The sequence below is a fragment of the Vicinamibacterales bacterium genome, from assembly GCA_041659285.1.
GTDB lineage: Bacteria > Acidobacteriota > Vicinamibacteria > Vicinamibacterales > UBA2999 > 12-FULL-67-14b.
The window spans coordinates 114,665-165,000 of record JBAZYO010000014.1 but is presented as its reverse complement, the minus strand read 5'-3'; the positions used below and the strand labels follow the sequence as shown (position 1 = coordinate 165,000).

Annotated in this window: 45 protein-coding genes (2 of these 45 running past the window's edge); 24 read left to right on the top strand and 21 right to left on the bottom strand. The window is 66.1% G+C overall.

The window, feature by feature from the left end; all coding sequences use genetic code 11:
- Positions 1–262: the 5' end (the start) of a tyrosine--tRNA ligase gene (gene tyrS, locus WC815_19950; GenBank protein ID MFA5911057.1), read on the bottom strand. The gene continues 1,010 nt to the left of window position 1, outside the view; only the first 262 of its 1,272 coding nucleotides appear in the window; it begins with the start codon at positions 260–262; its stop codon lies beyond the left edge, outside the window.
- Positions 263–332: 70 nt separating this feature from the next.
- Here tyrS and WC815_19945 point away from each other — a divergent pair, with 70 nt between their 5' ends.
- Positions 333–1,163, top strand: a complete 831-nt coding sequence (locus WC815_19945) for a metallophosphoesterase (protein MFA5911056.1) — start codon at positions 333–335, stop codon at positions 1,161–1,163.
- Positions 1,164–1,177: 14 nt separating this feature from the next.
- On the opposite strand, the gene WC815_19940 is transcribed toward WC815_19945, so the two are convergent.
- From WC815_19940 to WC815_19895, 10 genes are read right to left on the bottom strand one after another with little or no spacing between them, the layout of a single operon-like run.
- Complete coding sequence (locus WC815_19940; protein ID MFA5911055.1) at positions 1,178–2,512, bottom strand: amidohydrolase family protein; 1,335 nt, start codon at positions 2,510–2,512, stop codon at positions 1,178–1,180.
- Between the two features lie 13 nt (positions 2,513–2,525).
- Complete coding sequence (purN, locus tag WC815_19935; GenBank protein MFA5911054.1) at positions 2,526–3,152, bottom strand: phosphoribosylglycinamide formyltransferase; 627 nt, start codon at positions 3,150–3,152, stop codon at positions 2,526–2,528.
- Positions 3,127–4,152, bottom strand: coding sequence for a phosphoribosylformylglycinamidine cyclo-ligase (purM, locus tag WC815_19930; GenBank protein ID MFA5911053.1), 1,026 nt, complete (start codon positions 4,150–4,152; stop codon positions 3,127–3,129). Before purM ends, purN begins: the two co-directional genes overlap by 26 nt.
- 41 nt (positions 4,153–4,193) lie before the next feature.
- Positions 4,194–5,375: a hypothetical protein gene (locus WC815_19925; protein ID MFA5911052.1), complete on the bottom strand. Its 1,182-nt coding sequence runs from the start codon at positions 5,373–5,375 to the stop codon at positions 4,194–4,196.
- 39 nt (positions 5,376–5,414) lie between these two features.
- Positions 5,415–6,863, bottom strand: coding sequence for an amidophosphoribosyltransferase (purF, locus tag WC815_19920; GenBank protein MFA5911051.1), 1,449 nt, complete (start codon positions 6,861–6,863; stop codon positions 5,415–5,417).
- Positions 6,864–6,919: 56 nt separating this feature from the next.
- Positions 6,920–9,187 (bottom strand): phosphoribosylformylglycinamidine synthase subunit PurL, encoded by a 2,268-nt coding sequence (gene purL, locus WC815_19915; GenBank protein ID MFA5911050.1) that lies wholly within the window; start codon positions 9,185–9,187, stop codon positions 6,920–6,922.
- A gap of 8 nt (positions 9,188–9,195) precedes the next feature.
- Positions 9,196–9,897 (bottom strand): phosphoribosylformylglycinamidine synthase subunit PurQ, encoded by a 702-nt coding sequence (gene purQ, locus WC815_19910; protein MFA5911049.1) that lies wholly within the window; start codon positions 9,895–9,897, stop codon positions 9,196–9,198.
- Positions 9,894–10,136, bottom strand: coding sequence for a phosphoribosylformylglycinamidine synthase subunit PurS (purS, locus tag WC815_19905; protein MFA5911048.1), 243 nt, complete (start codon positions 10,134–10,136; stop codon positions 9,894–9,896). Before purS ends, purQ begins: the two co-directional genes overlap by 4 nt.
- Before the next feature lie 3 nt (positions 10,137–10,139).
- Positions 10,140–11,435, bottom strand: coding sequence for an adenylosuccinate lyase (gene purB, locus WC815_19900; protein ID MFA5911047.1), 1,296 nt, complete (start codon positions 11,433–11,435; stop codon positions 10,140–10,142).
- Between the two features lie 35 nt (positions 11,436–11,470).
- Positions 11,471–12,712, bottom strand: a complete 1,242-nt coding sequence (locus tag WC815_19895) for a pitrilysin family protein (GenBank protein MFA5911046.1) — start codon at positions 12,710–12,712, stop codon at positions 11,471–11,473.
- A gap of 140 nt (positions 12,713–12,852) precedes the next feature.
- On the opposite strand from WC815_19895, the gene WC815_19890 reads away from it, so the two are divergent.
- The 4 genes from WC815_19890 to WC815_19875 are packed head-to-tail and all read left to right on the top strand — an operon-like array spanning position 12,853 to position 16,665.
- Positions 12,853–13,527 (top strand): CDP-alcohol phosphatidyltransferase family protein, encoded by a 675-nt coding sequence (locus tag WC815_19890; GenBank protein ID MFA5911045.1) that lies wholly within the window; start codon positions 12,853–12,855, stop codon positions 13,525–13,527.
- Positions 13,524–14,357 carry a hypothetical protein gene (locus tag WC815_19885; protein MFA5911044.1) on the top strand — a complete coding sequence of 278 codons (834 nt, stop codon included), beginning with the start codon at positions 13,524–13,526 and terminating at the stop codon, positions 14,355–14,357. Before WC815_19890 ends, WC815_19885 begins: the two co-directional genes overlap by 4 nt.
- Before the next feature lie 60 nt (positions 14,358–14,417).
- Positions 14,418–15,479, top strand: coding sequence for a 23S rRNA (adenine(2503)-C(2))-methyltransferase RlmN (gene rlmN / locus WC815_19880; protein MFA5911043.1), 1,062 nt, complete (start codon positions 14,418–14,420; stop codon positions 15,477–15,479).
- Positions 15,472–16,665 carry an alpha/beta hydrolase-fold protein gene (locus WC815_19875; GenBank protein ID MFA5911042.1) on the top strand — a complete coding sequence of 398 codons (1,194 nt, stop codon included), beginning with the start codon at positions 15,472–15,474 and terminating at the stop codon, positions 16,663–16,665. Before rlmN ends, WC815_19875 begins: the two co-directional genes overlap by 8 nt.
- Positions 16,666–16,879: 214 nt before the next feature.
- On the opposite strand, the gene purD is transcribed toward WC815_19875, so the two are convergent.
- Complete coding sequence (gene purD / locus WC815_19870) at positions 16,880–18,226, bottom strand: phosphoribosylamine--glycine ligase (GenBank protein ID MFA5911041.1); 1,347 nt, start codon at positions 18,224–18,226, stop codon at positions 16,880–16,882.
- 255 nt (positions 18,227–18,481) lie between these two features.
- Between purD and rpsU the strand changes: the two genes are divergently transcribed.
- The 9 genes from rpsU (at position 18,482) to WC815_19825 (ending at position 27,726) form a co-directional block, all read left to right on the top strand.
- On the top strand, positions 18,482–18,679 hold the full coding sequence (rpsU, locus tag WC815_19865; GenBank protein MFA5911040.1) for a 30S ribosomal protein S21: 198 nt from the start codon (positions 18,482–18,484) through the stop codon (positions 18,677–18,679).
- Positions 18,680–18,795: 116 nt separating this feature from the next.
- Positions 18,796–19,134, top strand: a complete 339-nt coding sequence (locus WC815_19860) for an STAS domain-containing protein (protein ID MFA5911039.1) — start codon at positions 18,796–18,798, stop codon at positions 19,132–19,134.
- Positions 19,135–20,031: a decaprenyl-phosphate phosphoribosyltransferase gene (locus WC815_19855; protein MFA5911038.1), complete on the top strand. Its 897-nt coding sequence runs from the start codon at positions 19,135–19,137 to the stop codon at positions 20,029–20,031.
- Positions 20,032–20,038: 7 nt separating this feature from the next.
- Positions 20,039–21,325 (top strand): DUF362 domain-containing protein, encoded by a 1,287-nt coding sequence (locus WC815_19850; protein MFA5911037.1) that lies wholly within the window; start codon positions 20,039–20,041, stop codon positions 21,323–21,325.
- A gap of 12 nt (positions 21,326–21,337) precedes the next feature.
- A complete protein-coding gene (locus WC815_19845; protein MFA5911036.1) occupies positions 21,338–22,441 on the top strand; it encodes a hypothetical protein in 1,104 nt (367 codons plus the stop codon).
- Entirely contained in the window at positions 22,438–24,198 is a 1,761-nt protein-coding gene (locus WC815_19840; GenBank protein ID MFA5911035.1) for a glycosyltransferase, read from the top strand. Before WC815_19845 ends, WC815_19840 begins: the two co-directional genes overlap by 4 nt.
- Complete coding sequence (locus WC815_19835; protein ID MFA5911034.1) at positions 24,199–25,389, top strand: glycosyltransferase; 1,191 nt, start codon at positions 24,199–24,201, stop codon at positions 25,387–25,389. It begins immediately after the preceding gene.
- A 49-nt stretch (positions 25,390–25,438) separates the two neighbouring features.
- Entirely contained in the window at positions 25,439–26,491 is a 1,053-nt protein-coding gene (locus WC815_19830; GenBank protein ID MFA5911033.1) for a glycosyltransferase, read from the top strand.
- A complete protein-coding gene (locus WC815_19825; GenBank protein MFA5911032.1) occupies positions 26,488–27,726 on the top strand; it encodes a glycosyltransferase family 4 protein in 1,239 nt (412 codons plus the stop codon). Before WC815_19830 ends, WC815_19825 begins: the two co-directional genes overlap by 4 nt.
- Positions 27,727–27,804: 78 nt before the next feature.
- Here the strand turns inward: WC815_19825 and WC815_19820 are convergent, their stop codons facing one another.
- Positions 27,805–28,716 carry a HEAT repeat domain-containing protein gene (locus WC815_19820; GenBank protein MFA5911031.1) on the bottom strand — a complete coding sequence of 304 codons (912 nt, stop codon included), beginning with the start codon at positions 28,714–28,716 and terminating at the stop codon, positions 27,805–27,807.
- A gap of 339 nt (positions 28,717–29,055) precedes the next feature.
- Between WC815_19820 and WC815_19815 the strand changes: the two genes are divergently transcribed.
- On the top strand, positions 29,056–29,565 hold the full coding sequence (locus WC815_19815; protein MFA5911030.1) for a hypothetical protein: 510 nt from the start codon (positions 29,056–29,058) through the stop codon (positions 29,563–29,565).
- A gap of 29 nt (positions 29,566–29,594) precedes the next feature.
- Here the strand turns inward: WC815_19815 and WC815_19810 are convergent, their stop codons facing one another.
- The 4 genes from WC815_19810 to WC815_19795 form a co-directional block, all read right to left on the bottom strand.
- Positions 29,595–31,064: a sigma-54 dependent transcriptional regulator gene (locus WC815_19810; GenBank protein ID MFA5911029.1), complete on the bottom strand. Its 1,470-nt coding sequence runs from the start codon at positions 31,062–31,064 to the stop codon at positions 29,595–29,597.
- Between the two features lie 2 nt (positions 31,065–31,066).
- Positions 31,067–33,976 (bottom strand): ATP-binding protein, encoded by a 2,910-nt coding sequence (locus tag WC815_19805; GenBank protein MFA5911028.1) that lies wholly within the window; start codon positions 33,974–33,976, stop codon positions 31,067–31,069.
- A 237-nt stretch (positions 33,977–34,213) separates the two neighbouring features.
- Entirely contained in the window at positions 34,214–36,058 is a 1,845-nt protein-coding gene (locus WC815_19800; protein ID MFA5911027.1) for a TonB-dependent receptor, read from the bottom strand.
- 168 nt (positions 36,059–36,226) lie between these two features.
- Positions 36,227–37,237, bottom strand: a complete 1,011-nt coding sequence (locus tag WC815_19795; protein ID MFA5911026.1) for a hypothetical protein — start codon at positions 37,235–37,237, stop codon at positions 36,227–36,229.
- A gap of 161 nt (positions 37,238–37,398) precedes the next feature.
- Between WC815_19795 and glgC the strand changes: the two genes are divergently transcribed.
- From glgC to gpmA, 3 genes are all read left to right on the top strand, one after another.
- Positions 37,399–38,673 carry a glucose-1-phosphate adenylyltransferase gene (gene glgC / locus WC815_19790; GenBank protein ID MFA5911025.1) on the top strand — a complete coding sequence of 425 codons (1,275 nt, stop codon included), beginning with the start codon at positions 37,399–37,401 and terminating at the stop codon, positions 38,671–38,673.
- Positions 38,674–38,752: 79 nt separating this feature from the next.
- Positions 38,753–40,045 (top strand): phosphopyruvate hydratase, encoded by a 1,293-nt coding sequence (gene eno, locus WC815_19785; protein ID MFA5911024.1) that lies wholly within the window; start codon positions 38,753–38,755, stop codon positions 40,043–40,045.
- 21 nt (positions 40,046–40,066) lie between these two features.
- Positions 40,067–40,819 (top strand): 2,3-diphosphoglycerate-dependent phosphoglycerate mutase, encoded by a 753-nt coding sequence (gene gpmA / locus WC815_19780; GenBank protein MFA5911023.1) that lies wholly within the window; start codon positions 40,067–40,069, stop codon positions 40,817–40,819.
- A gap of 31 nt (positions 40,820–40,850) precedes the next feature.
- Here gpmA and WC815_19775 read toward each other — a convergent pair whose 3' ends face one another.
- Positions 40,851–41,171 (bottom strand): hypothetical protein, encoded by a 321-nt coding sequence (locus WC815_19775; GenBank protein ID MFA5911022.1) that lies wholly within the window; start codon positions 41,169–41,171, stop codon positions 40,851–40,853.
- A 264-nt stretch (positions 41,172–41,435) separates the two neighbouring features.
- Here WC815_19775 and WC815_19770 point away from each other — a divergent pair, with 264 nt between their 5' ends.
- From WC815_19770 to WC815_19745, 6 genes are read left to right on the top strand one after another with little or no spacing between them, the layout of a single operon-like run.
- Positions 41,436–42,986 (top strand): methylmalonyl-CoA mutase family protein, encoded by a 1,551-nt coding sequence (locus WC815_19770; protein MFA5911021.1) that lies wholly within the window; start codon positions 41,436–41,438, stop codon positions 42,984–42,986.
- An 18-nt stretch (positions 42,987–43,004) separates the two neighbouring features.
- A complete protein-coding gene (locus WC815_19765; protein MFA5911020.1) occupies positions 43,005–43,991 on the top strand; it encodes an ABC transporter ATP-binding protein in 987 nt (328 codons plus the stop codon).
- On the top strand, positions 43,988–44,869 hold the full coding sequence (locus tag WC815_19760) for an ATP-binding cassette domain-containing protein (protein MFA5911019.1): 882 nt from the start codon (positions 43,988–43,990) through the stop codon (positions 44,867–44,869). The genes WC815_19765 and WC815_19760 overlap by 4 nt, the downstream gene beginning before the upstream one ends.
- A gap of 10 nt (positions 44,870–44,879) precedes the next feature.
- Positions 44,880–45,713, top strand: a complete 834-nt coding sequence (locus WC815_19755; protein MFA5911018.1) for a hypothetical protein — start codon at positions 44,880–44,882, stop codon at positions 45,711–45,713.
- Complete coding sequence (locus tag WC815_19750; protein MFA5911017.1) at positions 45,710–46,567, top strand: hypothetical protein; 858 nt, start codon at positions 45,710–45,712, stop codon at positions 46,565–46,567. The genes WC815_19755 and WC815_19750 overlap by 4 nt, the downstream gene beginning before the upstream one ends.
- Entirely contained in the window at positions 46,564–47,403 is an 840-nt protein-coding gene (locus WC815_19745) for a hypothetical protein (GenBank protein MFA5911016.1), read from the top strand. The genes WC815_19750 and WC815_19745 overlap by 4 nt, the downstream gene beginning before the upstream one ends.
- Position 47,404: 1 nt before the next feature.
- Here the strand turns inward: WC815_19745 and WC815_19740 are convergent, their stop codons facing one another.
- The 3 genes from WC815_19740 to WC815_19730 form a co-directional block, all read right to left on the bottom strand.
- Positions 47,405–48,115 carry an ABC transporter ATP-binding protein gene (locus tag WC815_19740; protein MFA5911015.1) on the bottom strand — a complete coding sequence of 237 codons (711 nt, stop codon included), beginning with the start codon at positions 48,113–48,115 and terminating at the stop codon, positions 47,405–47,407.
- A 12-nt stretch (positions 48,116–48,127) separates the two neighbouring features.
- On the bottom strand, positions 48,128–48,964 hold the full coding sequence (locus WC815_19735; GenBank protein MFA5911014.1) for a J domain-containing protein: 837 nt from the start codon (positions 48,962–48,964) through the stop codon (positions 48,128–48,130).
- A gap of 62 nt (positions 48,965–49,026) precedes the next feature.
- On the bottom strand, positions 49,027–50,336 hold the 3' portion of the coding sequence (locus WC815_19730; protein ID MFA5911013.1) for an ATPase, T2SS/T4P/T4SS family. The gene runs 697 nt beyond the window's last position; only the last 1,310 of its 2,007 coding nucleotides appear in the window; the start codon falls outside the window, past its right edge — the gene reads right to left on this strand; its stop codon occupies positions 49,027–49,029.

The window sequence follows — 50,336 nt, the reverse complement described above, 5'->3', positions numbered from 1 at the left end:
ACAGCAACACCCGCTCCTGCGACTTGCCGCTCGGGTCCCCGATCATGCCGGTGCCGCCGCCGACCAGCGCAATCGGCGTGTGCCCGAACCGCTGCAGGCGGGCGAGGCCCATCACCGTGAGAAGCGAGCCGACGTGAAGGCTCGACGCGGTCGGGTCGAAGCCGATGTACGCGGTGACCTTCTCTTTCGAGAGCGCGTCCTGCGCGCCATCGGTCGCGTCGAAGTACATCCCCCGCCACTGAAACTCGTCGAACACGCTCATAAGGGACAACTATAACAACCCTTCGACCCGCCAGGAGCGCTCAGGGCAGGCAGGCGGCTATACTGGCGCCGTGGCCGCTCTCACGCGCCGCGACTTCCTTCGATCGGCCACCGTCGTCTCGGCGGGCGCGCTCACCGGAGTGGCCGCATACGGTGTCGCTTACGAGCGCCACCACCTCGAACGCATCGTCCGCGACATCACCGTCCGGGGACTGCCTCCCGCGCTCGATGGCCTGCGCATCGGCATGATCACCGACGTCCACCACAGTTCGGTCGTGCCCGCCGAGGATGTGGCGCGGGCGGTGGCCGTGCTGAAAGAGGCGGCGCCGGACATTGTCGTGCTGGGTGGCGATTACGTGAGCTTTTTCGACCGGCGCTACGCCGGGCCGGTGGCCGAACTGCTGGCGCCACTCGCGGAGGCCCCATTCGGTTCGTTCGCCGTGCTCGGCAATCACGACGATGAGCGTGAAGTGCCTGCCACGCTCACGGCGCGCGGCTTCACCATGTTGAAGGACCAGCGCACGGCGCTGACGGTGCGCGGCGAGCGGTTGGACATTGCCGGCATTCGCTTCTGGACGAGATCGCCTGGCGAGATCGCGGACGTGCTGAAGGGCACCGGCGGCACCACCATCCTGGTGGCACACGACCCGCGGCGGCTGGTGGAGGCGGCGGCGCTCGATGTGCAGTTGGTGCTGTCGGGGCACACGCATGGCGGGCAGGTGATTGTGCCGGCGGTCGGCGCCATTGCCGGTCGCAAGTTCCCGGTACTTGCGGGCTACGCCTTGCGAGAGAACACGTCGTTGTTCGTCAGCAAGGGGGTCGGCACCGTGTATGTTCCGGTGCGCATCAACTGTCCGCCTGATGTGGCGGTGCTGACGCTCAGGCCGGCCCCGCCGGCCTGAGCGTCGCCTGTTGATCAGCGGATACGCCAGCCGTTCACCGGACCGCCATTGAAGAACGCGGCCGGCGTCATGACGCCGTCGGCCTTGAACACCTGCCCATCTTTCATCACGAAGCGGACGCTCTTCAGCACGTTCAGGTCCTCGAGCGGGTTGCCCGGGACGGCGATCAAATCGGCGAAGAAGCCCGCCTTGATGGGCCCGCGCGTGGTCTCGGTTTCGCTCACCCGGTAGCCGTTGATGGTCAACGCGCGCAGGGTGTCGGCGTTCGGGATTCCGGCGTCGATCCACGTCTTCAGGAACTCCAGGCACAGCTCACCGCGGGTCTTGCCGGGGACCCAGTAGTCGGCGTCAGTCGAGAACGTCAGGGGCACCTTGTTCTCGTAGGCGTTCTTGAGGCCGGCGACGGTCCGCTCGTACGCCGGCGCCGAGACCGGGTGGCCCTCGAGGCCCGGGGGCGTTTCGGTGCCGGCGCGCCAGATGCCCTTCTGCGCCATCAGCTTGTGCATCTCGTCGGTGAGCGCCCCCGAGTGCGCGATCGACCAGATGCCCGCCTCGATGGCATTCCTCGCGCCGGGCAGCGTCTGCACGTGGCCTTCGACCTTCATTCCCGACTTCGCGGCCTCGCGAATCACCAGGCGAATTTCGTCGGCCGTGTAGCCGTACGGCTTGCAGTCGACGCAGATCTTGATGACCTTGGCTCCGAACAGGACGTTCTGGCGGATCGCCTTGACGATTTCATCGGGCGTGTCGGCATCGAGGTATTCCGGGTAGACGATGTTGTGGTCCTTCGCCATTTCCGGCGTCGGAAAGAACTGCCCGCCCATGCCGCCGATGATGATGCCGGAGTTGATGATCGTCGGGCCGGGGATCCAGCCCTGCTCGATCGCCTGCCGGAGCGCCGTATCGGCGTAGTTGCCGTTGTTGCCCATGTCGCGGACGATCGTGAATCCGGAGGCGAGCATCTGCATGCCGTTAGAGGCAGCCTGAATCGCGCGAAGCGCGGTCGATTCCTGCACGTAGGTGTAGTAGTAGACGTTGCTCTCGGGCACCGGCTTGTAGGTGAGCGCCAGGTGGTTGTGCGCTTCGACGAGGCCCGGCATCACGGTCATATTCGGCAGGTCAATGACGCGAGCGCCCGGCGGGATCGTGAGGTTCGGACCCACGGCGCGGATGCGGGCACCGTCAATGAGGATCACCTGGTTGGCCAGGATTCGCCCGGCTTCGGGATCGAGCAGCCGGCCCGCGCGAATCGCGGTGACCACGGCCGGTGCCGGCTGCGCCGGCGCCTGTGCGGAGGGGACAGCGGCTGCCAGCAAGCAGGCCAACAGCAGCGATGCGACGTGTCTCATGGATGGCTCCTCACTACGGCGATGGGTGGTTGGTAACCCGATCGAGCATCAGCGCGATTGCCGCGGGATACAGGGCGTGCTCGACGTCGAGGATCCTGGCGGCGAGGGTTTCGGCGGTGTCGCCAGGGACCACGGCGACCTGTGCCTGCAGGACTACCGGCCCCGCATCGAGGTCCTTGTTCACAATATGAACAGTGGCGCCGCTCACGGCCGCGCCGGCGTCCAGCGCCTGTTGCTGCGGGTGCAAACCGGGGTAGTTCGGCAGCAGCGACGGGTGGATGTTGAGGATGCGGTCAGGGAACGCATCCACGAACACGGGGCTGAGCAACCGCATGAAACCGGCAAGGCAGACGAGGGCAACCTGGCGGTCCTTGAGTTCTTTCACCATCGCCCGGTCGTAGTCCTCACGGGTGGCGAACGCCTTGTGACTCAGGACCAGCGTCTCGACGCCAGCCGCGCGAGCGTGCGCCAGCCCCGGCGCATCGGCCTGGTTGGAAATGACGACCGCGATCGCCGCGTCGAGCCGACCGTCGGCGATGGCGTCGATGATGGCCTTGAGGTTGGAGCCCCGCCCCGAAATGAGGACCCCGAGAAAAGCGGTCGGGGATCTTTTCCTAGACGTACTGCACACCTGGTTCACCAGGGACGATGTCGCCGATCACGACGCTGTTCGCCTCACCCGCATCCAACAGGTCCTGGCGGACGACGTCGACGTCCTTCTTGTCTACCACGAGGATCATGCCGATCCCCATGTTCAAGGCGCGACGGAGGTCGTACTCCGGGACGCGGCCGGATTCGCCCAGCCAGCGGAAGAGGGCCGGGACGCGCCACGCCGTGCGGTTGACGCGGGCGGCCGTTCCGGCCGGCAGGACGCGCGGCAGGTTGTCGGTGATGCCGCCGCCGGTGATGTGGGCCATGCCCTTGATCAGGCCGCGGCCGAGCAGCGGCTTGATCACCGGCAGGTACGAACGATGCGGACGCAACAGCGCCTGGCCCACGGTTTCGCCGAGGTCCGGCACATGGCTGTCAACCGTGAGCTTCAGCTCCTCGAACGCGATCATGCGCGCCAGCGAGTAGCCGTTGGTGTGCAGGCCGGCCGACGGCAGGCCGATGAGCACGTCGCCCGCGGCGATGGCGCGCCCGTCGATCAGCCGCGCCCGATCGACGACGCCGACGATGAAGCCGGCGACGTCGTATTCGCCGTCGTTGTAGAACCCGGGCATCTCCGCGGTCTCGCCGCCGAGCAGCGCGCAGCCGTTGTCCTGGCACGCGCGCGCCAGGCCCTGGACGATCTGCTCGGCCACGTCCGGCGACAGGCGGCCGGTCGCCAGGTAATCCAGGAAGAACAGCGGTACCGCGCCCTGCACGAGGATGTCGTTGACGCAGTGGTTGACGAGATCGACGCCGATGGTCCGGTGCTCGTTGGCCATGAAGGCGACCTTGAGCTTGGTGCCGACGCCGTCGGCGCTCGAGACCAGCACCGGTTCCTTCCAGGCCGCGGTGTCGAGCTTGAACAGGCCGCCGAACGACCCGATCTCCGACAGCACGCCGGGTGTGAACGTTGACTTCGCCAGCCGCTTGATGCGGCGCACGGTCTCGTTGCCGGCGTCGATGTCAACGCCTGAACTCTTGTAGTCCATAGGTTTGGGGCTTGGGGCTTGAGACTTGGGGTCAGGCAACACTAGAAATCCAACTTTGTGATCAGTTGCTCGCACAACTTTCGGGTCGGCGAACCATCCGGCGCGGACCAGTAGGCGCGGCGGACGGCGACGAAGAAACGCTCTTCCTCGAGATCCTCTTCGAGCATGTCAAAGGCCTCGGCCAGGATGCCGACGGCCCCGGCCTGGTCGGGATGCGCCTCGAGCGTCTTGAGCATCAACGGCGTGTTGCGCAGCGCCACGAGGCCCAGGGCCAGCGTGACCGGCGCGCGCACGGGATCCTGCGAGGGGATGCCGACGCGAAACAGGATGTCCAGGGCCTCGGCGTTGCCCTGCCGGGCGATGTTGCCGAGCCCGGCGGCCGCGCCCCGGAGCAGGTCCTGGTATCCAGGATAAGTGTCGGCGAACGTGAGCGTCTTCTCCAGGTAGCCGATGTGCGCGGAACAGTTGACGCCCATCAGGCAGATGGCGGCGGCCACGGCCGGCTGCGTTTCCTTGGCCGCGGACCGCTGCAACTCCGCCAGCGTGCCCAACGCGGTCTTGTCGCCAATCTTGCCGAGGGCCGTCGCCGCGTCATCCTGCAGCGGGCCGTCGACCTTCGCAATCTCGGTGAGCTTGGTCACCGCGGCCGCCACCGTGTAGTCGCCGAGCGCCTCAATCACGGTGCTGCGGAAGAAATCGACGCCGCGGCCGGCATCGCGAATGAGGACCTCGGTGACCTTGGGTTCCCTGTGAACGGCCGCCAGCGCGCGAATCAGGGCCGGGCGGACGAACTCGCCTTCCTCCTTGTCGAGCGCCGCCAGCATCTTCGCGGTGAGCGAAGGCTCCGGGTACTGCTCGAAATAGGCGAAGGCGACCTCGCGCAACCGATCGTTGGGCGACACCATGGCCTCTTTCATGGCGTCCACCGTGCGCGGATCGCTGTAGCCGGTCAGCAGCGTCAGCGCCTTGTAGCGGATGTAGCCGTCGGCATGCTCGGCCACCGTTTGCAGCAGCGCCGAGACCACCTGGGCCGCCGGCGAGCGGCGAATCACGCGCCCCGCGCCCATGCGCGTGGCGTAGTCGAGGTCCCCGAGCTTGCCGATGGCCTGGCGAATCTCCTCGGGCGAGGCCGGCGTCGGTCCGCGCTCCTGCGCGAGCAGGGCCGAGCCCCCCATGAAGGAAGCCCCCGCGAGCAGGACCAGCACAATAACCGTCAGCCGCATACCAGAAGCCTGACTGTGTAATCTGCGTTCATCCGCGGCCTAGCCAACCGTTTCGGGCTCTTCTTCCGGCATCGGCTCCGGGCGGCCATCGATCTTGAGCGACAACTGGAGGTAGCCATTGTGATCGCGCGGGAAGGCCACCGGGTACTGGCCGGTGTAACACGAGGTGCAGTACGACGGTCCCTGCCCCTTCACCGAGGCCAGCAGACCGTCGAGGCTGAGGTAGCCGATCGAATCGGCCGCCACGTACTTGCGGATTTCCTCGAGCGTGTGCGTGGCCCCAATCAACTCGCGACGGCGCGGGGTATCGACGCCGTAGAAGCACGGCGAGATCGTGGGCGGGCAGCTGATTCGGAGGTGCACCTCGGCGGCGCCGGAGGCGCGCACCATCTTCACGATCTTGCGGCTGGTGGTGCCGCGCACGAGCGAGTCGTCGATCAGCACCACGCGCTTGCCCGCCAGGATGCTCTTGACGGGGTTCAGCTTCACCTTCACGCCAAAGTGGCGGATCGACTGCGCCGGCTCGATGAACGTCCGCCCGACGTAGTGATTGCGGATCAACCCCATTCGCAGCGGGATCTTCGACTCTTCCGAGAAGCCGATGGCCGCACAGACACCCGAGTCTGGGATCGGCACCACCACGTCGGCATCGACGCCGGTTTCACGCGCGAGCGCGCGCCCGAGCTCGGTGCGGACCTCGTTGACGCTCTGGCCGAACACCTCGCTGTCGGGCCGCGCGAAGTAGACGTGCTCGAAGATGCAGTGTGACAGCGGCGACTTGGGGAAGGGCTTGATCGACCGCAACCCGTGCGGGCCGATGACCAACACTTCGCCGGGCTCGACTTCCCGCTCGTAGGTCGCGCCGATCAGGTCGAGCGCGCACGTCTCCGAGCTCACGACCCAGGCGCCATCAAGCCGGCCGAGCGCCAGCGGCCGGAACCCGTGCGGATCGCGCACGGCAATCATGCTGTCTTTGGTGATTAGCGCGAACGAAAAGGCGCCGGTGAGCTGGGTGACAGACTCGACCAGCGCGTCCTCAACCGACCCGGCCTGCGACCGCGCATACAGGTGCAGCACCACTTCGGTGTCGCTGTTGGTCTGGAAAATCGATCCCGCGCGAACGAGCCGGTCGCGCACTTCGTTGGCATTGACGATGTTGCCGTTGTGGCAGATGCCGACCTGGCCATGAACGCAGTCGATCAGGATGGGTTGGGCGTTCGATAGCTTGCTCTCGCCTGCGGTGGAGTATCGGGTGTGGCCGATGGCGATGGGCCCGCTGAGCGTGGCCAGGGTGGCTGCGTTGAAAATCTCGTTGACGTAGCCCATCTGCCGGACCAGGCGCACGCGCTCGCCGTCGGCCGAGGCAATGCCGGCGCTTTCCTGTCCGCGATGCTGCAGCGCGTAGAGGCCCAGGTAGGCCAGCTTCGACGCTTCCGGGTGTCCGTAGATGCCGAAGACACCGCACTCGTCGCGGAACTTGTCAAACATAGGGTTCTTCCGCCATCTGTGTTATCTGCGTCATCTGCGGCCCTGGTGCACTCGCGTCATCGGCGGCCCATCTTGGTTGCGATCGCCGTTGCCCACGCCTGCTCCGCATCGCCGATCGCCGAGTCGATCACCAGGTCGCCACCGGCGCTAATCTGGATCCGGTCGCCGCCGGTCTTGCCGATCACCGTCGCGGTGATGCCGGCGTTCTTGGCCGCGGCCAACACCGCCTCGAGCCGATTCTCCGGCGTCGACACGACGATGCGCGTCGCCGACTCGCCGAACAGCGTCGCGTTGACGGCGTAGGTCCGGCTAAAGCCGGACACCACAGCTGAGGTAGCGTCCGGCTTCAGCCGGACCTCAGCAACGTCCGCGGTGACGCCAATGCCACCGCTATCGAAGGTGCATTCCGCCAGCGTGACGGCGAGGCCGCCTTCCGAACAATCGTGCGCCGAGTCCACGAGTCCGCCACGGATCAGCTTCAGGATCAGGGTCTGGAGCGCCGCTTCACGCGACAGGTCGAGCGCGGGCGGCTGACCGGCGACCGTGCCATGCATGGTGGCCAGGTATTCGCTGCCGCCAAGTTCCCCTAGATTATCGCCCAGCAACACCACCGGCGCGTCGGCGCGTTTGAACACCCGCGTCGCCGTCTTGGTGGCATCGTCCAGCAGCCCGACCACGCCGAGCACGGGCGTCGGGTAGATGGCGCGGCCTTCGGTTTCGTTGTAGAGGCTGACGTTGCCGCCCGTGATCGGGATGCCCAGCGCGCGGCAGGCGTCGCCGATGCCGCGCACCGCCTCGCCCAGCTGCCACATGATCTCGGGCCGCTCGGGATTGCCGAAGTTGAGGTTGTTGGTGCCGCCAATCGGCTCGCCGCCGGCGCACGCCACGTTGCGCGCCGCTTCGGCCACGGCCAGCATGGCGCCGCGATAGGGATCCAGGTAGCAGTAGCGGCCGTTGCCATCCACCGAGACGGCCAGGCCTTTCGTCGAGCCCTTCACACGCACGACCGCCGAAGACAAGCCGGGCTGCGCAATGGTGTTGGTGCCGACGCTGTGGTCGTACTGTCCGTAGGCCCATCGCTTGCTGGCAATGGTCGGCACGGCCAGCAGTCGCTCGAACGCCGACTGCGCCGGCGGCGCGGCGCCGAGTTCGGCGAGCGACAGGCGCTGCGCGTCCTTCTGCCAGGACGGCTCCTGCATGGGCCGGCGATAGACCGGGGCCTCATCGGTGAGCGCGCGGTTCGGCACATCGGCCACCAGCACGCCGCGCTCGTGGATCTTCAGGCGGGTCCCCTCGATGACTTCGCCGACCTGCACCGCGTGCAGGTCCCACTTCTCGAACACCGCCTCGACTTCGTGCTCGCGACCCTTCTCGACGACCAGCAGCATGCGCTCCTGTGATTCGGAGAGCATGATCTCGTAGGGCGTCATGCCGGTCTCGCGCTGGGGCACGTGCATCACGTCGATGGTCATGCCGACACCGCCGCGGGATCCCATTTCCGAGGTCGCGCACGACAGGCCGGCGGCGCCCATGTCCTGGAGGCCGAGCACCGCGCCGGTCTTCATCACCTCGATGCAGGCTTCCATCAGGAGCTTTTCCATGAACGGATCGCCCACCTGCACCGCCGGACGCTTCTCCGCCGATTTCTCGTCGAACTCCGCCGACGCCATGGTGGCGCCGTGGATGCCGTCGCGGCCGGTCTTGGCGCCGACGTAAAACACCGGGTTGCCGGCGCCCTTGGCGGCGCCCTTGACGATGCCGTCGATGCGGGCGATGCCGAGGCACAACACGTTGACCAGCGGGTTGCCGGCGTAGATCTCGTCGAAGACGATCTCGCCGCCCACGGTGGGAATGCCGATACTGTTGCCGTAGCCGCCGACGCCGGCGACCACGCCCTCGAAGATGCGCCGCGCCAGCGCGGTGTCGAGCGACCCGAACCGCAAGGCGTTGAGCAGCGCGATGGGCCGCGCGCCCATGGTGAAGATGTCGCGGATGATCCCGCCGACGCCGGTCGCGGCACCCTGATAGGGCTCGATGAACGACGGGTGGTTGTGGGATTCGATCTTGAAGACCGCGCACAGCCCGTCGCCGATGTCGACGGCGCCGGCGTTCTCGCCCGGCCCCTGCACCACGCGCGGGCCGGTGGTCGGCAGCGTCTTCAGGTGCACGCGCGAGCTCTTGTAGCTGCAATGCTCCGACCACATCACCGAGAACAGGCCGAGCTCGAGCAGGTTGGGCTCGCGGCCCATCAACTCGAGGATGCGCTCGTACTCGTCCGGCTTGATGCCGTGCCGTTCCAAAACCGCCGCGTCAATGACAGCCACCGGTGCCGTTACCTCGAGAGAGATGCGAGTGCTTTTACCGCCGACGCCAGGATGACGCGGCCGTCCGCGCTCCCCAGCTGCGCTTCCGTGGCTCGTTCGGGATGAGGCATCAGCCCGACCACGTTGCGTTGCCGGTTGCAGATGCCGGCAATGTTGTTGAGCGACCCGTTGATGTTGCTCGCCGGCGACACCTCGCCGGCGGCGTTCGAATAGCGGAACACGACCTGGCGATTGGCCTCGAGCGCGGCGAGGGTCTCGGGGTCGGCGTAGTAGTTGCCTTCGCCGTGCGCCACCGGCATGTGCAGGACCTGCTTCGACGCGCACGCCACCGTGAAGGGCGTGTCGGTCTGCTCGACGCGGACCGGCACCATCTTCGACACGAACTTGATGCGATCGTTACGGACCATGGCGCCGGGCAGCAGCCCGGCCTCGAGCAGCACCTGGAAGCCATTGCAGATGCCGAGGACCGGGCCGCCGCGGTCGGCGAACGCCTTCACCGCCCCCATGATCGGCGAGAAGCGGGCGATGGCGCCGGTGCGCAGGTAATCGCCGTGGGCGAAGCCGCCGGGGAGAATCACCACGTCGGCGCCCTGCAGGTCGGTGTCCTTGTGCCACACCAGCGCGGCGTCTTCCCCGAGCACGTGCGAGGCGGCGTAGAACGCGTCGTAGTCCGAGTTCGACCCGGGAAACACGACGACCGAGAACTTCATTCGAAGACCTCGACGCGATAGCTCTCGATTACCGGGTTGGCGAGCAGCTTGTCGGCCATCTCGGTGACCCGGGCCTTGGCCGTGGCGGCGTCGGCGGCAGCGAGCTCGACCTCGAAGAACTTGCCTTGCCGCACGTCCTGCACGTCCTGGTAGCCGAGCGTGACGAGCGCGTCAGCCACCACGCGGCCCTGTGGATCGAACACCGAGGGTTTCAGGGTCACATAGACACGGGCACGCATTCGTTATCCTCCAAAGACACGTGAAAACACGGTGTCGACGTTGCGGAGCTGCTCCTTCAAGTCGAACGCCTTTTCAATCTCGGCCGCCGGCAGCACCTTGCCGATGTCGTCATCGGCCAGCAGCAGCGGCTTGAAGTCGGTGTGCTCGTGGAACGAGCGCATGGCGTTGCGCTGCACCCACTCGTAGGCCTGCTCGCGCGAGACGCCGTGGCGCGCCAGCTCCAGCAGGACCTGCCCCGAAAACACCACGCCGCGCGAGCGGTTCAGGTTCTCGAGCATGCGCCCGGGATACACCACCATGCCGGTCACGATGCGGGTAAAGCGGCGGAGCATGTGATCGAGGGCGATGAAGCTGTCGGGCAGGATCACGCGCTCGACCGACGAGTGCGAGATGTCGCGTTCGTGCCACAGCGCCACGTTCTCGAAGGCGGCCATGGCGTTGCCGCGCAGCAGGCGGGCCAGGCCGACGATCTGCTCGCAGCCGATCGGGTTGCGCTTGTGCGGCATCGCCGACGAGCCCTTCTGCCCCTTGCCGAACGGCTCTTCGACCTCGCCGATCTCGGTCTTCTGCAGGCCGCGAATCTCGAGCGCGAACTTCTCGAGCGTGGCGGCGGTGATGGCCATCGCGCTCATCAGCTCGGCGTGGCGATCGCGCTGGATCACCTGCGACGACACCGCGTCCGGCTCGAGGCCGAGCCGGCGACAGACCGCCTCCTCGATCGAGGGATCGAGATGCGCAAACGTGCCGACGGCGCCCGAAATCATGCCGACGCGCACGCCGTCGCGCGCCCGCCGCACGCGCTCGACCGAGCGGCCGAGGTCGGCGTACCACAGCGCCAGCTTCAAGCCGAAGGTCATCACCTCGGCATGCACGCCGTGCGTCCGCCCGATCATCGGCGTGTGCTTGTGCTCGGCGGCGCGGATCTTGATGGCCTCGGCAAGTCCCGCCATGTCTTTCAGGATGAGGTCGCAGGCTTCGACCATCTGCAGCGCCTGCGCGGTGTCCACGACGTCGGATGAGGTGAGGCCGAAGTGGAGCCAGCGGGCCGACGGCCCGACCTTCTCGGCCACCGAGGTGGTGAAGGCGATGACGTCGTGCTGGGTGACCTTCTCGATTTCGTCGATGCGTGCGATGTCGAAGGCGCCCTTCGCCCGCAGGTCCCGGGCCGCCTCGACGGGGATGATGCCGGCCTCGGCCATGGCCTCGGCCGCCGCGATTTCCACCTGGAGCCAGCTTTCGTACTTGCGCTGCTCGCTCCAGATGCGACCCATTTCGGGGTTGGTGTAACGCTGAATCATGTCAGCTTCGACCCTCAGCCATCAGCGTTGCGCCCTCATAGTGCCAAGCTGTCCTGTGTAACCTTCAGGCCGTTCACGTTCCCGAGCACGGTAACCGCGAGCGACCCATTGACGAAAAAGCGATCGGCCAGCCTCAGCACGTCCTCTGCCGTCACGCGCTCGATCGACGCCAGCATCTCATCGAGGCCGTCGGTGCGGTCCCGGTACATTTCCTGCCGGGCGAGGTGCGACATCCGGCTCGACGTGCTTTCGAGCCCGAGCATCAGCGAGCCCTTGAGATGATCCTTGGCGCGCCGCAACTCCACCGGGTCGAGGCCACCGGCCTTCATCTGGCGAATCTCGGCGACCACCACGTCGATCAGCTCGGCCACCGCGGAGTTGGAGCAGCCGGCATAAATGCTCAAGGCGCCGGAGTCCTGGTAGGCCGAGAGTCCTGAAAACACCGCGTAGGCCAGCCCGCGCTTCTCGCGGACGTTCTGGAACAGGCGCGAGCTCATGGAACCACCCAGCGTCGTGTTGAGCGCGTAGCCCGCGTAGCGTTCCGGATGGTGCTGCGGGAGGGCCGGCGTGCCGAACACGACGTGGCTCTGTTCGAGCTCCTTCTTCCGGATCTGGATCGTGGACGCGACGACCGGCGCCGTCTGCTCCGCGGCCGGGCCGTGATGCGGAATGTTCGCCAGCGCGCGCTCGAGCAGGCCCTGCACGTTGTCGTGCTCGAGGTTGCCGACCGCGACGACGACGAAGTTCCCGGCGACGTAGGTGTTGGCGAAGTAGCGCTTGAGCGTGGCGCGATCGAGGGCCTGGACGCTGGCCGGCGTGCCGAGAATGGGGCGGCCCAGCGGATGGTCGAACCAGAAGCCTTCCGCGAAGATTTCGTGGACCAGATCGTCGGGGGTGTCCTCGACCATCTTGATCTCTTCGAGAATGACCTTCTTCTCTTTCTCGATGTCCTCTTCGTCGAACAGCGGGTTGCTGATCAGGTCGGCGAGAATCTCGACGGCGAGCGGCAGGTGCTCGTCGAGCACCTTCAGGTAGTAGCCGGCGTATTCCTTCGAGGTGAAGGCGTCGATCTGGCCGCCGATCGAATCCACCTGCTGCGCAATTTCTTCCGCGGATCGCGTGGGCGTGCCCTTGAAGAGCATGTGCTCGACGAAGTGCGCGATGCCCATGTTCTCCGGCGGTTCATGACGCGACCCGCGGGTGAGCCAGATGCCGATGGCCACCGATCGCACGTGCGGCATCCGCTCGGTGGCAAGACGGACACCGTTGGCAAGCACGGCGCGACGGATATTGGGCTCGGACACGTGGGAACCTGCCGCAGATTAAGTGGTTACGGCAGAAAGAGTTACTTCGAGATCATATCACTTGAGCCGCTTTGGGCGCCATTTGCACATTTCGAAGTGAGGGAGATTTCGAAATGCCAACCGCCACCCACGTTCGTCTGCACAAGAGCTTGCTCGCGGCGTCTGAAAAACGTCTGCTGATCTGGATTGCCGAGCGCCTGCCCCGCTGGGTTCACTCCGATCACCTCTCGGCGCTCGGGCTGGCGGCCATGGCCGGCGCCGGCGCGTCCTTCTGGCTCACCCGGTCGGATCCCGTTGCTGGTGCGGGCCTTGTGGCCATCAGTCTGGCCCTCAACTGGTTCGGCGACAGCCTCGACGGCACGGTCGCGCGCGTCCGCAACCAGCTGCGGCCCCGCTACGGCTACTACGTGGACCACGTGATCGACCTGGCCGGCACCGCCATGCTGTTCGCCGGAATTGCCGCGTCGGGACACATGAGCCCGCTCATTGCCGCGCTGGTCGTCGCGGCGTTCTTCCTGGTGTCGGCCGAGGCCTACCTGGCCACCCATGCCCGGGGCATCTTCAAGATGGCGTTTCTCGGCGTCGGGCCGACCGAATTGCGCCTCGTGCTGGCGGCGGGCGCCGTCGCCCTGATCGCCGCTCCCATCGTCAGGCCCTTTGAACTTTTCGAGGTCCGTTTGTTCGATCTCGGAGGTATCTTTGGCATCGCCGGGATGGCCATGACCTTTGTCATCACCAGCGGCGTGAATGCGCGCGCGTTGTACCTCCAGGAGACGACGCGACGATGACGGGAAATGTGTGCCGCGCCATGGTCGTGGCCGGGCTGGCGGCGATCGCCACCACCGCTTCCGCGGACACGCTGGAAGCAATTCTGCAACTGAAAACGGCGCAAGGCTTCGCGCGCTACGTCGCCGCGGTCGAGGCGCGCATCGGCAAGGAGCTGCGCGAACCCGGCCCGTTCCTCGACATCGATCGGCAGCCGGCGGCGCAGCAGGCCAGGACGATGGCGGCGCTGCGCCGGGGCGAGGTTGTGGTGACGCGCGGCGTGGCGCGAGACGACTCGGCGAGCGAGATTGCCATCGAAGGCGGCCTGATCAACCACTGGCGCGGCACCGTGTTCGTTCCCAAGGTGTCGCTGGACCTGCTGCTGAAGGTGCTGCAGGAACCGCAGTCCGACAAGCACAAGCAGGAGGATGTCCTGTCGTCCCGCGTGGTGGCGCGGGATGGGGATTCGCAGAAGGTGTTCCTCCGGCTGCGCCGCACCAAGTTCGTGACGGTGGTCTACGACACCGAGTACGACGTGGACTACCACCGCCTCTCGCCGGATCGCGCCTACAGCAACAGCATCTCGACGCGCATCGTCGAGATCGAGAATGCCGGCACGCCGCAGGAGCGGGCCCTTCCTGAAGGGAACGACCACGGTTACATGTGGCGGCTCAACTCCTACTGGCGCTACCAGCAGGCGGGAGACGGCGTGATCGTGGAGATTGAGTCGCTGACGCTCAGCCGCGACCTGCCGCCCATCATCGGCGCGCTGATCCGCCCGATCGTCAACAGCACGGCCCGCGAGTCGATGACGCGGACGCTGGCCTCGGTTCGCGCCCGTTTCATGCAGTAAGCCAATGGCCGGGCCGCAGATTCAAAACGGCCGCAGATTCAACTTCGCTACACTGGGAGGATGGCGCCAGAGCGCGTGGACCTTGCCGGCATGGAGTTGAGCGACCTCGAGTCGTTCGTCGAGTCGCTCGGCCACAAGCGCTTTCACGCCAAGCAGATCTACCGCTGGATCTGGCGGCGCGGCGTCACCGACTTCGCGCAGATGACGGATCTGGGCCAGGAGCTGCGGGCGGCGCTGGTCGAAAAGGCCACGGTCTCGATCCCGGCCATTGTCAAGCGCGACATCTCTTCAGACGGCACGCAGAAGTTCGTCCTCAAGATGGCGGATGGACGGCTGATCGAGTCGGTGTTCATCCCGGACACGCCCGCGCAGACCTTCTGTGTGTCCACGCAGGTGGGCTGCGCGATGGGCTGCGCGTTCTGCCTCACCGGCAAGATGGGCCTGATTCGCAACCTGTCGGCGGCGGAGATCACCGCACAGGTGCGGCTGCTCGCCCAGTCGCTGGACCTGCTCGACAAGTCGTTCAACATCGTGCTGATGGGCATGGGGGAGCCGCTGCACAACTACGACTCGACGATGAAGGCGTTGCGGATGCTGAACGAGAAGGAAGGCCTGGCGCTCCACCCGAAGCGGGTCACGCTCTCGACCGTGGGCCTGGTGCCGATGATGGACAAGCTGGCCGGCGAAGAGCTGATGCCCAACCTGGCCGTGTCGCTCCACGCCGCCACCGAGGAAACGCGCGCGGCGATCGTGCCCTTGAACAAGAAATACTCGATGCAGGACGTGATCGACGCCTGCAAGCGGTTCCCGCTCAGCAAGCGCCGCCGCATCATGTTCGAGTACGTGATGCTGGCCGGCGTGAACGACTCGCCGCAGGACGCACGCAAGCTGGTGAAGGTGTTGTCGGGCGTCAAGGCCAAGGTCAACCTGCTGCCCCTCAACGCCGCGCCGGGCATCCCGTTCGAGCGGCCATCTGACGAGGCCATCAACACGTTCGCGAAGATCCTGGCCGACCGCGGGCTGAACGTGTCGGTGCGCAAGAGCCGGGGACGCGACATTCGGGCCGCCTGCGGGCAGCTGATTGTCGAAGGACAGGGGGGCAAAGGTGCCAAGAGTGCCTAAGGCGCTATTGGTGCTGCTGGCACTGACCCTGATCGGTTGCGCGGGCGAGCCGCAAACGTGGACGGCGCTCAAGCGACAGCTACCGGACCTCGACTCGGATCAGCGCGAGGCCGCCGTCGAACGCTTCGTGGCCGCGAAGGGCGGCACGCCGGTCATCGAAAACCAGACCCGCCTCGTGTTTTTCGCCAAGGACGTCAACGGGGTCACGCCTCGGGTTGTCGGCGACTTCAACGCCTGGGCCGCGACGCCGCAGGGTTACGACATGGCGATCGGCAAGATGACCCGGATCGACGGCACGAGCTGGTCGTACCTCGAGGGAACCTCGTACACCAACGCGCGCGCGGAGTATGTGTTCTTCTTCGACAAGGACACGGTCGCCGACCCGCTGAACCCGCGCACGGTGCAGGCCTATGCCGGGCCGCGCTCGGAGATCCGCATGCCGTTCTGGGAGGCGCAGCCGGAGGTGGACGACACCGCTCCGGTGCCGGCCGGAGAGCTGATCGCCGAGACGGTGACGTCGCGATCGCTCGGCGGCCCACGCCGCGTGTGGTTCTACCTCCCGCCCGGCTACCCCTCGACTGCGCTCGGGGCAGGCGCCGCCGCCACCGACACGCTGTATCCTGTCATCTACGTGCTCGACGGCGCTAACTACGTCGAGAAGATGGATGTCCCGCGCGTGCTCGACCGGCTGATCGCGCGAAGGGCCATTCCGCCGGTAATCGCGGTGTTCTCGGAGCCCGGCGATCGGCAGGAGGAGTACTCGCGCAACCCGAAGTGGCGCGCCTTCATGTCGTCGGAGCTGGTGCCCTTGGTTGACAAGCGATTCAGGACGTTTCCGGCGCCCGACCACCGCATCATTTTGGGCAGCTCGCTCGCCGGGTATGGCGCCGTGGACCTGGCGGTGGAGTACCCGTCGCTGTTCGGCCTGTGCGCGTCGATCGCGCCGCCGGAACAGGTCGCGTCGCTGATTGCCAACCAGGCAAAGGCGCGCGCGTCGGCGGTGTCGATCCGGTTCTTCGTGCTCGGCGGGGTCTACGACGCCATGATCGACGGCGCCCGCCGCCTCCGCACCACGCTCGACGGCGTCAACGCGCCGGTGGCCTATCTCGAGGTGCCGGAGGGCCACAACACCAACACCTTCCGCAACCACATCGATGATGCGGTCAACGCGCTACTCACGCCTTGATGATTTGTTGATCTCGTGAGTTGGTGATTGGATGATTTTGGTCACGGGATTGGATGATTTTGGTCACGGATTTGATGATTTAAGGGGTGGGTGATTCCGGATAGCCGACAAATCCCCCCAAGTCCCGAAGTCCAAGTCCCTAAATTCCTAAATTCCTAAATTCCTAAATTCCGCAACCCAAATCATCCAATCACCAAATCACGAGATCAACAAATCATCCGGCGCCGATCGCTTTGGCGCCGATGTCGCGCCGGAACTGCATCCCGTCGAAGTGGATCTTGCTCGCCGCCTCGTAGGCGCGGGCGATGGCGATCGCGAACGACGGCGCCGTGGCCACCACGGTGAGCACGCGGCCGCCGGCGGTGACGAGGTCGTTGCCGCGCTGTTTCACGCCGGCGTGAAACACCAACACATCCGGGCAGTCGCGCGCCACCTCGTCCAGGCCGGTGATGACGTCGCCGGAGCGAACGTCGCCGGGATAGCCATGGGCGGCTAACACGACCCCGACCGACACAGATGCCGCCGGATCAACCAGGGCCGCAGATGGCACAGATGACGGCGACTTCAATTCCCCACGGGCTGCGGCCAACAAGACTGGGGCGAGCGGCTCCTTTAACAGGGGAAGCACAACCTGCGCTTCAGGATCGCCGAAGCGGACGTTGAACTCGATCACCTTCGGGCCGGTGGGCGTCAGCATCAGGCCGCAGTAGAGGAACCCGCGGTACGGGGTGCCCTCGGCGGCCATCCCGTTGAGCACGGGCCTGACAATCTCGCGCACGACGCGCTCCTGCAGCGCGGCGCTCATCAGTGGGCTCGGGCAGAACGCGCCCATCCCACCGGTGTTCGGCCCTTCGTCGTTGTCGAAGATCCGCTTGTGGTCCTGCGCCGACAGGAGGGGGACGAAATCCTCGCCGTCGGCGACGACGAAGAACGAGACTTCCGGTCCTGTCAGCATCTCCTCGAGCACGACGCGCGCCCCGGCATCGCCAAAGCTGCGATCGACCATGGCGGCGTGCACGGCGGCTTCGGCCGTCGCGCGATCCGGCGCCACCACCACGCCCTTGCCGGCGGCCAGACCGTCGGCCTTCACCACCAACGCATCACCAAATTCTCCGGAGCGGATCGCGGCCGTTGCTTCTTCCGCGCTCGTGCAGACACGGTAGTGCGCGGTGGGCACGCGGTGGCGCGCCATGAAGTCCTTGGCGAAGGCCTTGCTGGTCTCGAGCTGGGCGGCGGCGCGGGTCGGGCCGAACACGCGCCGGCCTTCGGCGGCCAGCCGGTCGGCGAGCCCGCGTCCGAGCGGAGCTTCCGGGCCCACCACGGTGAGATCGATCCGCTCGCGCTCGACCAGCTGGACCACTGCGTCGATGTCGAGGATGTCGAGGGGAACGGTATTGAAGGGAATAGTCCGGCTGAAGCCGGACGCCACATCGGCGCCGGACTCCACATGCATTCCGGGGTTGCCAGGAGCGCAGAGTAAGTAGTCAACCTGCGGTTCCTGGCCCAGCTTCCAGGACAGGGCGTGCTCGCGCGCGCCGGAGCCAATAACGAGGATGCGCATTGGATTGTTAGGGCGAATGACTTTTACGTGAAGAACCGAGTTGAACAACCCGGCGACTGTATCTGTAAGTAATAGATAACACAGTGTTTATCTGTGCAATCCGTGTCATCGGCTGCCCTGGTTTGTGGTGTGGGCAGGGTCTGTGTTTGTGATAGCCTAGCATACTTGTCCCGTCCGCCAATTGGGCGCCGAGGGGACCCGGATCTCGTGATGTGACGATCCGGATGAATTCTGGTCGAGAGGGGGTGACTACAGATGGCCGAAGTGAAATTGCAGGAAGGTGAGTCGATCGAAAGCGCGTTGCGACGTTTCAAGCGCAAGGTGCAGCAGGAAGACATCATCAAGGACATCAAGAAGCACTCCTTCTACTTGAAGCCCGGTGACAAGCGCCGCGCGAAGCAGGCGCTCGCCCGGAAGCGTAATCGCAAGAAAGCACGACGCGAGAGCGAATAGCCTTACACATTGCCGGCGGCCGCGCGCCGCCGGCAATGTGGTAACATTCGGCACCTTTTTGGGGCGTCTAAACGCCCGTGTTGTAAGGGTTTTCTCGACGCAGGGGAACTAAGCGAATGGAAATCGTCGAACGCACCGTGAACGAGGTGACCGTGCTCGACCTCAAGGGCAAGATGACCCTGGGCGAGGGCGACGAGTTGCTGAAAGACAAGATCAACAGCCTGTTGGCCGCCGGCAAGAAGAAGCTGTTGCTCAATCTCGAAGGCGTGCCTTACATCGACAGCGCGGGCCTCGGCGAAGTGGTGCGCACCTACACCACGGTCAGCCGGCAGGGTGGCAGCCTCAAGCTGCTGAACCTGACCAAGCGGATCGAAGACCTGCTGTCGATCACCAAGTTGCTGACGGTATTCGACACCTTCGATTCGGAGGCGGAAGCCGTCAAGAGCTACAAGTAAGTGGGAACGCGGTCCGAGGTCGCGAATCTGATCGTTTCGCTCCGCCCGGATCAGTGGACCAAGAACCTTATTGTCTTTGCGGCGCTGATTTTTGCCGTTAAATTGCTCGACCCGGCCGCCTTGGCGCTTGCTTCGGCGGCCTTTTTGATTTTTTGCGTGCTCTCCGGGTGCGTCTACCTGATCAACGACGTCTCGGATCGCGAGGCCGATCGCCGGCATCCGCTCAAGCGGCTGCGGCCGATCGCCTCAGGCGCGCTCGGCGCCGGCACCGCCCTCGCGTGGGCGATTGGCCTGAGCGTGGCCGCGTTGGCCGCCGCGTACGCGCTGCGGCCGGTATTTGCGTTGACTGCCGCGGCGTACCTGGCGCTCTTCGTCTTGTACACGCACGTGCTCAAGCATGTCGTGATCCTCGACGTGATGACGATCGCGATAGGCTTCGTGTTGCGGGCCGTGGCAGGTGGTTTGGTAATCGGAGTGCCGATCAGCGACTGGCTGCTGGTCTGCACCATCCTGCTGGCATTGTTCCTGGGCCTGGCCAAGCGGCGGCACGAAATCACCGCGCTGGCCGATGGGGCGTCGGGACACCGGCGAATTCTGGAGGAGTACGATCCGTACTTGCTCGATCAGATGATCGCGATCGTGGCGGCGGCAACACTCGTCGTCTACGTCATCTACTGCGCGAGCCCCGAGACGGCCGAGCGGTTTGGCACCCCGTTGCTGGTGCTGACCACGCCGTTCCCGATCTACGGCATTTTCCGGTACCTGTACCTCGTGCATCGCAAGCACGGCGGCGGCAGCCCCTCGGACATGCTGTTGCGGGATCGCCCGCTGCTAAGTTGCGTGGCGTTGTGGGGCATTGCGGTAGTCCTGATCATCTATCGGCCGTACGCGTCGTAACTGGCACGTGACGCGTTCAAAAGTCGCCATACTCAAGACTTCGCCCGCGACGGTCCTCCGGGACACGCACGCGGTGATGAACCTCGCCGGCTACCAGGACGTCATCGCCAAGGACGCCGATACCGCGCTCAAGGTCAACATCTCGTGGCATTTCTTCTTCCCCGGCTGCTCGACCACGCCGTGGCAGCTGGACGGCGTCATCCGCGCGATGAAGCAGGACGGCTACGACCCGTCGCTGATCCATGCCTGCCACAACCGCACCGTGGTGATCGACGCCCACCTGGGCGAAGCCGAGAACAAGCAGCTGCCGGTGGTGCGGGCCCACGGCATCCGCAACGTCCACCTCTACGAAGGCAACGAACCCTGGATCAACGTCCGTGACGCCGTCGGCAGCGAGCTCGCCGACCGGTTCCTCTGCCTGAACCAGGTCTACCCCGACGGCTTCATGATCCCGAAGCGCTTCATCGGGGAGAACATCATCCACCTCCCGACCGTGAAGACCCACGTCTTCACGACGACGACGGGGGCGATGAAGAACGCGTTTGGCGGGCTCCTGAACGAGCGCCGCCACTGGACCCACCCGGTGATCCACGAGACCCTCGTCGACCTGCTGATGATCCAGAAGAAGATCCACCGCGGCGTGTTCGCCGTGATGGACGGCACCTTCGCCGGCGACGGCCCCGGGCCGCGCTGCATGGTGCCGCACGTCAAGAACGTGATGCTGGCCAGTTCGGACCAGGTCGCCATCGACGCGGTGGCGGCCAAGCTGATGGGCATGGACCCGATGTCGATCAAGTACATCCGGCTGGCGCACGACCGCGGCCTCGGCTGCGGCGACCCGCGCGACCTCGAGATCGTCGGCGACCTCGAGGCGGCGAAGGAAAACTGGCAGTTCACCGGTCCCTTCAAGAACATGACCTTCGCCTCGAAGATGCAGCACCACATCTACTGGGGGCCGCTGCGCAAACCGATCGAGTGGTCGTTGAAAACGGTGCTCGCGCCCTGGGCCTACATCGCCAGCGTGATTTACCACGACAGCTTCTGGTACCCGATGAACGCCGAGCGCCAGATGCGCGAGGCGCTGGCCAGCCCGTGGGGGCGCCTGTTCGAGAACTGGGAGAAGCTGACTCCCGATGCCAATGGCTTTCCGCAGGTGGGCGAGTCGCCCGCCGCGATCACGCGTGCCGGCATGCACGCATTCAAGCAGTCACTCGGCATCCTCGGCACCTGCATCGCAGAAGCACCCGAGTTTGCCAGCCGGAAGCGGCGGCAGCAGCCGAAGTCCGTGTCCTGAGGTCCTAAGTCGATGAGCGAGTTCACTATTCGTTCCGAGTCGGTCGACGTCGAGCAGATCATGAAGCAGATCCGCCAGCGCATTCTCGAGAAGCGCGGCGCCGACTACACCGAAGAGCAAATCCGCGAGCTGGCGTCGGTGCGCCTCGAGAAGTTCCTCGAGCCGCGCAACCTCCGCTCCGACCTGCTCGAGCAGTTCCGCAAGAGCCGGCCGGCGGTCAACACCGAGCCGGCGCCGATCACGCCGCCCTACACCGCCGACGAGGCGGACATCTTCGCCACGCACCGCGGCATCCTGCGCCTGATGCGCAAGATCTTCAACCCGCTGCTGAAGCTGATGTTCAACCCGAATCCCCTGCTGCACGTGATCCACAAGCAGGCGGAATTCAACGTCATGCTGCTCAAGCGCGAGTCGCGCCGCAAGATCGAGTTCGACCGCTCGCGCGCCGAGTGGAACGCGCTCTACTACGAGGTGCTCCACAACCTCGTGCTCGAAACCACCCGCATGGGCATCGAAGCGCAGAACCTGCGCATGCGCGTCGAGTCGCTGTCGAGCCGGCTCGATTTCAGCGAGCGCCGCGTCCGCGCCCTCGAAGGCGTCGTGCAATACCGGCCCGAGGTGATCAACGCGCCGATCCGCCGCGAGCGTGACCGCGATGACGACGAGCCGGCCGCCGCGCCGGCGACGGGTGGCTCACTCGAGGGCTTCGTGCCCACCGGAACCGGACCGCAGGGCCAGGGCCCGCAGCCGGGCCAGGGCGACGGCAGCCGCAAGCGCCGGCGCCGGCGTCGCGGACGCCGCGGCGGGGCGGAGGGAGTCGCGGCCGGGGCGGCGGGTGCGTCAGGTGCATCAAGTGCCGCGGGCGCGGCAGGTGACGATGCCGGTGGCGCCGACGACGACGCCGACGAAGGTCCGGAAGACTTCGACGCGCAAGATACTCAAGAAACGGTGGAGGCAGCACCTGATGCGTCCGCCTCCGCTCGCGAAAACTCTGGCGAGCTACGGCGAGACCTCGACGACCTGTCCGCCGAAGCTTCAGCGAAGGCGGAAGCGGCCTCCGGCCGTGAAGTCGGGCCCGATGCCCCCGCTTCCTCCGACGACAACGGCAAGCAGTGAAGGTCGCGGTCGTCGTCCAGCGGTACGGCGCCGATATCAACGGCGGCGCCGAGCAGCATGCACGCTACGTGGCGGAGCACCTGGCGAAACACGTCCAGGTCGAGGTGTTGACCACGTGCGCGCATCGCGATTACATCTCGTGGAAGAACGAGCTGCCGGCAGGCAAGGAGATGGTGAACGGGATTCCCGTGCACCGCTTCCCGGTGGCGGTCGAACGCGACCCCGTTGACTTCGCGAAGTGGTCCAACAAGGTCTTCACGCAGGCCCACTCACTCCGTGACGAACTGGCGTGGCTCGACGCCGAGGGCCCGACCAGCCCGGCGCTGATCAACCACATCAAGGCCCACGAAGCGGACTACGACTTCTTCATCTTTTTCAGCTTCCGCTATCACCACTCGTTCCATGGCGCCCGCGCCGTGGCGTCGAAGGCAATCCTGGTGCCGACCGCGGAGCGCGACGGCGCCCTCGGCCTCGGTCTGTTCCCGCCGGTGTTCCGCGGCGTTCGCGCGTTCATGTACAACTCGTTCGAGGAGCGCGCGCTGATCCAGGGCGTATCGGGCAACCAGTCGGTGCCGGGCGTGGTGGTCGGCATCGGCTCGGAAATCCCCGAGCGGTCGAACGCCGGGCGGTTTCGGCAGAAGTTCGACATGCGCGATCGCTTCGCGATCTACGTCGGCCGCATCGACGAGAACAAGGGCTGCGTCGAGCTGTTCGAGTTCTTCGAGCATTACAGCGCCGCCCTGGTCGATGGCATGCACCTCGTGCTGGTCGGCACGCCGCACGTGCCGATTCCCAAGCACCCGCGCATTCACCACCTCGGCTTCCTCGAGGATCAGGACAAGTACGATGCGATGGCCGCCGCCGAGCTGCTGATCATGCCGTCGTACCTGGAGAGCCTGTCGATGGTCGCGCTCGAGGCGTGGGCCATGGGCAAGCCGGTGCTCGCCAACGCCAAGTGCGACGTGCTGCAGGGCCAGTGCCTGCGCAGCAACGCGGGGCTCTTCTACGAGAACTTCCAGGAGTTCGCGGAAACGCTGCGCGCCATTGACGCGGGCCCGAGCCTGCAGGCCGCCCTCGGCCGCAACGGCCGCGCGTTCTTCGAGCGCCATTACGCCTGGCCGGTGATCGAAAAGAAGTACGTGGACATGCTGCAGCAGCTGTCCAAGGAGACACCGTCGCGGACGATGGAGCCGATGGCCGGGTGGTTTGCGCGCCGCCGGCGCTCGCTCCCTCCGGCAGACGGCGTGGTCCAACAACTGCCCGCGGGACCGTATCGGGAACCCAAGGCCGAAGCCGCACGGCCGTCACCGGTGGTCCGGCAGCAGCCGGCGATCGAACGCCCGCCCGTTGCGCAGGAGCCCCGGTTCCAGCCGCGCGGCGACCGCCGCGATCAGCGCCGCGATCAGCGAGGCCCGCGGCCCGAGGGGCGCCGGACGGATCAGCGCCGGGATGGCGCGCCAGGCAGGCCCAGGACCGGTGCGCCGCAGGCCCAACCTACCGGCTCGGCTCAGGGCAAGGCGCCACGGCCCGAGGGCGGCCGGCCCCAGGGCGGCAATCAATCACGGCCCGAGGGCGGCAAGCCTAACGACGCTGCCCAAGGCAAACCGAACGATTCTGCCCAGGGCAAGCCCAACGGCAACCGCGGCCGTGATAACCGGCGCGGCGGGCGTCCGCAGCGGCGCCGGCGGCCCGGCGGCGGCAATGGTGGCAATGGCGGGAACAGCAGCGGCACCGGCGGCGGAGGCGCGGCGAGGTAGATGGCCATCGCCATCCACCAGGTACTCGCCACGCTGGGCTACGGCGATGCCATCGGCCACGAGGTGCTGGGTATCCAGCGCGTGCTGCGCGCGGCCGGCTACGAGTCGGAGATCTTCGTCCAGACTGCCGATCACCGGCTCGAGGACCTGACGCTCGACTACCGCGACCTGCCCGCCGCGAGCCATCCCGACAACATCCTGATCCACCACTTCTCGATCGGATCGCGGGCCTCGCGCGTCGCCTACGCGCTGCCGGACCGCATGGCGCTGGTGTACCACAACATCACGCCGCCGGAGTACTTCGTGGACGTGCACAAGATGCTCGTCAAGTTGTGCTACCTCGGGCGCCGCGAGCTCGGCTTCTACAAGGACCGCTGCGACCTCGCGCTGGGCGATTCCGAATACAACCGCCAGGAGCTCGAGGCGATCGGCTTCCCGGTGACCGGCGTGCTGCCGGTGGTGCCCGACTTCTCCCACCTCGCCGGCCCCGCCAATTACATGCAGGCGAAGCAGTACGACGATGGCTGGGTCAACGTGTTGTTCGTGGGCCGCGTGATCCCGAACAAGCGCATCGAAGACGTGATCCGCTGCTTCCATGCCTACAAGCAGTGGTTCAACCCGCGCTCACGGCTGCTGCTGGTGGGCTCGTACGGCGGCTTCGAGAAGTACCTGGCGATGGTGCAGCAGTTCATTGTCGACATCGGCGCCGAGGACGTGCACTTCCTCGGCCACGTCGCCAACGAGGAGCTGACCGCGTATTACGAACTCGCCGACGTGTTCCTGTGCGCGAGCGAGCACGAGGGCTTCTGCGTGCCGCTGGTCGAGTCGTTCCACATGGGCGTGCCGGTGCTGGCCTACGCGGCGACCGCGGTGCCGGCGACCATGGACGGCGCCGGCGTGCTCTACACCGACAAGAATCCGCTGCACGTCGCCGCGCTGATCGACGCCATCACCAGCGACCGCGACCTGCAGGATCGGATCATCGACGGCCAGTTCGCCGCGCTCGAACGCCTGGAGGCCAAGGACTTCGGCGGCACGCTGCTCAAGTTCGTTGATCAGCTGCTCGCCACGCCCCGCCGGCCGCATCCGCCGGTGGCGTTCGACTTCTGGGACCACGTCAGGCTCCAGGAAGAGCTGGAAGAGATTTGGCTGTATCGACCGTCTGCGTTCAAGGCACTGCCTGAGGAATGACGGGGCGATGCGGGACTTGGCGATTTCGTGACTTGGTGATGTGGTGATTGTGAATCAGTGGGTCCCGGCTGCCCATAAGGGCGACGCCATCGGCGACTCGGCTCGCCGGGTGCGGGGACTGCTGCGCGGGCTGGGGCACGAGTCTGAGATCTACGCCATGACCATGGACGACGACCTGCGCGGCGACGTGCGCGAATGGACGGATCCGGCGGCGAAGCGTGGCGATCTCACCATCTTTCACTTCGCCCTGGTCTCGCCGATGACGGCAGAGTTCGCGCGGTTGCCGCGCGGGCGCGTGCTTCAGTACCACAACGTGACACCGGCGCACTTCTTTGCGCCCTACGATCCGAACGTCTTCCGGTTGTGCGCGCTCAGCCGCGAAGACCTGCGGACGCTGGCCGGGCACACTGACGTGGCGCTGGGCGATTCGGAATACAACCGCCAGGAACTGGAAGACATGGGGTTCACCAACACGGGCGTGTTCCCCATCGCCATCGACACGCAGAAGATCGCCAACGCCCCCAGGGTGCCGACCCTCGAGCACATGCTCACCGACGGCCCCCTGCTCAACTTCCTGTTCGTGGGCCGCATCGCGCCCAACAAGAAGATTGAGGACCACATCCGCATGGCGGAGCACTACAAGCGCTACGTCGACACCGCCTACCGCTTCATCTTCGTCGGCAGGACCGACGGCATTCCGCGCTACTACAACATGATCCGGCAGCTGGTGCACGAGTACGAGATGCCGAAAGACCGCTTCATCTTCACCGGGCCGGTAACGGAAGACGACCTGGCCACCTACTACCGCACGGCGCACGTCTACATCTCGCTTTCGGAGCACGAGGGGTTCTGCGTGCCCCTGCTCGAGGCGATGTCGGCGGACGTGCCGGTGCTCGCCTATGCCTCCACCGCCGTGCCCGACACGCTGGGCGGGGCCGGTGTGCAGTTTGCGCCGAAAGACCTCGAATACGCCGCCGAGCTCCTCGGGGAGCTCGCCTACAACGACACGCTCAGGGCTCAAGTGATTGCCGGACAGCGCGCCCGCCTGAACGATTTTGGCGACGCCCGGATCCGCCGCGAGCTCGAAAGGCTGACATCGTGAAGATTGCATTCATCGTCCAGCGCTACGGCGCCGAGATTCTTGGTGGCTCCGAGTATCACTGCCGGCTGATTGCCGAGCGGCTCGCGGCCAAGCACGAGGTGGAGGTCCTGACCACCTGCGCGCGCGACTACATCACCTGGGAGAACGAGTATCCCGAGGGCAACGACCGCATCCGCGGCGTCACGGTGCGGCGGTTCAAGAACGCCCACACCCGCGACATCAACGCCTTCAACCAGTACTCGGACTGGATTTTCCACCACCCGCACACGCGAGACGACGAGATGTCGTGGCTCGAGCAGCAGGGGCCGTGGTGCCCGGCGCTGATCGAGTACCTCAACAAGCACCACCGGCACTACGACGCGCTGATCTTCTTCACCTACCTGTACGCGCCGACCGTGCTGGGCCTCGAGATCGACCCGGCGCGCAGCATCCTGGTGCCGACCGCGCACGACGAGCCGGCGATTCACCTCGGCATCTATCGCGAGATGTTCGCCAAGCCCTCGGCGGTGGCCTTCAACACCGAGGTCGAGAAGAATTTCCTGAAGACCACCTTCGAGTTCCGCTCGGCGGCCGAAGAGACCGTGGGCTGCGGCGTCGACCTGCTGCAGGACGCGGCCCAAGCGGACGAACCCGAGCCGGAAGACGACGACGAGATCCACAAGCGGCTGCCGCAGCACCTGCGGGCGCGCGGCGCGCAGTTCCGCCGGCGCCATCGCCTGCAGGGCCAGTTCCTGCTCTACGGCGGCCGCATCGACGCCGGCAAGGGCTGCGAGGAGCTGATCGAGTACTTCACCAGCTACAAGGAGCAGGGCGGCGAGGCCGCGCTGACGCTGATGGGCGTCAAGCTGATGCAGCTGCCCGAAGTGCCGTGGGTCCGCTTCGCCGGGCTGCTCTCGGAACGCGAGCGCCTCCAGGCCCTCGAAGCCGCCACCATCGTCGTGGTGCCGTCGCCGTTCGAGAGCCTGTCGCTGCTGGCGCTCGAAGCCATGGCGGTGGGCACGCCGATCCTGTGCAACGCCCGGTCGGAAGTGCTGGTGGAGCACTGCGTGAACAGCAACGCCGGACTCTTCTACGCCAACCGCGAGGAGTTCCTGGAGTGCACCAAGCTGCTCCTGGCCGACGAGCGCATGCGCGAGCGCATGGGCCGCAACGGCAAGGAGTACATCAAGCGGAACTATCGCTGGGATGTGATCATGTCCAAGTACGATCGCCTGATCGGGTCGCTGCGCCGGTGATCGCCGTAGTGCTGGCCATCGCCCTGGCGTTGCAGTTCGGCCGCCTGGCGATGGTGCGGAGTCCGGTTGATGCCGGTCTCAATCACGCGGCGGCGATTTGACCGCGCGAAACTTCTCCAGCGTCTCAGCGCCCTTGGCCGCGTACCAGTCCCGCCACTGTTGCGGAACGTCGGGCAGGCTTTCGTCCGTGATCTCGCGCAGCGCGCGATACGCGTACATCCGAACGCCGTCGCGGAGGGACTGGTCATCGACCATCGCGAGCAGTCCCGGAATGGCCAGCATCCGCTGGGCGCGCGTCAGCATGCCGCAGTGCGCCACGCCACAGCCGCCGCCATCAATCTGGACGGTGGACGAAGGGTCGTGATGAAAGGCCGCCACCAGGTCGGCCACCGAGTCGTCCGTCCCGAGATTGGCGATGGCCGCGTAGGCCTGGTAGCGCACCAGGTCGTGCTCGGAACGCGCGAGCGCGCGGAGCTCGTTGTGGATGCGATGGGTCTCGACGCCGCGGTTCCCCAGCAGTCCGAGGGTGTAGATCTCCGACCGCGCATCCTTCGGGCCGGCGGCAATGCGCACGAGCAACTGGTCCACCTGGGCCGCGGTCTTTGCCATGTTCATGGCCGCCAGCTCGATCTCGATGGCCGCGGCGCGGACGCGAAGATCCGCGCCGTTGCGGGCGACGTCCAACAATGTCTCCATCGCGGGGCTGGTCGTGATCACGCCGCGCCAACCCTTCACGCGGGCCCTGACCTCGTCGGTCGCGCCCGCCTGATGCGAGATGGCGTATTGCAGGAGTCGCTCTGCCTGCTGCTGTGGCGGCAGCGCCTCGACGATCTCCCGCTCCACTTCTGACAGTTTTTCCGTCGTGCCGTCTATCTTGTTGCCGGGCACGGGAAGCTTCTGCCCGACGATTTCATTGGGCAGACTCTGGGCCGCGATTGGGGTCGCGGGCAACAAGGCCGTCAGAATCAGCGCACGCAGAATCGTCGTCATGGAACCGCGCGTTTGGCTGGTGCAAGTCCAATGCCGACAACTCTCCCCGCATGAGACCTGACGTCATCGCGGCCGGTGACGCACTCTGGGACACCGCCCACAGTTTTGTGAGTGACAGGAGATCAGAAGATCCGGAGAACCTGCGGCGCAATGGCCATCTTCTTGCAATTGTCCACGACGGTAGCGGTTCTGCCGGGTTCGGCTTCCGATTCCCGGCGTTGCGCTTCCGAGTTACGGCAATCCGCGGACGAAAGCCCCCAACCCTCCACCGTCCGCTCGTTCTGAACTGCGTTCACCAGAGGCTCGATGCTTACAGGGATCCGTTGTGTTCGAACAGTCGTGGCCGCCATTGTCTCGACCGTCGTCGTCTCGACCGTCGTCGTGTCAACCGCCGCCCAAGAGGTGAACGACGAGAAGAACTTCGACATCGGCGCCACCGTAACGCTGCAAGGCTGTGTGATCCGCGGCGAGCGGGACGGCACGTTTGTCTTCAGCCGCGTCACGGTGTGGCCGGTCGCCGACTCACCAAACGGTAGGTACGGTCCCTACCACTTCTGGCTCGAGAACGCGGCGTCGAGACTTGCGGATCACGTGGGAGAGACGATCCAGGTAACAGGCATCATCGCCAATCTGACAGAGTCGGAGGTTGAACGCGAACCGGGCGGCTGGCACGGCGGCTTTCGGGTGGCCATCGAGTTGCCGAGCAGTGACGTCCTCACGTCGCCAGGCAACGCCGGCATTCCTTCGGGCCAGCTCGGCAACCACGAAGACATGAAGATCACCCTACTCAAGGTCAGGATTGAATCACTGTTGACGGTGATGAAGACCTGCCTGCCGCGGATGCGGTAGCCGTCAGATCCGACGGGCGCCGGCGGCGGTTACTCGGGTTCGCCGACGATCTCGAGTTCGTCGCCGTTCTCGGTGGGCCCCGGTTCGGGCTCGTTCCCAGCGGCCGACGCCTTCTTCCGCCGCGGGCGGATGTCGTAGCGCTTGATCATCTCGTTGAGGGTGGTCGGCTTGATGCGCAGCAGTTCGGCCGCGCGCTTCTGCACGCCGCCGGCGGCTTCCAGCGCGGATTCGATCCACTGGCGTTCGTAGGCCACCGTCACTTCCTTCAGCGAGACGCCTTCGACCGGCATCACCACGTGGGGAATCTGGAACGACGGGCTCTTGCGCACCTGGTCGGGGATCAGCTCGGTGCCGATGCGCTGCCCGGTGGCGAGCACCACCGCCCGCTCGATCACGTTCTCGAGCTCGCGGACGTTGCCCGGCCAGTCGTATTCCATCATCAGGTCGAGCGCCTCGGGCGCCACCTCGATGTTCTTGCGGCCGTTTTCCTCGCCGTACTTCTCGAGGAAATGCTGCACCAGCAGCGGGATGTCGTCGCGGCGCTCGCGCAGCGACGGCAGGTGGATGCTGATCACGTGGAGCCGGTAGTAGAGGTCCTCGCGGAAGCGGCCCTCCTCCATTTCGTGCTTCAGGTCAACGTTGGTCGCCGCGACAATGCGCACGTCAACCTTGATCGTCTCCATGCCGCCCAGGCGCATGAACTCCCGCTCCTGCATCACGCGCAGCAGCTTGGCCTGGGTCTCGATCGGGATGTTGCCGATCTCGTCGAAGAAGATGGTGCCCTTGTCGGCCAGGTCGAACAGGCCTTTCTTCGGATACACGGCGCCGGTGAACGCGCCCTTGACGTGCCCGAACAGGGTGGATTCCAGCAGATCCGGCGGCAGGTTGCCGGAATTGACGGTCACGAACGCGCGATCGCTGCGCGCCGAGTTCTGGTGAATGGCCCGCGCCACCAGTTCCTTGCCGGTGCCGCTCTCGCCGGTGATCAGGATGGTGGAGCGGCTCGGCGCGGCCTGGATGATCAGGTCGAACACCTGCTTCATCCGGCTGCTCTTGCCGATGATCCCCGAGAACTTGTGGTAGCGCGCCTGCAGGTTCTGCTTCAGGGCGACGTTCTCGGCCACCAGCTGCCGGCGCTCGACCGCGTTGCGCAGCACCACCAGCACTTCATCGTTCTTGAACGGCTTGGTGATGTAGTCGAACGCGCCCTTCTTCATCGCGGCAATGGCGCTTTCCATCGAGGCGTAGGCGGTGACCATCAGCACGGGCAGTTCGTCGTCGTGCTTCTTGAGCTCATCGAGCACCTGCATGCCGTCGATGCCGGGCATCATCACGTCGACGATCACGGCGTCGAACGGCAGCGACTTCGCCAGCTCCAGGCCCTCGTGGCCGCCGGATGCCAGGCGCACGCTGTAGCCCTCGCGCTCCAGGAGCGTGCCGAGGATGTCCCTCATCACCTCTTCATCGTCGATGACGAGCACTGAGGCATTACGTCGCATGGTTATTGTCCTGCTCGCTGCTGCAAGGGCACCGCGGCGGCGGGGCCGTCGGGAGCGGCCGCGAAACGCAGTTCGAAGCGCGTGCCGGCGCCCGGCGTGCTGTCACACTGGATGGTCGCTTCGTGCTCGCGCACGATGCCGTAGCTGATCGACAGGCCGAGCCCGGTGCCCTGGCCAATCGCCTTGGTGGTGAAGAAGGGGTCGTAGATGCGGGCCAGGTGCTCCGGCGCGATGCCGCTGCCGGTGTCTGATACGTCGGCCACCACTTCCCGGCCATCGGCGCGGGTCGAAATGGTGAGCCACCCACCGCTGCTCATCGCGTCGCGGGCGTTGAGGAAAAGGTTGAGGAACACCTGCTGCAGCTTGAACTCGAAGCCGATCACGCGGACCGGCTCGGGCGTGAGCTCGCGGCGCACCTTGATGCTGCCCTTCTCGAACTGGTGCTCGAGCAGCGACAGCACGTCGTTGATAACCACGTTTAGATCGACGACGGTGCGCTCGGATTGTTCCGCGGCGTTCGGCCGCGACAGGTTCAGCAGGCCGTTGACGATGCGGGCGGCGCGGAAGGTCTGCTTCTCGATCTTCTCGAGCACCGGCGTGCGCGGATCCGCCGGGTCGGCATTCTCGAGCAGCATCTGGGTGTAGCTCGAAATCCCGGTCAGTGGCGTGTTGACCTCGTGCGCCACGCCCGCCGCCAGCAGGCCGAGCGACGCCATCTTTTCCGAGATCCGCAGCTGTTCTTCCATCTGCGAGCGCTCGGTGATGTCTTCGAGGATCACGATGGTGCCGGCCTGCGAGCTGCCGGCCACGGTCTGGAGCGGCACCGTGGTGATGTTGACCAGCATGCGCTGATCGCCGTCGGCGCGGCGGGCCACCATCGGCACCCGAAAGATCGTGTTGCCGCCCGGATAGTCGCGGCGGGCCGCGTTCAGGATGTCGATGACGTGCGAATCGAAGAGCTGATCCAGTTGCTGGCCGAGCACGTTGGTCCGCTTGGGCCCGTAGAGGCGCTCGAGAGCGGCGTTCCAGCGCACGACGTGATCCCCTGGTCCCACCACCAGCAGGCCATCGTCGAGCGACTCGAGGATGTTCTCGTTGAAGGCGTGGAGCCGGTCCAGCTCCGATGCCTTGAGGTGCAACTGGCGATAGAGGCGGCCGTTCTCGATCGCGGATGCCGCCTGCGCGGCGACCGCGGTCACCAGCGCGGTATCTTCGCTGCTGAGCGGCTCGCCGCTGGCGCGGCGGCCCAGCGCCAGCACGGCAATGGCCGAGTCCTTGGTCACGCAGGGCACGAAGTAGAAGATCCCGGCGTCGCGCCAGAACTCGACCTCCTCGGCGGTGTAGCGCGTAGCGGCCAGCGGGTCATCGAGCCGGACGGTGTGCGCGGCGTGAAGGCGCGAGCCGACGCCAGACCCCGCCAGCAGGCGCGGCGGGGCCGACTCGAAGCCTTCCTGGCCAATGACCTCGAAGTCGCCGGCGTCGTTCGCCAGCAGGAAGGCCATGCGGTCCAGCTCGATGGTCTCTTTCACGCGCGTGACCAGGCGGTCCGCCAGGCGGTTGAGGTCGAGGTCGCTGTTCAACTCGCGCGCAAAGCTGACCAGGGCGCGGCGGTAGTCGTAGCGGTCGCGGTAGAAGGCGCGGTCAATGGCCTTCTGTAAGCCGTCTTTTACCGGCTTGGCGAGCAGGATGACCACCACGGTGGCCAGGAACGCGATCACCCAGCGGTGCTCCACTTCGCCGCCGCTGAGCAGGTCGCCGCCCGACGCGCGCAGGATCGTCACGTAGATGGCGACGATGGCGGCGACGGCCGAGGTGTAGATCAGCAGGCGCTTGAGGATGATCTCGACGTCCATCAGGCGGTAGCGGATGATGGCCGACGCGAACGCGAGCGGAACAAAGCCGAGCGGGATCGCCGACAGATCCATCGGGATCGACGGATCCACGCCAAGCGCGAAGGGGATGGCGTAGCCCAGCGCGAACGGGACCGCGCCCAGCGCGGTGCCCCACACGATCCAGCGCAACTGGCGTTTCACGGTGACCGAACGCGCGCGCGACAGCGCGCGCAGCAGCACGGCAAGACCGGCCGCGCCAAACCCGACCAGGTAGAAGTACTCGAGACGATCCAGCAGCGAGATCACCCGGACGAAATACTCGGGGTCCACGCCCGAACGCAGCACCGCCAGCGCGCGCGTGGATCCCAGTACCGCTCCGGGCAGGTAGATGGCGGGCAGCCAGCGCGCCAGCAGCGCGGAGTAACCGGGGATGTGCGGCCGCTCGGGGAAAACCAGCGCGAAGTGCAGGAACAACGGCGGCAGCACGAGCACCGCGATGGCGTCGCCCCAGTAGAACACCCAGTCCACGCGATCGAGCCGGCCGCTGAACGAGAAGGTGAACACGCCGAAGAAGGCGACGGAGAGCCAGAAGAAATGCAGTGTCGCCTGATCGGTTGGCCGGCGCGCGCGCACCGCAGCACCGACCAGCAACGTGAAGATGCCAACGGCCGCGAGCACGTAGTAGAACAAGCCCGTGCCGGCCGGCATGGGCGCGAGCGAGACGGTCGCGACTTGCCGGGAGCCGAGTCGCAGCAGCGTGTAGGAATGCAGCGCGCCGGCGTTCGACTGGTGCTGCAGGTCGAGCACGTCCTGGCGCCCGTCAACCGGGCGGTTGTCGATGGCGAGCAGGACGTCGCCCGGCCGGACGCCGGCGCGGCTGGCCGCCGACGGCGAGGCGACTTCCGCCGCCACCACGCCGACCGCGCGCTCGACCCAGAGCACGCCGTCTTCAACTTCGTTGGAGGTCGCGCGGAAGATGACGTTGGTCAGACCGAGCGCCAGCAAGCCGAGCGTCACCGCAACCGGCAAGGCTGTTTGCCGCCACTCGCGCCACCAGGAGTCCCGGTCGGAAACGGACATGGCCGTCGTTGGTTCAGTAGTGCCTAACAAGACAGGTCGATCCGCCAGAACAAAAGCAAACCCCATACCACGAGCCCGGCTTGCGACTGTCGGCTAACTCATTGATAAATAAGGGCTAATCCACTGGCACCATCACCCGATTCAACACTTATCCAAGCGTCCGGTGGATCGATCCAAAACTTAGTATGTGCCGAATTTGGCTGAAAATGTCAGCGGGGCCTCGGGCCGAGGCCTTTCCTAGAACTTGACGGTGAGGCCGCCGACAATCCGCTTCGGCGGACGGATGACGAGGAGTTCGTCGTAGGCGGACGCGTTGGCGAGGGATTCGTGGAAGAGGTTGCGGACGCCGACCAGCATCTCCCACTGCGACGCGCCGAAGTTCATGAACGGCAGCGCCTGATTCACTTGCAGATCGAAGCGCGCGTCGAAGCCGGGGCCCTTGTTTCTATCGCCGGACGCGAAGCCGCTGTTCACCTTGTAGATCACCACGATGCGCGTGGCGGTCATGGGGATTTCGGTCTGCAGCGAGGTGGTGACGTCGTGGATGCGCTCGTTGGCCGCGCGCACCGCCGAGGGCACCCAGCGCGTGAGTACTGCGTACTCAACCGGCGTGCTCCGGGCCTGCCAATTGGCGTGACTCACGGAGTAATCCACCGAGCCGCGGACGTTCTCGAACAGCGCGTGCGTGACGGTGACGCCGACGCCGCGAACGTTGGCGTCGCCGGCGGCACCCACGAAGTAGTGGCCGAGCGCGGCGGCGGCGCTGTCGTTCTTGCGCAGGCCGAACACGGTCACCGTCTGATCGTCGATGCGCTGCTCGAACGCGCGCACGCCGATGGTGGCGCCGTTGAGCACGCGATCCACGCCCACTTCGTAGTTCTGCAGTTGCTGTGTGCGGACGCCCGCCTGCGAAATCGGCGAGAAGGTTCGCTGCGGCGGCAGGTAGGCGGCGCTGGTCGGCGGCAGGAACTCTTCCGCGCCCGGCGCGCTCACGTCGCGCGACGCCGAGAAGCGCACGCGCAGGTTCTTGGTGGGCGAGATCGTCGCCGACAGGCGCGGGCTGAACAGCGACGGCCCTTCCTGCAGGTAGTCGTAATGCGCGTAGTTGGCGCCGTAACTCACGGAGAGATAGCGGGAGACCTCCCACTCATCGTAGGCGAACACCGAGCCGACGTTGCGCGCCGTGTCGGACACCGCCATCATCGCCGCGGTGTTGCCACCTTCGTAGCGCTGGAGGCTGTAGGACATCCCCACCTGGTAGCGGTGCGGCACCTGCGCGGTCACCACGTAGCTGCCGGCGAGCATCCACGAGCTGAGGTCGCTCTGGTTCATCGCCGCGCGCACCGCCCAGTCGCCATGCGTGCCGACTGGCGCGCCAAGCGAGAAGAACGCGACGCTGCTCGTGCGCTCCAGTTGCAGAAGCTGCAGCGGGTTGTCGAATGCGCCCGTCGTGAGCAGGTTGACCTGCCCGCCGAGCGACAAGTCGGAGAAGAGTGCCGTCGCCGCCTTGGCCGAGCTGCCCATCGCGCGTCCCAGGAACTGGAACGAATCGGTGATGAACCAGTCATCGTCTTGCGGGATGCCGGCCCTGGCCTCGGCCTCGCGCAACACGCCGCGTTTCATGTGGCGGAGGCGCCACGCAAAATCGCTTTCGCCGCGGCCTTCCTTTTTCGGGCTGGCCTCAGACGGCGCGCCAATCGCGGTGGTGGCGACGGCGGCATCCGTAATACGCGGCGCGCCGGCCGTGGCCTCCCGGCGCAGCATGAACGAGGAGGCGCTGCGCGCGGCGGGCCGGACGTTGACCATCGTGCTGCGCGGCGCCTGGAAGCCCTGGAGATGCGCGCGCAGCAGGTACGGTCCGGGTGGCAACTGCTTGAGCGTGAACTGGCCGGTCTTGTCGGACACGGCGAACGCGGTGGTGCTGCCGAGCGCGGAAATAACCACGCCGTCGAGCGGCTTGCCGGCCTCGTCCACGACCGAGCCTTCGATGTGGCCGGTGTCGGCGGCGGCGATGTTGGTGACGCGCTCGAAGGCGCCCTGGGCCAGGGCAGGGGTCGAGTGCAATGCCGTCAGGCAGAGCATCAATGCCGGTGCGATTAGGCGACGGGGGGTGCCCATCAGAAGTAGCGGCCCGCCCCCGAAAGATACGGGGGCGGGCGATTTGCCTAGTCTACGCCTTCGACGGAAGCCTGTATAGACGCTCCACCTTCGCCAACAGGCTTCGGTGGGACAGGCTGTTGGCGTTCGTCCCTAGCCTTTGACGGTGAACTTGATGTCGCGGGTCAGGGTCTTTTTGGCGGCCTTATCGGTGATCTTGATAGCCAGGCGGTATTGGCCCTCACCGAACGACGCCAGCGGGACCGAAATGCCGCCGGGAACCGGGAATTTGGCCGGATCGAACTGGGGTGGCAGGTTGGTGGCGTTCACCTCCTGCGGGTTGGTCTTGTTGAAGAACTTCTCGGCGCCCGCCTCGGTCTTGTGAAACTCGTACTCGAGGCTCAGGTTGGGCTTGCCGGTGGTGTCGAGGCCCGAGTTGTAGACCTGGAAGAAGATCGACAGCTCTTCAGACTTCTTGAATTCCATGTCGGGCGCGGGCAGCAGTTCCTGCGCGCCGAACACGAACGGACGCTCGCGCGCCTCTTCCGGGGCAAGCGGCGCGGTCAGGATGTTGACCTTGTCGGCCACCAGGATCGTGCTGGTGTTGAGCTCGGCGTTGTAGAAGTCCGGCACCGTGACCTGGGTCTTCAGCACGCCCATTTTCGCCACGGTGTTCTTCGGGGCCTTCTCAGGCAGGCGTTCCTTGAACGCGACGTAGACGTCGTAGGTGCCGGCGGTAGCCATGAACACGCGGTTCAACTTGACGTTGTCACCGGCAAGCTGCGCCGCGGGCACGAAGTGGATGTCGTCCCACGGGTACTCGACCTTCTTCGCCTTCGGGTCGGGCACGGCCGCCGGGTTCACCACGCGAATGTAGAGCGCGGCGTCCGTCTTGGGCGCGTTGGTCACGCTCAGCACGAAGGGCACGAACGTACGCGCTTCCTGCGACTTCATGAAGAGGGGCTCGAGCGACATGGTGATGTCAGTCGGCGCAGGCTGGCCGGCCATCGCGCCGTCCACGAGCTTCACGACCTGCTCGATTTCCTGCTGCTCCTGCTTGCTGCGCTTCTTCTCGTCCTTCTTCGGAGCCTGCTGGGCCACGGCAAAAGTTGCCGACACTACCAGCGCGACTGCCACGGCCGTTGCACGCCGAAATACCATCATCAGTTCCCCCTCAAAACTTGCGTTCCCGATCACTAGATCATAGGAGGGCGGCCGCCGCCAAGTCAACCACGCTAAATCGTTATTACAGTAGAGGTTTAGCGCCAAACAAAGACATCCGATGATATCGTGCAGGAGGCTGCCATCTATGCTGCGTGACGACTATGCTGCGTGACGACGTTCTGGTAATCGTGCTGGCGGGCGGGGCCGGCGAGCGCCTGGCCCCACTCACGAGAGACCGCGCCAAACCGGCGGTCTACTTCGGCGGTCCCTACCGCATCATCGACTTCGTCCTGAGCAACTGCATCAACTCAGGACTGCGCCACGTTTTTATCGCCACGCAGTACAAGTCGCTCTCGCTCAACCGGCACATCCGGCAGGGCTGGACCGTCGTCTCGGAGGAGCTGGGCGAGTTCATCGAGATTCTGCCGCCGCAGAAGCGCGTCGGCGAGCAGTGGTACCAAGGAACCGCCGACGCCGTCTACCAGAACCTCTACTCCATCGTCCGTGAAACGCCCAAGTACGTCGTGGTGCTCGCCGGCGACCACGTCTACAAGATGGACTACCAGAAGATGCTGCGGTTCCACCTGGACCAGGAGGCGGATGTCACGCTCGCGGCCATCGAGGTGCCCGTCGAAGACGGCAAGCGGTTCGGCATTGTCGCGGTGGATGAACACCACCAGGTGACGGGGTTCCTCGAGAAGCCGGACAACCCGCCGGCAATGCCGGGACATCCCGGGCTGGCGCTGGCTTCCATGGGCATCTACGTCTTCACCAGCGACGTGCTCATCAAGGCGCTCGAGGCAGACGCGGCCAAGCCGGACAGCCAGCACGACTTCGGCAAGAACATCATTCCGGCGCTGATCGGCGAGGGCCGGACCTACGCGTATCCCTTCTACGACGAGAACAAGAAGGCCGCGAAATACTGGCGCGACATCGGCACCCTCGACGCCTATTACGAGGCGCAGATGGACCTGTGCCACGTCAACCCCGAGTTCAACATGTACGACCCGGAGTGGCCGTTGCGCACCTACATGCCGCAGGCGCCGCCGGCGAAGTTCGTGTTCGCCGAAGACTGGCGGCGCGGTGAAGCGCAGGACTCGCTGATCTCGCAGGGCTGCATCGTGTCGGGCAGCCGCATCCACGGCAGCATCCTGTGCCCCAACGTGCGCGTGCACAGCTTCTGCAGCATCGAGCAGTCAATCCTGATGCCGGGCGTCCGCGTCGGCCGCCACGCGCGGATTAGCAAGGCCATCATCGACCGCGACGTGGACATCCCGCGCGGCGCGATGATCGGGTTCAACGCGGAAGAGGATCGCCGGCGCCACACCGTCTCTGAGGGCGGCGTCGTGGTCGTCGCGCCAGGTGAAGAGCCGTACGTGGCGCCCATCACCGAAGAAGCGCTGCGGCTTGAAGCAGAAGCCGACCGCCGTGGGTAGAATGGGGATTGCGGACGTTAACCACTGAGAACACGGCTCTCCGTGTCCTCCGTGGTTTCCGCACGTGGACAGCACAACTATGAAGATTACTGATGTTCGTGGCCGCGAGATTCTCGACTCCCGCGGGAATCCAACCGTTGAAGTAGACGTGACGCTGGAGGGCGGGGCGCGCGGGCGCGCGGGCGTGCCGTCGGGCGCCTCCACCGGCGAGCGCGAGGCGCTTGAACTGCGCGACGGCGACAAGTCGCGCTACCTCGGCAAGGGCGTCCGCAAGGCCGTGGCCAATGTCAACGGCGAGATCCTGCCGGCCATCAAGGGCAAGACCTTTACCCAGCGGTCGCTGGACGAGGCCATGATCGCGCTCGACGGCACCGACGCGAAGAGCCGGCTCGGCGCCAACGCGCTGCTCGGCGTCTCGATGGCCGCCCTCAAGGCCGACGCGGCGCAGCAGGGCAAGCCCCTCTACGCGCACATCGCCGACCTCGCCGGCAACAGGGGCGGCTACACGCTGCCGGTGCCGATGATGAACATCCTGAACGGCGGTGCGCACGCCGACTCCAACGTGGACTTCCAGGAATTCATGGTCATGCCCGTGGGGTTCACGTCGTTCAGCGAGGGGCTGCGCTGCGGCGCGGAGATCTTCCACGCGCTGCGATCGATCCTCAAGAGCCGGGGCCTGGCGACCGGCGTCGGCGACGAAGGCGGCTTTGCGCCCAGCCTCAAATCGAACCGCGAAGCGCTCGAGCTGGTGCTCGAAGCCGTGGGCAAGGCCGGCGCCAAGGCCGGCGACAACGTGTTCCTGGCGCTCGACGTCGCCGCCAGTGAGTTCTGGTCAGGAAACGGCTACGAATTCAAGAAGTCCGGCGAGCCGGCGCGGGATTCCCAGGGCATGGTGGACCTCTACGTGGACTGGTGCCGGCAGTATCCGATCATCTCGATCGAAGACGGCTGCGCCGAGCAGGACTGGCACGGCTGGGCGCTGCTGACCAGGGCGCTCGGCGACAAGATCCAGATCGTCGGCGACGATATCTTCGTGACCAACCCGGCGATCCTCGAGAAGGGCATCGAAAAAGGGGTCGGTAACGCGCTGCTGGTAAAGGTCAATCAGATCGGGACGGTCACCGAAACGCTGGACGCCATGGCGATGGCGGCGGCGGCCGGCTACCGTTGCGTCGTCTCGCACCGCTCGGGCGAAACCGAGGATTCGACCATCGCCGACCTCGCGGTGGGCACCGCCGCGGGACAGATCAAGACCGGCTCGGCCTCACGCAGCGACCGCATCGCGAAATACAATCAGCTCCTTCGCATTGAAGAAGAGCTGGGCAGCGCGGCGAAGTACGCCGGGCGCGCGGCGATCAAGCAGCTCAAGTAAGAACGTCGGCCGTAGACAGCCATGCATAAACTCGTTCTGCTCCGTCACGGTGAATCAACCTGGAACAAGGAAAACCGGTTCACCGGGTGGACCGATGTTGACCTGAGCGACCGGGGACGCGAAGAAGCACGTGCGGCCGGCCAGCTGCTCAAGCACGAGGGCTTCGCGTTCGACCTGGTGTTCACCTCGGTCCTGAAGCGAGCGATTCGCACCGCCAATATCGTGCTCGACGAGCTCGATCAGTTGTGGCTCCCGGTGCAGCGGAGCTGGCGGTTGAACGAACGCCACTACGGCGCGCTGCAGGGCCTGAACAAGGCTCAGACCGCGGCGCAGCACGGCGAGGCCCAGGTCAAGGTCTGGCGCCGCGCCTACGACATCGCGCCGCCGCCGCTCACGCTGGACGACCCGCGGCATCCCTTGCACGATCCGCGCTACAAGGACCTGGCGCCGTCGGACCTGCCGCTCACCGAGTCGCTCAAAGACACGGTCGCGCGCTTCCTGCCCTATTGGCACGAGGCGATGGCGCCGGAAATCAAGGCCGGCAAGCGCCTGCTGATCGCCGCCCACGGCAACTCACTGCGCGCGCTGGTGAAGTACCTCGACCACGTCTCTGACAGCGACATCGTCGAGCTGAACATCCCCACCGGGATTCCGCTGGTCTACGAATTGGATGCGGAACTGAAGCCGCTGAAGAATTACTACCTGGGGGACGCCGAGGCGGCCCGCCTGGCGGCCGAGGCCGTCGCGAAGCAGGGATCAGGACCCAAGCCCTGATCCCCGATCCCTGATCCCTGATCCCTGATCCCTAATTCGTCTCTTCGACCTTGGCTTCTTCCGCGGCAATCCGCAGGGAGCGGAGGAAGCGGCGGTCGTTCACGGTCATGTCGAACGGTTTGCGTGGCACGAGCGCCTTCGAAGTGGCGGCCACCTTCGCGGGCACCGCCGCGCCTTCGCCCTGGGGCTGCCCGCGGTTGACGAATCCCACGACGGCCTCGAGATTCACTTTCATCTCGTAACCGGCGGCACGCGCCCGCTCACGGCAGGCTTCAACCTCTGCACTTTCGGAAACAGCGGCGGCAATGGAGTCGGCCAGCTCTCGCGCGAACCGGTTTACCACGTCATCCATAGGACGGCTCCCTCCCGTGGGGCAAACCTCCAGGTTCACCCGAAGTACGCCAATCGGCTGGGACCGTCGGCATGTGCCAATGTGAGGCCCACCGGGCGGGGGGCGGACATCGGCGAAAAGTCGTCATCAGGTGGGACGATTCAGTTGGGAAATTCTCGGTCATTCTATGAAGGGGTGGGGGTCGTGTCAAGGGTAGAACACCATAAGTTGTGTTTTTCCTGTAACTTGGGCGGATGACCCCCGGGAGCGCGTAAAATGCGGACGATGCGTTCTTACGCCGCCAAAGGCGACCTCTCCGACTTCGACCCAGACCGCGACCTTGGCTTCCCGGGCGAGTTTCCGTTCACCCGCGGCATTCAGCCGACGATGTACCGGGGACGGCTGTGGACGATGCGGCAGTACGCGGGGTTCGGGACCGCGGCGGAATCGAACCAGCGCTATCGCTACCTGCTCTCCCAAGGCGTGAACGGGCTGAGCGTCGCGTTCGACCTGCCCACGCAGATTGGCTACGACTCGGATCACCTGCTCGCGGCCGGCGAGGTCGGCCGCGTCGGCGTCGCCATCGATTCGATCGAAGACATGGCCACGCTCTTCGACGGCATCCCGCTCGACAAGGTCTCGACCTCGATGACCATCAACGCCACGGCCATCATCCTGCTGGCGCTGTATGTCGCGGTGGGCAAGCGCCAGGGCGTGGCGCCGAAGCAGTTGTCGGGCACCATCCAGAACGACATCCTCAAGGAATACATCGCCCGCGGCACCTACATCTACCCGCCGCACCAGTCGCTGCGCGTGGTCACCGACATTTTCGCGTTCTGCGAGCGCGAGGTACCGCAGTGGAACACCATCTCGATCAGCGGGTATCACATCCGCGAAGCGGGCTCCACGGCCGTGCAGGAGGTGGCGTTTACCTTCGCCAACGCCATCGCCTACGTGCAGGCCGCGCTCGACGCCGGGCTCGACGTCAACTCGTTCGGGCAGCGGCTGTCGTTCTTCTTCAACGCCCACAACGACTTTCTCGAGGAGGTCGCCAAGTTCCGGGCGGCACGGCGCCTGTGGGCGCGGATCATGAAAGAGCGGTTCGGCGCCACCAACCCGCGCGCCCAGCAGCTCCGGTTCCACACGCAGACCGCCGGCAGCACGCTCACCGCGCAACAGCCCGACAACAACATCGTCCGCGTCGCCATCCAGGCGCTATCGGCGGTGCTGGGCGGCACGCAGTCGCTCCACACCAACGGCCGCGACGAGGCGCTGGCGCTGCCCACCGAGGATGCCGCGCGCATCGCACTCCGCACGCAGCAGATCATCGGCTTCGAGTCGGGCGTCGCCAACACCGTTGACCCGTTCGCCGGCTCGTATCACATCGAAAAGCTGACCAACGACATCGAGAGCGGCGCGCGCGAGCTGATTGCGCGCATCGAAGGCGTCGGTGGGACGCTGGCGGCCATCGAGGCCGGCTACATCCAGCGGCAGGTCCAGGAATCGGCCTACAAGGCGCAAATCGCCATCGATGCCGGTGAAGCCGTGGTGGTGGGCGTGAACCGCTACCAGACCGACGAGTCGTCCAGCATCGAGGTGTTCCGGGTGGATCCGCAACTGGAGCGGCAACAGACCACGCGCGTGCAGGCGCTGCGCGCGGCGCGCGATCAGGGGCGCTGGAAGGCGGCGCTGGCCGAGGTCGGCCGGGCCGCCCAATCCACCGACAACCTGGTGCCGCCGATCATCGCCGCCGTGGAGTCGCAGGCCACCGTCGGAGAGATTGCCGATACACTTCGCGGGGTGTTCGGTGAGTATCGCGAAGTGAGCCTGGATTAGGGGACAGACCCCTCGCCTATGAATCGTCCCTCGGGGTCAGACCCCTTGCTGTCGGTTGAGAACCTGACGACCGTCTTCGACGTGCGCCCTCACCCGGTCGTTGCGGTAAACGACGTGTCGTTCGAGATCCGCACGGGCGAAACGCTCGGGCTGGTCGGCGAGTCGGGCAGCGGCAAGTCCGTCACCGCGTTCTCGATCATCGGCCTGGTGCAGCCGCCGGGCCGCGTCGCCGGTGGACGCGTCATGTTCCAGGGCCGCGACCTGGCCCGCCTGCCCGAAGCCGAGATGCGGCAGGTGCGGGGCGCCGGTATCGGCTTCGTGTTCCAGGAACCGATGGCCGCCCTGAACCCGGTAATGCGCGTGGGCGCCCACATCGCCGAGGCGCTGGTCGTGCACGGCCTGGCCTCGAAGGCTGATGCGCGCGGCCGCGCCGTCGAGTTGCTCCGCGCGGTGAAGATCACCGATCCCGAAAAGCGCGTGGACGACTACCCGCACCAGCTCTCGGGCGGCATGCGCCAGCGCGTGATGATGGCCGTGGCCCTCGCCTGCAAGCCGCCGCTCGTGATTGCCGACGAGCCGACGACGGCGCTGGATGTGACGGTGCAGGCGCAGATCCTCGACCTGCTGCGCGACATGAAGAAGCAATTCGACCTGTCGCTGCTGCTCATCACCCACGACCTCGGCGTGATCGCCGAAACCGCGGATCGCGTCGCCGTGATGTACGCCGGCCGCATTGTCGAACAAGGCGCGGTGCGCGAGATCTTCCACCACCCGAAGCATCCCTACACGCGCGGGCTGCTGGCGTCCATTCCGGGCGGCGCGGCCGGCTCGCGGCTGCAGGCCATTGAAGGCACGGTCCCGAACCTCGCATCGCTGCCGCCGGGCTGTGCCTTCGCGCCGCGCTGCGGCGACCACATGGCCGTGTGCGACACGGCCTTCCCCCCGCGAACAACGGTCAGCGACGAACACTCCGTGCGCTGCTACCTGAACGGGGGGCAGCCATGACGCCGCTGGTTGAGGTCCGCCACCTGGTCAAGCACTTCGAGCGCGGCGGCGGCCTGTTCCGCGCCAAGACCGTGGTCAAGGCGGTGGACGATGTGAGCTTCGTGGTGAATGAGGGGGAGACGTTCGCGCTGGTCGGCGAGTCCGGCAGCGGCAAGAGCACCACGGGGCGGTGCATGTTGCGGCTGGTGGAGCCGACCTCGGGTGAGGTGCTCTTCCGGGGTCGAAACGTGCTGGGCTACTCGGGCGCCGAGATGCGCGCGGCCCGGCGCGACATGCAGATGGTCTTCCAGGACCCCTTCTCGTCGCTCAATCCCCGCATGCGCGCCTTCACCATCGTCGAGGAGCCGCTGGTCATTCACGCGATCGGCTCGAAGGCGGACCGCCGCGCTCGGGTGGCTGATCTGTTCAGGCTGGTCGGCCTCGACCCGGCGCACCTCGAGCGCTATCCGCACGAGTTCAGCGGCGGCCAGCGCCAGCGCATCGGCCTGGCGCGCGCGCTCGCGCTGAACCCGTCGTTCATCATCGCCGACGAGCCGGTGTCGGCGCTGGATGTCTCGATCCAGGCGCAGGTGATCAACCTGCTGATGGACCTGCAGGAACAGCTCAAGCTCACCTACCTGTTCATTGCACACGACCTGCGGCTGGTGCGTCACATCTCGACGCGCGTGGCCGTAATGTATCTGGGACGGATCGTCGAAATGGGCGACACCACGCAGATCTTCGCGAACGCGCAGCACGCCTACACCAAGGCGCTGTTGTCGGCGGTGCCGGCCACCGACCCGGATGCCCCGCGGGCGCGGATTGAACTCGATACCACTCTGGTGTCGCACGACGCCCCGCTTCGGCAGGTCTCGGAAGGGCATTTCGCCGCAGTGTAAGGGAGCGAGGATGGCGACGCGGTCCCTCGTCACGGCCATCGCGTTCCTCCTGGCTGCGCTCCTTCACGCGCAAGCCTCACCAGATGTCGATGCGGTGCTCGAACGTCTCGACGCCTACCTCGACACCTACGAGAGCCAGCTCAGTGCCGTCGTGGCGGATGAGCGGCTGATCCAGGAAACCGAGGGGCGGTTTCAGTCGAAGCAGCGGCGTCGGCTCGATTCGGATGTCGCGTTCCTGCGGCTGCCGGGCAACCGCGAATGGCTCGGCTTCCGCAGCGTCACAATGATCGACGGCGAGCCGCTCGTCGGCGGCCAGTCACTCACCGAACTACTGACGATTACGACAGCCGACGCCATGGCGCAAGCGAAGCTGCTCGTCGAAGCCAGTTCCAAACACAACCTGGGGAACCCGAGGACCGTCAATATCCCAAACCTGCCGCTAGAGATGCTGGGCGGCAAGTACCGTCATCGCTACGCCATCACCGTTGACGGTCGCACGAAGGTGCGCGGCCACGCCGTGGACGTGCTCGAGCTGGTCGAACTCGGACCGCCGCCCATCGTCTACAACGGCGGCTACGATTTGCAGAGCCGACTTCGCGCGTGGATCGACGCGCAGACCGGCGCGCTGTGGCGGGCCGAGGTCGTGATGAAGGGAAAGGCGGAGACGCGCAAACCGTCGAAGGTCCGGGTGGAGTTTGCGGAGGACCGCAACCTCAAGGTCCTGGTGCCGATCGAGATGCGGGAAGAGTTCAGTGTCACCAATGGCAGCGGCCGCGGCGTCGCCACCTACTCCAACTTCCGCCGCTTCCAGACCTCGGCTAGGATTGTGCCGCCACCACCATGAAGGCCCTCACCGCTCTCCTGTTCGGTGCGTTGGTCGCTGGTCAGGCGCCGGATGCCAACGTCGTCCGGGATCGCCTGGACGCATACCTCCTGAAGTACGAACCCGAGCTGAGCACGCTGGTCGCCGAAGAGCTGCTGATCCAACGTGACGGGCCGTCACACGACGCGTTCAGAATGACGGCACTGCCGACCAAGGATCGGCGGCTTGTCTCCGAGGTCGCGTTCATCAGCCTGCCGGGCGGTGTCGGCTGGCTCGGTATTCGCCGCGCGTTGAGACTTAACGGCAACGACCTGCCCGACGCCGGACCGTCGCTCGGCGTGCTGCTGACCGACGCCGACCAGGGCGACTACGACCAAGCGCGCCTGCTGCTCGCCGAAAGTGCGCGCCTCAACCTGGGGCTGCCGCGCACGACCAACCTGCCCAACCTGCCGCTCGAGTTCCTGCATCCCCGGAACCGGCGCCGCTTCACCCATCGCATCGATGGCACCGAGAAGCTTCGCGGCCTGGAGACGACGCGCCTTGTCCTGAACGAGGCCGCGTCGCCGACGATGATCCAGCGGCCCGAGGGCGGGGACATGACGAGCCTGGTCACCGCCTGGGTCGAGACGACGACCGGCCGGCTGATTCGCGCGCAGGTCAAGACGCGCGACGCCCGCATTGGCGTGCCGGTGTTCGACGCGGTGGTGTGGGTGGACTTCAGGCCGGACCAAGCACTCGGGCTGCTCGTGCCATTCGAGATGAAGGAAGAGTTCTACGCCGGTCGCTTCCGTGAGGGCACGGGCGTGGCGAAGTATTCGAAGTACCGGAAGTTCCAGTCCTCGGGACGCATTGTGCCTCCCCCGCCGGCGCCATGAAGCTCTCGATCGTCGCCGCGCTCGCGGCCCTCACCGCGCTGCAATCGCCGAGCGCCCGGGACGTGGCCGATCGCCTGCACACCTACCTTCTGGCCTACGAACCCAAGTTGAGCGAACTGATCGCGGACGAACAGATGGATCAGCACGATGTGCCGGAGCGCGAAGGCAGGCCCGGCGCTGATGCGTTTGTCAACCGCACGCTGCGATCAGAAGTGGCATTCGTGGCGCTTCCGGGCGGGGCTGGCTGGCTCGGGTTCCGGCGCGTGATGAAGGTCGGAAGTGAAGCGATCTCGGACTTGTCGGGGTCGCTTAGCGACGTTCTTCCTGCGGGACCGCACAGCGATTATGCGAAGGCCCGCATCATGCTGGCCGACAGCGCCCGGTTCAACCTCGGCGCGCCGCGCACGACGAACCTGCCGAACCTGCCGCTGGAGCTCCTGCATCCGCGCCATGCCCGTCGGTTCACGGTAAGCATCGCTGGCAAGGAGCGTGTGCGCGGGAAGAACTCGACAAAGCTCGTCTTCGTCGAATCGGTGGCGCCAACAATCATCCAAGGGGTGGACGGTGGCGATATGCGCAGTATCGTCACGGCGTGGGTGGAGACGACTAACGGACGGCTCTGGCGTGCCGACGTCGTCACCCGCGACACACGCGAACACGCGGCCGCGTTCGACGCTGTCGTCTCGGTCGATTTCAGGGAACACGAGGCGCTGGGCTTGCTGGTCCCAACCGCGATGAGAGAGAAGTTCTTTTCGGGCCTCGAGCGCCGGGCGTGGGGAACCGCCAGGTATTCCAACTACCGCCGCTTCCAGACCTCGGCGAGAATCGTTCCCTGATCTACGCCGGTGCCGCGGTGTGGGCGTGCGGTTCCTGCTTCACGTCTTTCGCGACCTCGCCGTCACGGATGGCGATGACGCGGTGCGCGTAGCCGGCGATGTCGGCCTCGTGCGTAACCAGGATGATGGTGTTGCCGGCCTCATGCAGCCGCGCGAACAGGGCCATGATCTCGACGCCGGTCTTCGAGTCGAGGTTGCCGGTCGGCTCGTCGGCCAGCAGGATCGACGGGTTGTTGACGAGCGCGCGGGCGATGGCGACGCGCTGGCGCTGGCCGCCCGACAGCTCGTTCGGCTTGTGGTTCATGCGGTGCGTCAGCTCGACCCTCTCGATCGCGGCCTTCGCCTGTTCGAGCCGCGCCTGTTTCGACATGCCGGCGTAGACGAGCGGCAGCTCGACGTTGTGGAGGGCCGAGGCGCGGGGCAGCAGGTTGAAGGTCTGGAACACGAACCCGATCTCTTCGTTGCGAATGCGGGCCAGCTCGTTGTCGTTCATCTCGCTGACCATCTTGCCGTTGAGGAGGTAGGTGCCCTTGCTCGGCGTATCGAGGCAGCCGATCAGGTTCATCAGCGTGGACTTGCCGGAGCCGGAGGGCCCCATGATGGCCACGTATTCGCCGCGTTCGATGGAGATGGAGACACCACGCAGGGCGTGGATCTCCTCGTCGCCCATGACGTAGGTTTTCCACAGGTCGCGGGTTTCAATCAGCGGCATAAATGAAGTGTATCAATGGTAGACGCAGATCTTTCCGACCAGGTTCCGGACCGTCTCCGATACGTCGTCCGGCATCAGGTAGGTCCAGTCGCCGGAGTTCACCGCCACCACCACGAGTTCGCCTGGGGCTTCCGCCGGCTGGCGCTGGCGCGCTGCCGACTCCATGGCCTTGAGCAGCTCGCGCCTCGGCGACAGGTGCGTGCCGAACAGCAGAACCACGACCGGCGACTTGCCGGCATGGACCCGCGAGCGGGCCGCCGCCTGCCAGGCATCGGCGACGGCGGTCGCGTCAACGACACCGATGGCCGACACCAACACTCGCGGCGGGTGGCTGCCCAGGAAGCGCGGCTTGGCCACCGGCACCAGCGCCGCGTCGAACCCGCGGACCGCCGGCGTCTCGACCGGCCCGAACACCGCTTCCACACTGCCGCGGACGCGCCCGGCAATGGCCCGCTTGAGGATCAGATCGCGGCCGGCGCGCTCGCTCTCGAACAGCCGCTTGCCGGTCGGCTGTGGCGGCGTGTACGCGTCCTCATCGGCAGGCGGTGCTTCGACCGGGGGGGCGGGGGGCGCGACCGGCGATTGCGAGGGGGGGGCCTGGCTGACCGCCGGTGGCGGCCCGAAGCCGGCCACGCTCGCGTCGTACTCCTCGCGCATCCTCGGATCGGTCAGCGTCTTGTAGGCGACCGTGAGTTCCGCGGCGCGCGTGGCGGCCATCTCCTGGAACTCCGGACCCAGGTGAACCACCTTGTCGGGGTGGTAACGGGCAATCTCGCGGCGGAACGCCTTCTTGATGGTGTCGGCATCGGCGCCTGGCTCGATGCTCAACAGCTCGTAGTGGGTTTTCACGGAGGTAACCCAAGGCTAACCTAACCGCCTCCGTCTGGCTACGACGGCTGGCGCCGTCAGCGTCAGGGCATGCCCTTCTTGAACTCGGTGACGTTGGTGATATTGGCCGCCGGCAGCTCGCGCGCCGGGCGCCGCTCGCGCAACCGCCGTTCGCTGCGGGCCTCGGTGCCGCGCGCGCAATACGGGCAGAACGTCCACCCCTGCTGCAGGCTGCGGCCGCACCCAGGGCAGGCGCCGCTCAGCCGGCGACCGCAATTCGGGCAAGCCACGAAATCCAGCGCCACCGGGCCGCTGCAGCCCGGGCACACGCTGCGCATTTCGCGGACTTCCGTGACCACGCGCAGCAGTTCCTCGGCGGTGGTCACGCCCGCCTTGACCTTGGCCAGCGCGTCGTCGCCGAGCGCGAGCATGCCGGTGGACTGCGCCACTTCGCGCACGGAGTCTTCGGACGCCCGCTGCGCAATCATCCGGCGGATGCGGTCGGTGACCTTCATTACCTCGTAGATGCCGATGCGGCCCTTGTAGCCGGTGTGATGGCACGCGTCGCAGCCGACCGGGCGGTAGAACGGGATGTTGGCGGCTTCCGCTTCGGTGATGTTCAACGCGCGCAGGGTGTCAGGCGGCGGCGTGTACTGGCGCCGGCAGGCGGGACACAGCCGGCGGACCAGGCGCTGCGCCACCACGCCGATGGTCGCCGAGGCGATCACGTAGGGCTCGACGCCGATGTCGGTCAGGCGCGTCACCGCCGACGGCGCGTCGTCGGTGTGCAGGGTGGTGAGCACGAGGTGGCCGGTCTGCGCCGCCTGCATCGCGATGCGCGCGGTGTCGTTGTCGCGGATTTCGCCGACCAGGATCACGTCGGGGTCCTGGCGCAGGATCGATCGCAGCGCGCTGGCGAAGGTCAGCTTGATCTTCTCGTTGACCTGGGTCTGGTTGATGCCGGGGAGCTGGTATTCGATCGGGTCTTCGATGGTGATGATGTTGGTGCGCTCCGACTGCACCGACATCAGCGCCGAGCAGAGCGTGGTGGTCTTGCCGCTGCCGGTCGGGCCGACCACCAGGATCATCCCGTGCTGGAACTTGAGGAAGCCGCGGAGGTCGTTGAGCGCCGCGGCCGAGAAGCCCAGTTCCTCGAGCGGCGGCACGCCGCGGTTCTGGTCGAGCACGCGGAGCACCATCTTCTCGCCGTGCAGCGTGCGGAGCGTGGAGGCGCGGAAGTCGACGTCCTTGCCGTCTTCAGTGGCGACGCGGACGCGGCCGTCCTGCGGCAGGCGCTTCTCCGCGATATCCATGCCCGCCATGATCTTGAGGCGCGCGATCAGCCCTTCGTGGACCCACTTGGGCAGGTCCATCACTTCCTTCAGCAGGCCGT

Excerpts from the sequence above, each read along its gene's own strand:
- WC815_19800 (MFA5911027.1), bottom strand. The coding sequence starts at position 36,058 with ATGCTCTGCCTGACGGCATTGCACTCGACCCCTGCCCTGGCCCAGGGC.
- WC815_19810 (MFA5911029.1), bottom strand. The coding sequence starts at position 31,064 with ATGCGACGTAATGCCTCAGTGCTCGTCATCGACGATGAAGAGGTGATG.
- purQ (MFA5911049.1), bottom strand. The coding sequence starts at position 9,897 with ATGAAGTTCTCGGTCGTCGTGTTTCCCGGGTCGAACTCGGACTACGAC.
- rlmN (MFA5911043.1), top strand. The coding sequence starts at position 14,418 with ATGGCGCCAGAGCGCGTGGACCTTGCCGGCATGGAGTTGAGCGACCTC.
- WC815_19925 (MFA5911052.1), bottom strand. The coding sequence starts at position 5,375 with ATGCGGCTGACGGTTATTGTGCTGGTCCTGCTCGCGGGGGCTTCCTTC.
- purS (MFA5911048.1), bottom strand. The coding sequence starts at position 10,136 with ATGCGTGCCCGTGTCTATGTGACCCTGAAACCCTCGGTGTTCGATCCA.
- purB (MFA5911047.1), bottom strand. The coding sequence starts at position 11,435 with ATGATTCAGCGTTACACCAACCCCGAAATGGGTCGCATCTGGAGCGAG.
- WC815_19760 (MFA5911019.1), top strand. The coding sequence starts at position 43,988 with ATGACGCCGCTGGTTGAGGTCCGCCACCTGGTCAAGCACTTCGAGCGC.
- WC815_19770 (MFA5911021.1), top strand. The coding sequence starts at position 41,436 with ATGCGTTCTTACGCCGCCAAAGGCGACCTCTCCGACTTCGACCCAGAC.
- WC815_19755 (MFA5911018.1), top strand. The coding sequence starts at position 44,880 with ATGGCGACGCGGTCCCTCGTCACGGCCATCGCGTTCCTCCTGGCTGCG.
- WC815_19750 (MFA5911017.1), top strand. The coding sequence starts at position 45,710 with ATGAAGGCCCTCACCGCTCTCCTGTTCGGTGCGTTGGTCGCTGGTCAG.
- WC815_19795 (MFA5911026.1), bottom strand. The coding sequence starts at position 37,237 with ATGATGGTATTTCGGCGTGCAACGGCCGTGGCAGTCGCGCTGGTAGTG.
- WC815_19940 (MFA5911055.1), bottom strand. The coding sequence starts at position 2,512 with ATGAGACACGTCGCATCGCTGCTGTTGGCCTGCTTGCTGGCAGCCGCT.
- WC815_19845 (MFA5911036.1), top strand. The coding sequence starts at position 21,338 with ATGAGCGAGTTCACTATTCGTTCCGAGTCGGTCGACGTCGAGCAGATC.
- WC815_19890 (MFA5911045.1), top strand. The coding sequence starts at position 12,853 with ATGCCAACCGCCACCCACGTTCGTCTGCACAAGAGCTTGCTCGCGGCG.
- eno (MFA5911024.1), top strand. The coding sequence starts at position 38,753 with ATGAAGATTACTGATGTTCGTGGCCGCGAGATTCTCGACTCCCGCGGG.
- WC815_19885 (MFA5911044.1), top strand. The coding sequence starts at position 13,524 with ATGACGGGAAATGTGTGCCGCGCCATGGTCGTGGCCGGGCTGGCGGCG.
- WC815_19745 (MFA5911016.1), top strand. The coding sequence starts at position 46,564 with ATGAAGCTCTCGATCGTCGCCGCGCTCGCGGCCCTCACCGCGCTGCAA.
- WC815_19860 (MFA5911039.1), top strand. The coding sequence starts at position 18,796 with ATGGAAATCGTCGAACGCACCGTGAACGAGGTGACCGTGCTCGACCTC.
- purD (MFA5911041.1), bottom strand. The coding sequence starts at position 18,226 with ATGCGCATCCTCGTTATTGGCTCCGGCGCGCGCGAGCACGCCCTGTCC.
- WC815_19765 (MFA5911020.1), top strand. The coding sequence starts at position 43,005 with ATGAATCGTCCCTCGGGGTCAGACCCCTTGCTGTCGGTTGAGAACCTG.
- WC815_19805 (MFA5911028.1), bottom strand. The coding sequence starts at position 33,976 with ATGTCCGTTTCCGACCGGGACTCCTGGTGGCGCGAGTGGCGGCAAACA.
- WC815_19740 (MFA5911015.1), bottom strand. The coding sequence starts at position 48,115 with ATGCCGCTGATTGAAACCCGCGACCTGTGGAAAACCTACGTCATGGGC.
- glgC (MFA5911025.1), top strand. The coding sequence starts at position 37,399 with ATGCTGCGTGACGACGTTCTGGTAATCGTGCTGGCGGGCGGGGCCGGC.
- rpsU (MFA5911040.1), top strand. The coding sequence starts at position 18,482 with ATGGCCGAAGTGAAATTGCAGGAAGGTGAGTCGATCGAAAGCGCGTTG.
- purM (MFA5911053.1), bottom strand. The coding sequence starts at position 4,152 with ATGGACTACAAGAGTTCAGGCGTTGACATCGACGCCGGCAACGAGACC.
- gpmA (MFA5911023.1), top strand. The coding sequence starts at position 40,067 with ATGCATAAACTCGTTCTGCTCCGTCACGGTGAATCAACCTGGAACAAG.
- WC815_19820 (MFA5911031.1), bottom strand. The coding sequence starts at position 28,716 with ATGACGACGATTCTGCGTGCGCTGATTCTGACGGCCTTGTTGCCCGCG.
- WC815_19775 (MFA5911022.1), bottom strand. The coding sequence starts at position 41,171 with ATGGATGACGTGGTAAACCGGTTCGCGCGAGAGCTGGCCGACTCCATT.
- purF (MFA5911051.1), bottom strand. The coding sequence starts at position 6,863 with ATGTTTGACAAGTTCCGCGACGAGTGCGGTGTCTTCGGCATCTACGGA.
- WC815_19835 (MFA5911034.1), top strand. The coding sequence starts at position 24,199 with ATGGCCATCGCCATCCACCAGGTACTCGCCACGCTGGGCTACGGCGAT.